At 60.8% G+C, this 56,317-nt stretch carries 57 protein-coding genes (2 of these 57 cut by a window edge); 35 read left to right on the top strand and 22 right to left on the bottom strand.

The genetic code is table 11. The features are described from left to right. Positions 1-989: the 3' portion of a D-tagatose-bisphosphate aldolase, class II, non-catalytic subunit gene (locus J7U39_RS29485; RefSeq protein WP_210633510.1), read on the top strand. 280 nt of this gene lie to the left of the window's left edge; the window shows 989 of its 1,269 coding nt (coding positions 281-1,269); its start codon lies beyond the left edge, outside the window; it ends in the stop codon at positions 987-989. Positions 990-1,056: 67 nt separating this feature from the next. Here J7U39_RS29485 and J7U39_RS29490 read toward each other — a convergent pair whose 3' ends face one another. The 7 genes from J7U39_RS29490 to otsB form a co-directional block, all read right to left on the bottom strand. Further along, on the bottom strand, positions 1,057-1,821 hold the full coding sequence (locus J7U39_RS29490; protein ID WP_210633511.1) for an SDR family NAD(P)-dependent oxidoreductase: 765 nt from the start codon (positions 1,819-1,821) through the stop codon (positions 1,057-1,059). 41 nt (positions 1,822-1,862) lie between these two features. Further along, positions 1,863-2,591 carry an SDR family oxidoreductase gene (locus J7U39_RS29495; protein WP_210633512.1) on the bottom strand — a complete coding sequence of 243 codons (729 nt, stop codon included), beginning with the start codon at positions 2,589-2,591 and terminating at the stop codon, positions 1,863-1,865. A gap of 25 nt (positions 2,592-2,616) precedes the next feature. Continuing rightward, positions 2,617-3,876, bottom strand: coding sequence for a sugar ABC transporter permease (locus J7U39_RS29500; protein WP_210633513.1), 1,260 nt, complete (start codon positions 3,874-3,876; stop codon positions 2,617-2,619). After that, positions 3,873-4,691, bottom strand: coding sequence for an ATP-binding cassette domain-containing protein (locus J7U39_RS29505; protein WP_210633514.1), 819 nt, complete (start codon positions 4,689-4,691; stop codon positions 3,873-3,875). Before J7U39_RS29505 ends, J7U39_RS29500 begins: the two co-directional genes overlap by 4 nt. Before the next feature lie 65 nt (positions 4,692-4,756). Then, on the bottom strand, positions 4,757-5,830 hold the full coding sequence (locus J7U39_RS29510) for a sugar ABC transporter substrate-binding protein (RefSeq protein WP_210633515.1): 1,074 nt from the start codon (positions 5,828-5,830) through the stop codon (positions 4,757-4,759). Positions 5,831-6,034: 204 nt separating this feature from the next. Further along, positions 6,035-6,919 (bottom strand): AraC family transcriptional regulator, encoded by an 885-nt coding sequence (locus tag J7U39_RS29515; protein WP_210633516.1) that lies wholly within the window; start codon positions 6,917-6,919, stop codon positions 6,035-6,037. 199 nt (positions 6,920-7,118) lie between these two features. Then, positions 7,119-7,898 (bottom strand): trehalose-phosphatase, encoded by a 780-nt coding sequence (otsB, locus tag J7U39_RS29520; protein ID WP_210633517.1) that lies wholly within the window; start codon positions 7,896-7,898, stop codon positions 7,119-7,121. Positions 7,899-8,021: 123 nt separating this feature from the next. Between otsB and J7U39_RS29525 the strand changes: the two genes are divergently transcribed. From J7U39_RS29525 to repC, 4 genes are all read left to right on the top strand, one after another. After that, on the top strand, positions 8,022-9,095 hold the full coding sequence (locus J7U39_RS29525; RefSeq protein ID WP_210633518.1) for an ROK family protein: 1,074 nt from the start codon (positions 8,022-8,024) through the stop codon (positions 9,093-9,095). Between the two features lie 1,020 nt (positions 9,096-10,115). Further along, on the top strand, positions 10,116-11,333 hold the full coding sequence (repA, locus tag J7U39_RS29530) for a plasmid partitioning protein RepA (RefSeq protein ID WP_210633519.1): 1,218 nt from the start codon (positions 10,116-10,118) through the stop codon (positions 11,331-11,333). Next, a complete protein-coding gene (gene repB, locus J7U39_RS29535; protein WP_210633520.1) occupies positions 11,330-12,319 on the top strand; it encodes a plasmid partitioning protein RepB in 990 nt (329 codons plus the stop codon). Before repA ends, repB begins: the two co-directional genes overlap by 4 nt. Before the next feature lie 199 nt (positions 12,320-12,518). Further along, complete coding sequence (gene repC, locus J7U39_RS29540; protein WP_210633521.1) at positions 12,519-13,823, top strand: plasmid replication protein RepC; 1,305 nt, start codon at positions 12,519-12,521, stop codon at positions 13,821-13,823. Positions 13,824-13,898: 75 nt separating this feature from the next. Here repC and J7U39_RS29545 read toward each other — a convergent pair whose 3' ends face one another. Both J7U39_RS29545 and J7U39_RS29550 read right to left on the bottom strand, forming a co-directional pair. After that, positions 13,899-14,222 carry a type II toxin-antitoxin system RelE/ParE family toxin gene (locus J7U39_RS29545; protein ID WP_210633522.1) on the bottom strand — a complete coding sequence of 108 codons (324 nt, stop codon included), beginning with the start codon at positions 14,220-14,222 and terminating at the stop codon, positions 13,899-13,901. Continuing rightward, on the bottom strand, positions 14,222-14,503 hold the full coding sequence (locus J7U39_RS29550; protein ID WP_210633523.1) for a type II toxin-antitoxin system Phd/YefM family antitoxin: 282 nt from the start codon (positions 14,501-14,503) through the stop codon (positions 14,222-14,224). Before J7U39_RS29550 ends, J7U39_RS29545 begins: the two co-directional genes overlap by 1 nt. Positions 14,504-14,711: 208 nt before the next feature. Here J7U39_RS29550 and J7U39_RS29555 point away from each other — a divergent pair, with 208 nt between their 5' ends. The 14 genes from J7U39_RS29555 (at position 14,712) to J7U39_RS29620 (ending at position 26,663) form a co-directional block, all read left to right on the top strand. Continuing rightward, the gene (locus J7U39_RS29555) at positions 14,712-15,704 is read left to right on the top strand and encodes an LLM class flavin-dependent oxidoreductase (RefSeq protein ID WP_210633524.1); all 993 of its coding nucleotides are present in this window, start codon (positions 14,712-14,714) and stop codon (positions 15,702-15,704) included. Positions 15,705-15,729: 25 nt separating this feature from the next. Next, a complete protein-coding gene (locus tag J7U39_RS29560; protein ID WP_210633525.1) occupies positions 15,730-17,079 on the top strand; it encodes an LLM class flavin-dependent oxidoreductase in 1,350 nt (449 codons plus the stop codon). A 17-nt stretch (positions 17,080-17,096) separates the two neighbouring features. Next, entirely contained in the window at positions 17,097-18,296 is a 1,200-nt protein-coding gene (locus J7U39_RS29565) for a M20 aminoacylase family protein (RefSeq protein WP_210633526.1), read from the top strand. Then, positions 18,293-18,847: a GNAT family N-acetyltransferase gene (locus tag J7U39_RS29570; RefSeq protein WP_210633527.1), complete on the top strand. Its 555-nt coding sequence runs from the start codon at positions 18,293-18,295 to the stop codon at positions 18,845-18,847. The genes J7U39_RS29565 and J7U39_RS29570 overlap by 4 nt, the downstream gene beginning before the upstream one ends. Positions 18,848-18,882: 35 nt before the next feature. Continuing rightward, entirely contained in the window at positions 18,883-20,658 is a 1,776-nt protein-coding gene (locus tag J7U39_RS32220; RefSeq protein ID WP_210633528.1) for an amino acid ABC transporter permease/ATP-binding protein, read from the top strand. Between the two features lie 91 nt (positions 20,659-20,749). After that, on the top strand, positions 20,750-21,694 hold the full coding sequence (locus J7U39_RS29580; protein ID WP_210633529.1) for an ABC transporter substrate-binding protein: 945 nt from the start codon (positions 20,750-20,752) through the stop codon (positions 21,692-21,694). A 72-nt stretch (positions 21,695-21,766) separates the two neighbouring features. Continuing rightward, on the top strand, positions 21,767-22,705 hold the full coding sequence (locus J7U39_RS29585; RefSeq protein ID WP_210633530.1) for an ABC transporter substrate-binding protein: 939 nt from the start codon (positions 21,767-21,769) through the stop codon (positions 22,703-22,705). A gap of 15 nt (positions 22,706-22,720) precedes the next feature. Continuing rightward, positions 22,721-23,755 (top strand): LLM class flavin-dependent oxidoreductase, encoded by a 1,035-nt coding sequence (locus J7U39_RS29590; RefSeq protein WP_210633531.1) that lies wholly within the window; start codon positions 22,721-22,723, stop codon positions 23,753-23,755. Between the two features lie 67 nt (positions 23,756-23,822). Further along, the gene (locus J7U39_RS29595) at positions 23,823-24,419 is read left to right on the top strand and encodes a DsbA family protein (protein ID WP_210633532.1); all 597 of its coding nucleotides are present in this window, start codon (positions 23,823-23,825) and stop codon (positions 24,417-24,419) included. A gap of 120 nt (positions 24,420-24,539) precedes the next feature. Then, a complete protein-coding gene (msuE, locus tag J7U39_RS29600; protein WP_210633533.1) occupies positions 24,540-25,100 on the top strand; it encodes an FMN reductase in 561 nt (186 codons plus the stop codon). 10 nt (positions 25,101-25,110) lie between these two features. Continuing rightward, the gene (locus J7U39_RS29605; RefSeq protein ID WP_210633534.1) at positions 25,111-25,308 is read left to right on the top strand and encodes a hypothetical protein; all 198 of its coding nucleotides are present in this window, start codon (positions 25,111-25,113) and stop codon (positions 25,306-25,308) included. A gap of 121 nt (positions 25,309-25,429) precedes the next feature. Next, positions 25,430-25,600: a hypothetical protein gene (locus J7U39_RS29610; RefSeq protein WP_210633535.1), complete on the top strand. Its 171-nt coding sequence runs from the start codon at positions 25,430-25,432 to the stop codon at positions 25,598-25,600. Between the two features lie 161 nt (positions 25,601-25,761). Further along, on the top strand, positions 25,762-26,343 hold the full coding sequence (locus J7U39_RS29615) for an alpha/beta fold hydrolase (RefSeq protein WP_210633536.1): 582 nt from the start codon (positions 25,762-25,764) through the stop codon (positions 26,341-26,343). Between the two features lie 11 nt (positions 26,344-26,354). Next, a complete protein-coding gene (locus J7U39_RS29620) occupies positions 26,355-26,663 on the top strand; it encodes a hypothetical protein (RefSeq protein WP_210633537.1) in 309 nt (102 codons plus the stop codon). Between the two features lie 97 nt (positions 26,664-26,760). On the opposite strand, the gene J7U39_RS29625 is transcribed toward J7U39_RS29620, so the two are convergent. The 3 genes from J7U39_RS29625 to tauA are packed head-to-tail and all read right to left on the bottom strand — an operon-like array spanning position 26,761 to position 29,470. After that, positions 26,761-27,615: an ABC transporter permease subunit gene (locus J7U39_RS29625; RefSeq protein WP_210633538.1), complete on the bottom strand. Its 855-nt coding sequence runs from the start codon at positions 27,613-27,615 to the stop codon at positions 26,761-26,763. Next, entirely contained in the window at positions 27,612-28,400 is a 789-nt protein-coding gene (locus tag J7U39_RS29630) for an ABC transporter ATP-binding protein (RefSeq protein WP_210633539.1), read from the bottom strand. Before J7U39_RS29630 ends, J7U39_RS29625 begins: the two co-directional genes overlap by 4 nt. Before the next feature lie 56 nt (positions 28,401-28,456). Continuing rightward, a complete protein-coding gene (tauA, locus tag J7U39_RS29635) occupies positions 28,457-29,470 on the bottom strand; it encodes a taurine ABC transporter substrate-binding protein (RefSeq protein ID WP_210633540.1) in 1,014 nt (337 codons plus the stop codon). 201 nt (positions 29,471-29,671) lie between these two features. On the opposite strand from tauA, the gene J7U39_RS29640 reads away from it, so the two are divergent. The 14 genes from J7U39_RS29640 to J7U39_RS29705 all read left to right on the top strand — a co-directional run bounded on the left by J7U39_RS29640 (position 29,672) and on the right by J7U39_RS29705 (position 43,803). After that, the gene (locus J7U39_RS29640) at positions 29,672-31,042 is read left to right on the top strand and encodes an FAD/NAD(P)-binding protein (protein WP_210633541.1); all 1,371 of its coding nucleotides are present in this window, start codon (positions 29,672-29,674) and stop codon (positions 31,040-31,042) included. 134 nt (positions 31,043-31,176) lie between these two features. Next, complete coding sequence (locus J7U39_RS29645) at positions 31,177-31,872, top strand: GntR family transcriptional regulator (RefSeq protein WP_210633542.1); 696 nt, start codon at positions 31,177-31,179, stop codon at positions 31,870-31,872. A gap of 475 nt (positions 31,873-32,347) precedes the next feature. Beyond that, positions 32,348-32,950: an amino acid synthesis family protein gene (locus J7U39_RS29650; protein ID WP_210633224.1), complete on the top strand. Its 603-nt coding sequence runs from the start codon at positions 32,348-32,350 to the stop codon at positions 32,948-32,950. Positions 32,951-32,965: 15 nt separating this feature from the next. Further along, the gene (locus tag J7U39_RS29655) at positions 32,966-33,811 is read left to right on the top strand and encodes an alpha/beta fold hydrolase (protein WP_210633225.1); all 846 of its coding nucleotides are present in this window, start codon (positions 32,966-32,968) and stop codon (positions 33,809-33,811) included. Continuing rightward, on the top strand, positions 33,808-34,743 hold the full coding sequence (locus J7U39_RS29660) for a flavin reductase family protein (protein ID WP_210633226.1): 936 nt from the start codon (positions 33,808-33,810) through the stop codon (positions 34,741-34,743). Before J7U39_RS29655 ends, J7U39_RS29660 begins: the two co-directional genes overlap by 4 nt. Next, positions 34,740-35,780, top strand: a complete 1,041-nt coding sequence (locus J7U39_RS29665; protein WP_210633227.1) for an LLM class flavin-dependent oxidoreductase — start codon at positions 34,740-34,742, stop codon at positions 35,778-35,780. Before J7U39_RS29660 ends, J7U39_RS29665 begins: the two co-directional genes overlap by 4 nt. Positions 35,781-35,784: 4 nt before the next feature. Next, entirely contained in the window at positions 35,785-37,248 is a 1,464-nt protein-coding gene (locus J7U39_RS29670; RefSeq protein ID WP_210633228.1) for an aldehyde dehydrogenase, read from the top strand. Between the two features lie 5 nt (positions 37,249-37,253). Continuing rightward, entirely contained in the window at positions 37,254-37,577 is a 324-nt protein-coding gene (locus tag J7U39_RS29675; protein WP_210633229.1) for an NIPSNAP family protein, read from the top strand. Between the two features lie 48 nt (positions 37,578-37,625). Then, on the top strand, positions 37,626-38,636 hold the full coding sequence (locus J7U39_RS29680) for an ABC transporter substrate-binding protein (protein WP_210633230.1): 1,011 nt from the start codon (positions 37,626-37,628) through the stop codon (positions 38,634-38,636). A gap of 112 nt (positions 38,637-38,748) precedes the next feature. Then, positions 38,749-39,621, top strand: a complete 873-nt coding sequence (locus tag J7U39_RS29685) for an ABC transporter permease (protein WP_210633231.1) — start codon at positions 38,749-38,751, stop codon at positions 39,619-39,621. A gap of 1 nt (position 39,622) precedes the next feature. Next, positions 39,623-40,423 (top strand): ABC transporter permease, encoded by an 801-nt coding sequence (locus J7U39_RS29690; RefSeq protein WP_210633232.1) that lies wholly within the window; start codon positions 39,623-39,625, stop codon positions 40,421-40,423. Next, complete coding sequence (locus J7U39_RS29695) at positions 40,420-41,499, top strand: ABC transporter ATP-binding protein (RefSeq protein WP_210633233.1); 1,080 nt, start codon at positions 40,420-40,422, stop codon at positions 41,497-41,499. The genes J7U39_RS29690 and J7U39_RS29695 overlap by 4 nt, the downstream gene beginning before the upstream one ends. A gap of 10 nt (positions 41,500-41,509) precedes the next feature. Continuing rightward, entirely contained in the window at positions 41,510-42,964 is a 1,455-nt protein-coding gene (locus J7U39_RS29700; protein WP_210633234.1) for an NAD-dependent succinate-semialdehyde dehydrogenase, read from the top strand. A gap of 8 nt (positions 42,965-42,972) precedes the next feature. Beyond that, positions 42,973-43,803 (top strand): PhnD/SsuA/transferrin family substrate-binding protein, encoded by an 831-nt coding sequence (locus tag J7U39_RS29705; protein ID WP_210633235.1) that lies wholly within the window; start codon positions 42,973-42,975, stop codon positions 43,801-43,803. Positions 43,804-43,817: 14 nt separating this feature from the next. Here the strand turns inward: J7U39_RS29705 and J7U39_RS29710 are convergent, their stop codons facing one another. From J7U39_RS29710 to J7U39_RS29750, 9 genes are read right to left on the bottom strand one after another with little or no spacing between them, the layout of a single operon-like run. After that, complete coding sequence (locus J7U39_RS29710; protein ID WP_210633236.1) at positions 43,818-45,347, bottom strand: FAD-dependent oxidoreductase; 1,530 nt, start codon at positions 45,345-45,347, stop codon at positions 43,818-43,820. Then, on the bottom strand, positions 45,344-46,561 hold the full coding sequence (locus J7U39_RS29715) for an NAD(P)-dependent oxidoreductase (protein ID WP_210633237.1): 1,218 nt from the start codon (positions 46,559-46,561) through the stop codon (positions 45,344-45,346). Before J7U39_RS29715 ends, J7U39_RS29710 begins: the two co-directional genes overlap by 4 nt. Before the next feature lie 9 nt (positions 46,562-46,570). Further along, a complete protein-coding gene (locus J7U39_RS29720) occupies positions 46,571-47,551 on the bottom strand; it encodes a GHMP kinase (RefSeq protein ID WP_210633238.1) in 981 nt (326 codons plus the stop codon). Further along, on the bottom strand, positions 47,548-49,497 hold the full coding sequence (locus J7U39_RS29725) for an HAD-IIIA family hydrolase (protein WP_210633239.1): 1,950 nt from the start codon (positions 49,495-49,497) through the stop codon (positions 47,548-47,550). The genes J7U39_RS29720 and J7U39_RS29725 overlap by 4 nt, the downstream gene beginning before the upstream one ends. Further along, entirely contained in the window at positions 49,487-50,428 is a 942-nt protein-coding gene (locus J7U39_RS29730; RefSeq protein ID WP_210633240.1) for an NAD-dependent epimerase/dehydratase family protein, read from the bottom strand. The genes J7U39_RS29725 and J7U39_RS29730 overlap by 11 nt, the downstream gene beginning before the upstream one ends. A 32-nt stretch (positions 50,429-50,460) precedes the next feature. Then, a complete protein-coding gene (locus tag J7U39_RS29735; protein ID WP_210633241.1) occupies positions 50,461-51,420 on the bottom strand; it encodes a lysylphosphatidylglycerol synthase transmembrane domain-containing protein in 960 nt (319 codons plus the stop codon). Continuing rightward, the gene (locus J7U39_RS29740; protein WP_210633243.1) at positions 51,417-53,387 is read right to left on the bottom strand and encodes a hypothetical protein; all 1,971 of its coding nucleotides are present in this window, start codon (positions 53,385-53,387) and stop codon (positions 51,417-51,419) included. The genes J7U39_RS29735 and J7U39_RS29740 overlap by 4 nt, the downstream gene beginning before the upstream one ends. A gap of 19 nt (positions 53,388-53,406) precedes the next feature. Then, the gene (locus J7U39_RS29745; RefSeq protein ID WP_210633244.1) at positions 53,407-54,645 is read right to left on the bottom strand and encodes a glycosyltransferase family 2 protein; all 1,239 of its coding nucleotides are present in this window, start codon (positions 54,643-54,645) and stop codon (positions 53,407-53,409) included. Positions 54,646-54,661: 16 nt separating this feature from the next. Next, positions 54,662-55,288: an SIS domain-containing protein gene (locus J7U39_RS29750; RefSeq protein ID WP_210633246.1), complete on the bottom strand. Its 627-nt coding sequence runs from the start codon at positions 55,286-55,288 to the stop codon at positions 54,662-54,664. 275 nt (positions 55,289-55,563) lie between these two features. On the opposite strand from J7U39_RS29750, the gene J7U39_RS29755 reads away from it, so the two are divergent. Next, positions 55,564-55,815: a transcriptional regulator gene (locus tag J7U39_RS29755; RefSeq protein ID WP_210633251.1), complete on the top strand. Its 252-nt coding sequence runs from the start codon at positions 55,564-55,566 to the stop codon at positions 55,813-55,815. A gap of 5 nt (positions 55,816-55,820) precedes the next feature. Then, complete coding sequence (locus J7U39_RS29760; RefSeq protein ID WP_210633253.1) at positions 55,821-56,171, top strand: type II toxin-antitoxin system RelE/ParE family toxin; 351 nt, start codon at positions 55,821-55,823, stop codon at positions 56,169-56,171. 56 nt (positions 56,172-56,227) lie between these two features. On the opposite strand, the gene ugpC is transcribed toward J7U39_RS29760, so the two are convergent. Continuing rightward, positions 56,228-56,317: the final stretch of a sn-glycerol-3-phosphate ABC transporter ATP-binding protein UgpC gene (ugpC, locus tag J7U39_RS29765; protein WP_210633254.1), read on the bottom strand. 888 nt of this gene lie beyond the right edge of the window; 90 of the gene's 978 nt are visible here — the last part of the coding sequence; its start codon lies off the right edge, out of view — the gene reads right to left on this strand; the stop codon is at positions 56,228-56,230.

The following is a 56,317-nucleotide window of genomic DNA, read 5'->3' on the forward strand; positions in this document are numbered from 1 at the left end:
GTCCCAATCCATGGCGCAAGGAGAGGCCGGAAGCAGCGCTCGCGAAGGCCGAGGCCATGATCGAAGCCTACGTCCGAGCGGGATTCAGCAAGATCCATCTCGATGCCTCGATGGGCTGCGCCGGCGAGCCGGCCGCACTCGACGACCGGACGATCGCCGAGCGCGCCGCACGATTGGCGCAGGTGAGCGAAAGGACGGCGAAGGCGGTCGGCGCGCCGCTGCCGCTTTATATTCTCGGCACCGAAGTTCCGGTGCCGGGCGGCGCCGACCATGCGCTGGAAGAACTTCGGCCGACCGCGCCGGAGGCCGCCCGCGCAACGATCGCCATTCATCGCGAGATCTTTTCGCGCGCGGGATTGGAAGACGCCTTTTCCCGCGTCATCGCCTTCGTCGTCCAGCCGGGCGTCGAATTCGGCAGCGAGAACGTGATCGGCTACAGACCCGAGCTCGCGACTGAATTGACCGCCCTTCTCGACGAGGAACCGCAATTTGTCTTTGAAGCGCATTCCACGGATTATCAGACGCGCGATGCGCTGACGCGGCTGGTAAAGGACGGCTTTCCGATCCTGAAGGTCGGCCCGGGCCTGACCTTTGCGTTGCGTGAGGCCGCCTATGCGCTCGATATGATCGCCTCAGAGATGGTTGCCGGTTATGGCGATAGACCGCTTATGGCCGCGATGGACGCGCTGATGCTGTCGGCACCGGGCGACTGGCAGGCCCATTATCACGGCGACGAGACGGCTTTGCGTCTGCAGCGGCACTACAGCTACAGCGATCGTATCCGCTATTACTGGAACAAGCCGGAGGCCGACCGGGCGTTCGAGAATCTGCTCAGCGTGCTGCGCGGAAAGACGATCCCGGAGACGCTACTGCATCAGTATCTGCCGCAGATTTCGGCGGCCGAAGCCGGCGATCCCGAGACCATGTTGATTACCGCAGTCGACAGTGTGCTGGCCGATTACCAGAGCGCTTGCGGCACGATGCCCTGAACTTTTCCGAGCAAAAAGGAGGACGCCTGGCTGCCGGGCCGCGAATCCGCCCTTCCCTCTCCGACGCTTACCGCGTCGTATAGCCACCATCGATGACCAGCACTTCGCCGGTGACATAGCTTGCGGCGGCCGAGCAGAGGAACAAGGCTGCACCCGCCACCTCCTCCGGCTGCCCGACACGGCCCATTGGCGTCATGCTGCGCCAGGTCGGGAACCAATCCGGATTGGCGATGCCGCCGCGCGACATATCGGTCTCGATATAGCCGGGAGCAATGGCATTGACGCGGATGTTCTCGGCGGCGACTTCGCTTGCCAGGCTCTTCGTCATCATATGGACTGCCGCTTTGGAGGCGTTATAAGCGACCTGATTCTGCGGAATGTTGGACACGATGCCGGAGATCGAGCCGATATTGAGGATGACGCCGCCGCCCTGGCGCCGCATCGGTGCAAGTGCTGCGCGGCAGGCGCGAAAAACGGCGTCGACATTGACAGTCATGATCTCGCGCCAGATGGCATCGGAGAATTCCCCACTGTCGCCATGAATGGCGATGCCGGCATTGTTGACGAGGATATCGAGCCGACCCGCCCGTGAGAGTATCTCGGCAATGAGCCTATCGGCAGCATGGTCTGTCATCATGTCGGCGACGACGAAATCGCGATCGACGCCGGCCTTGGCCAGCCGGTCTTCCGCCGCCGCGCTGCGGGTTCTCCCGCTGATGAAGACTTTGGCGCCCGCCTCGCCGAGTGCCTCGGCGATCGCCAGGCCGATGCCGCGCGTGCCGCCGGTCACAAGCGCCACCTGTCCGTTCAGGCGAAATCTGTCGAAGATCATGGCCGTTTCCTTTCTGTGGCTATGGGGGCTGGCGCATCTGCTCAGATGTCGGTGCTCTGCGGCAGAATGACGAGGTCGCGGATCGTGACGTTGCGTGGGCGCGTCAGCATGAAGAGCACCGCTTCGGCCACTTCTTTCGGCTCCATCAGACCACCGGCGGCGAGCGCCTCGTCGAGCTTCTCCTGCGGCCAATCGCTCAGAAGAGCGGTCACGACAGGCCCTGGCGCGACGGCGCCGACCCGCAAACCATGCTTGGCAACCTGGCGCCGGAGGGTGTGGACGAAGGCCTGGACCGCGTGTTTGGAAGCCGTATAGATCGGCTCCCAGACCACCGGGATCATCCCGGCGACCGAACTCGTCAGGATGATATCGCCGGTCTTGCGTCCGACCATATGCGGCAGGACGGCATGCACCGAGCGAAATGCGGCGTTGATGTTCAGGTTGAGCATGCGATCCCAGGCGTCGGGATCGCCGTCAAGCACTTCACCGCCGATATAGGAGCCGGCATTGGCATGGAAAATGTCCAACTGGCCCGCTTCCTCCAGAATAGCGGGCATCATCTGCGCCACGCTTTTTGGATCCAAGAGATCGACGACCAGGGGAATTGCCTTTTCGCCGAGTTTCGAGCAGACATCCCTCAACGCCTCTTCGTTGCGGTCGATCAGCACGACGCGGGCGCCTGATGCAAGCACGGTCCTGGCGCACTCCAGGCCGATACCCGACGCCGCCCCAGTGACGGCCGCGACTTTTCCAGACAGATCCTGTCCCATTTTCTTCCTCTGCTTTCCTGTTGATCTAGGCCCGGCCGTGTGAAATGCGCGAGCGGCGTGCCAGTGAGTCGACGATGACGGCGACGGCAAGAACGGCCCCCGTGATCATGTAACGAAGCGATGACGACAGATCGAGGAGCGTCAGACCGCTGGCGATCGACTGGATGACGATGATGCCGAGAAGGGCCGAATAGGCACTGCCGCGTCCGCCGAACAGGCTGGTGCCGCCGATGACCGCCGCAGCGATGGCGTTGAGATTGACGTCGCCGGTGCCCGCCTGCTGGCTGGCCGTCGCCAGTCGCGCTGCCGACAGCACGCCGCCGGTCGCGGCCAGCAGAGCGCACATGACGAAGGCGCTCGCATAGATGCGTGATACGTTGATGCCCGATCGGCGGGCCGCCTCCCTGTTGCCGCCGACGGCATGCATGGAGCGGCCCCACTTCGTGCGGGTCAGCGCATAGTTCATCGCTGCGACCAGGCCGACGAACAGGCCAAACATCCATGGAATGCCGCGGGACTGGTTGAGATAGAAGGCGACCGCTTCCAGAGCGACGGTGATGATGACGGCACGCAGAAGCAGTCCGCCAACCGATTTCGAGGACAAGCCGGCCGCCCGTCGGCGCGCCGCCGTGCGGTAGCTCGCGAAGAAGAAGCCAAAGCCCGCAACCGCCACCAGCAGATAGGCGACCGGGTCGGGCATGACCATGATCTGGCCGAAGTTCACCAGCCACGACCCATAGGGAAGATTGATCGAACCGGTTGCTCCGAGCATATACAGCTGCAGGCCGAGAACCGCGAGCAGTCCGGACAGCGTGGAGACGAAGCTCGGCATCCCGAAGCGGTTGAACAGGAACGCGTAGAGCGAGCCGATCAGAGCGCCGACGATCATCGCGGCGAGCACCGCCGCGACCACCGGCCAGCCCTGATTGACCCAGAAGACGCCGGTGAGCGCCGAGGCGAAGCCGCTGACCGAACCGACGGAGAGATCGATCTCGCCGACCATCAGGATGCAGACGATACCGAGCGAGATGACGCCGACCGTCGAGCAGTCGAATAGCATGTTCACGAGGTTGGCGCTGGAGAGAAACACCGGATTGAGCGCCTGGAAGACCGTCCAGATGATCGCCAGGCCGACGATGACAGGCAGCGAGCCGAGGTCGCCCGAGCGGATGCGGTCCCAGAAGGCGCGGACCGACCCGGCAAGGCTGTCGTCATGGCGCACTCTTTCGTCGCGCCGGTCGAGAAGCGCGGGTGATGCCGGTTCGTTCTGAATGGTCTTCATCATGGCCTTCCCTCCTCATTCTCTTGGCTCTGTGCCTTGCGGCGCATGGCGCGGCGGGAGACGGAATTGTTGGATGCGCCGGTAATCGCGCTGACGAGCTCTTCGTTGGATGCGTCGGGCATGAAGGTGCCGTTGTTGCGGCCGAGCCGAAGGACGACGATACGGTCGGCGACGGCCCGCACATCCTCCATGTTATGGCTGATCATGATGACGCCGAGGCCGCGTTCACGCACGCGTTCGATCAGATCCAGTACCTCGGCGGTCTGGGCAACGCCGAGTGCGGCGGTGGGTTCGTCGAGCATGATCAGTTTCGGTTCGAGCAACAGCGACCGGGCGATCGCTACTGTTTGACGCTGGCCCCCGGAAAGCGAAGCGACGGGCTCACGCACGCTCGGGATCCGCGCGGAAAGTTCGTTCAGAAGCTTCCAGGCGCGGATCTCCATCGCGACCTCGTCGAGCTGGAAGGGATTGAGCTCCTTTCCGAGAAAGATGTTGGCGACGACGTCGAGATTTTCGCACAGCGCCAAATCCTGGAACACGGTCGCAATGCCCAGATTGAGCGCAGCGCTGGGGCTCGATAAATCTGCCTGTTGACCCTCGAACAGGATGGTGCCCGAGGTTGGCTGGTGCACGCCGGCCAGGATCTTGACCAGCGTCGATTTGCCGGCGCCATTGTCGCCCACCAGCGCCACGACTTCACCGGCATGCACATCGAGTTCGATATCGGTCAGCGCCGACACCGCTCCGAAATTCTTCGAAATTCCACGCAGGCTGAGGACGGGCTGGCGGGACTCAAATTGATAAGAGGTTTCAGACATCGCCTGGTCTTTCGGAAAAAGCGAAATCGGAAGCGCGACCGATGGCGGTCGCGCTTCCCTTTGGATTATTTGGTGATGCCGAGCTTCTTGCAGCCGTCTGCGTAACGGCCGGTGCAGAGTTCTTCGGCGGTGTTGATCTTCTTGTCGATGATCTCGGCCTTCAGGTTTTCGGCAGTGACGACGGCCGGCACGAAAAGCTGGGCGGGCGTGTCGTAGAGCGTCATCTCGGCCTTGATTGTCTCACCTGCCAACAGCTTCACGGCGACATCGGCAGCGGCAGCGGCGACGATTTCGCTCGGCTTGGAGATCGTGTTGTACTGATCCCCGGATATGATGAGCTGCAGCGCGGCGATCGTCGCGTCATTGCCGGTCACCGGCGGCACCGGATCGACACCGGCTGCCTTGAAGGCTGCGATGGCACCACCGCCGGTGCCGTCATTGGCGGCGACGACGCCGACGATCTGCTTTCCGAAACGCGTGATCTGTCCGGCGGCCCATTGCTGGGCGTTCGCCGGCTGCCAGTTCGGCGTATCGAATTCGGCAAGCGTCTTGTATCCGCCGCTCGCCAGACCCTCATGAATGCCGTCCTTGATCAGCCCGGCAGCGGCATCGGTCGGCGAGCCGTTGATCTGCAGAATGCCGCCGCCGTCAGTCGGCACGTTCTTGGCCTTCAGATGCTGGACCAGCGACTCCGCGATCGCCTTGCCGATCGCCTTATTGTCGAAGGAGACGTAGAAATCGGCCTTGCCCTTCGGGATCGGGCGGTCATAGGCGATGACCTTGACGCCCTGACTCTGGGCGAGTTGAACGAGAGAGGCTGCCGCCGCCGAATCCACCGGATCCAGCACGATGACCTTGGCGCCCTGGGTGATCGCCGAATTGAACTGTTGCTGCTGTTTGGCGATATCGGCATCGGCATTCTGATAGATGACCTTGCAGGACGCACAAAGCTTCTTCATTTCGGCGACGAAGCCCGGATGGTCGTGCTCTTCATAACGGGTCGAGCCCTGGTCGGGCATAAGGAACGCGACGGTTGCATCCGCCACCGCGCTTTGTGCAAAGGCGGAACTCCCGCCGAGCAAGGACAGCATAAGTGCCGCGGCGCCTACCGCTCTTGTCGAAAATTTCGTCATTTCCATCTCCTCCCATTGGAAAAAATCGTGTAGTGCATGATTGCAGTGTTCTGCTGTGCCGTTCGGCTGAATGAGCGGCTGTGCCTGTCCCGGCTGTTTCTGAGGACAAGCGTCTCCTTTCGCGAGCGGCTCCTCGCGCGCTCACGTTCAAGCCTGCGTCAGTTTTCGCTCCTCCTCCTTGTCCTCCCCTATTGCCGTCTTCGGCGGACCTTATGCCGCCTTCGCCACGTTGATATTGTCACCCAACAATCGCCGGAAGCGGGATGGCGTCATGCCTTTTTCCGCGAGAAACTGGCGGTTGAAGTTGGACAGATTGTTGAAGCCGACCTCGAAGCAGATGTCGGTGATCGACGCATGCTCGTCGCTCATCAGGATCTGGCAGGCGAGATTGATGCGCAGGCGTTTCACATATTGCACGAGCGACATGCCGGTATGGCGGCGGAAAGCGCGTGAGAAGGCGCCTGTGGACTGTCCGGCAATTTCAGCGAGATCGGTTTCGTCGAAGGATTTCGTCAGATTTTCTCTGATATAGGCGAGCGCCTTATTGATGCCGGCCGACATATAGCCCGAGGGGTCGGGCAGATAGCTGGGGCTTGCGAGAAGCTGGGCATCCTGCGCCCGGCTGAGCAGCCCGACGATCATCATGAAGAGCTCGATACGGCGTACGCCCTGGGCCTGCTGCACCTCGTTCATCAGAGGCGCCGCCTGCCGGCTGGTCTCAGTGCCGAAGAGCACGCCCCGGCGGGACGCTTCGAGGACCGGCTCGAAGGGATTGAGCTCGGGCAGCACCTTCATCGTGTCGCTGATGAAATTCTCACTGAACTGGATTAGCTGGCATCGAAGCGGAATGCTCGATCCCTTCGGGACGTCGCTGATCCAGTTGTGAGGAAGATTGGGGCCGGCCAGCACCAGATTGCCCGGTTCGAACTCGCCGATGAAATCGCCGACGAAATAGCGTCCTGTGGTCGCCACGACGAGATGCAGTTCATATTCCGGATGAAAATGCCAGCGAACGGTGTGATAGGGATAGCCATGCGCCTTCGTTGCGAAGGATTCGCCCGGTCTGATCTGAACGACTTCCAAGTCAGGTTCCATCGTTTCCTCCTCCGAGGGGCGGTTCTACGTCCGCCTGCCAAATTCCCTTTTGGCTTTATTATTATGACGAGTGTAGTGGGCTCGCTTCATGCCCGCCACCACGATTCCCGGCCAAAACCGATACTTTTTTGATGATTGACGCAACGCAGGCGGCGCAAAGACGACGGGAATCTGCCCTTGAGACCGTCTGAAATTCATCTCAGGCGGCCAGGGCGGCAATGACATTCCTGACCAGCGCAGCCGAAGACAGCCGGCTCGTGGCGCAGCTTGGGGCGCCGATGGCCCCGACACGCACGGAGACGCCGCCGCGCGCATTGGCGATCGCAAACATCGACTCGTCGGTCAAATCATCGCCGATAGTAATGGGGCAGCGGTTCTTGAAAGGATCTGACTGAAAAAAGCGCTCCAGCGCATCGCCCTTGCTCGACCGTGCCGGTCGCAACTCGAACACCCTTTTACCGAGCTGCAACGCCCAGTTCGGTCCGGCCAGCTCCGCATAGTGATGCATGCGCTCCTCGAGCACTTTCTCATATTCGGGCGCCAGCCGGTAGTGCGCGGCAACGGCGGCACCCTTATCCTCTATCAGAACTCCCGGATAATGTTCGGCTTCGGCGGTCAATGCATGTTTCAGTGCCTGGAACTCGGGGGTCGCCTCGACCGTATGCATTCCGGCGGCGCTCCTGATCTCGGCGCCATGCAGGCCTGCGGTTGGAAATGCAAAGGGCTTGAACAGCTCGTCTGCATAAGCAAGCGAGCGCCCGGTGACCAGCGCCAAGGCGCCGCCGAGCTTGTTGGAAAGGCGATGAAGGTGTCCGGGCAGGTCCTCTGGGACCTCAATCGCATCCGGTGTCGGTGCAAGATTGAGCAGTGTTCCGTCGATGTCGAGGAACATCGCCCAATGATCAGGTTCCTCCAGCACCATTGAAAGCATTTCCTGGGTAGCGGTGTCGTTCTGCACGGCATTCTCCAAACTTTGCAATCAGTGAAGCTAGGTCGCCCGCCGGCAAGGACAAGATGACGTCGGCGGCACGGGAACATCCAAAGGCGGGTCAGCGTTTAATCTCGCCGCCCGTTCAAGCACTCGCGCCGCAAAGGTAAATCGATGGCCAAAAGCAATTCCAAGAATAGCGAGGAGGTCATCGCGCCGTTGGCGCATGGCGCGACTGTTTTGCCGCTGGTGACGATCGACGACTACAACAATGAACTGCGTGACAAGAACGGCTTTGTTGGCGACAACGCCAACAAGAAGACTTTCCAGCAGAAGCTCGACAATTGGAGAAAACATGTCCGCAAGTTCGGAGATGACCCGATCGGGAAGGTTTCGACAGCCAAGCTTTCCAAGAAAAAAATCGAGTCTCTGCTGAAAGGGGACGACATGGAGGCCGCCGCACTGGTCATGGGGGCGGTGGAGGACTTCGCGCAGGACTTTGCCGAGGTCATCAAAAAATTCCTCAAGGACGAGCGCTGGTCCAAGACCGAGCGCATCGTCGTCGGCGGCGGCTTCAGACAGAGCCGCTTCGGGGAACTGACGATCGCCAGGACCATGGTTCTGCTCAAGGCGGCCGGCATCAATATCGAGGTCGTCCCGATCGTCCACCATCCCGACGAGGCTGGGCTGATCGGCTCCGTCCACCTCATGCCTTCCTGGATGTTCAAAGGCTATGAGGCGATGCTGGCCGTCGATATCGGCGGCACAAACGTCCGTGCCGGAGTCGTCGAGTTCGGAAAGGAAAAAAAACCGCACTTCGCCGATGCGAGTGTCTGGGAATCAACGATCTGGCGTCACGCCGACGACGAGCCGAGCCGCAGTGCGACGGTAGAAAGGCTGGCGGCGATGTTGCAGGAACTGATCGATAAGGCAGAAAAGGCCAATCTGAAGCCGGCCCCGATCATCGGGATCGGCTGTCCCGGTATCATCAAGGCAGACGGCTCGATCGAACGCGGCGGACAGAACCTGCCGGGCGGCAATTGGGAAAGCGACAGCTTCAACCTTCCCGCCGCACTGATGAAGGCCATCCCCGCAATCGGCGATCACAGCACATTCGTGATGATGCACAATGACGCCGTCGTGCAGGGCCTGTCGCAGATCCCTTTCATCGATGACGTATCGACATGGGCGGTACTGACCATCGGCACAGGGTTGGGCAATGCCCATTTCACCAATCGCGAGGGATGAAAGCGCGATAGCCCGACCAAGAACGGGAAAGCGGCCGGCAGAGCAGGTCGTCCTCCTCCGCGCGGACCGCAATATAGAGTCGGCCGGCGCTGCGTCACCTTATGGTAAATAACAGGTAAACAACGAGGAATTCCGTAGACGGAAGCAAATTCGCCCATAGGTTCCGCTAGGCAAGTGCAGGTTTCCGGAGGGGTAGGTCGATACGGGACCGTTAACGATTTCGATCATACCTCTCCAGACATGATTCGCATAGCGCGAGCGTTTGCAATCCTCACGGTCGATGGTCGCAGCTGACTGTTCCAGTCTGCGCCCAACCGCAACTCGCGACTCCTCTAGTACGCATTGTCTGAACGGAACGCGGCCGTCGTATCCGCGGGCATGCCGTCGCATTGTCGCCGTCGCAAGCGCCATCTCGGGAGCGATGCTTGATTGAGCCCCTCTCCTTTTTCGCCGCACATGGAAAAGATGGTGATAAAGTCGGCGGGCGGTTCTCCGCCGGTTCAAATTGCGCTTATCTCTCCTTCACGCAAGCCCATATGCAGACGAAAGATGGAAGATGAACTTCAAGGGAATAAGCGCTCCGCTCAATGCCGGCCGTCTCGAACAAATGCTCGGGCTTGCCCCGTCACGCCGCGATCCCGAATCCCAAGATGGGAATGTCAAGTCTTCCGGCGTCGAGCCCGTCCGCGGCTTGGAGGCCGAAAGCCTCTGCCCTTCGTCTGCTTATAAATAGGAAGCGGCATTTACCTGGTCGGCCTGTGCCAAGCCCAGTTATCTCCGAGATGAGTCGGCGGTGCCTTCAGGTCCGTCGAGAACCTGCCGCGATATGTCGGGGCGGCTTTGGCGATGCGGGTTCGCCGCCGTTGTCAGCTGACAATTGCGCTAAGATTCCGGAATTCCACGTAATTTTTTCGACGAATTCAGTTTGCTATATATTGGCTAACCAAGAATTCGCTTGACGGAATCGGGAGACTCACGATCATTTGCGCAAAATTGCCCGATTTATCAGGATTTGCGTGAATGCCGACCAAGGCCGCGATTGTTGAGAAAGCCAGAAGAGCGAGTCAAGTCTCGATCGACGAGACGATTGCGCAGGACTCGACGATGCTCAGCAGCCAGCTCCAGGTGCTGTTCGAGCGGTTGTTTTCGCCCGATGCCCGTAAGTCGCTGCGGCGGTTCAGCAGCACCGAGGCCGCCAAGCTGCTCGGCGTCACCGACAGCTATGTTCGTCATCTCACTGCCCAGGTGGAAAGCATCAATCCTGAAAAGACGTCCGCCGGTCGCCGTGTCTTCTCGCTCGAAGAAATCCATGCGATGCGCCAGCATCTGGGGCGCACCAAACCATCCTATCTGCCGATGCGCCGGCCGGGCGATCATCTCCAGGTGATCGCCGTCACCAATTTCAAGGGCGGATCCGGCAAGACGACAACGTCAATCCATCTGGCGCAGTTCCTGGCGCTGCGTGGCTATCGCGTGCTCGCCGTCGACCTTGACCCGCAGGCGTCGATGTCGGCGATGCTCGGATATCAGCCGGAGTTCGATGTCGGTGAAAACGAGACGCTTTACGGCGCCATCAAGTATGACGAGACGCGCCGTGACGTGGCCGACATCGTCCGCCAGACCTATTTCCCCGGTCTCGATCTCATCCCGGGCAATCTCGAACTGCACGAGTTCGAGCACGATACGCCGAAGGCGCTGGCCGACAGCAATCGCGACGACAAGGACATGTTCTTCATGCGGGTCGGCAATGCGCTGCATTCGCTGGAGCAGAGCTACGACGTCGTCATCATCGATTGCCCCCCTACCCTCGGCTTTCTGACGCTGTCTGCTCTCTGCGCTGCGACTGCCGTGCTGATCACCGTTCATCCACAGATGCTCGACGTGGCGTCGATGAACCAGTTCCTGACGATGACCTCCGACCTTTTGGCCGTCGTCAAACAGGCCGGCGGCAATCTCGAATATGACTGGATGCGTTATCTGATCACCCGCTATGAGTCCAATGACGGTCCGCAGGCGCAGATCGTCGCCTTCCTGCGCAGCCTGTTCGGCGAGCGCGTGCTGACCTCGATGATGGTAAAGTCAACGGCGGTTTCGGACGCTGGCCTGTCCAAGCAGACGATCTACGAGGCGGGCCGCGAGACGATGCATCGCCAGACCTATGACCGCGGCGTCGAATCCGTCGACAACGTCAATGCCGAGGTCGAGCAACTCATCCGCAGTGCATGGAGCAGGACATGAGCCCAAAAGGTCGCGATATCCTGAAGAGCATGGTTGGCGCCGTCGAACCGGCACGGCCGGAGACGCCAAGCGCGCCACCGCCGCATCGGCCGTCGGGTGCGGTCAAGGCGATGAACCTGTCGCTGGGACGGTTAGGAGAGGAAGCAGCGGCCGCCAAGGCCCTGCGTGAGTCCCTCGCCTCTGGCGACAAAGTGCTGGAGATCGATCCGGCTGTCGTCGAAATGTCCTTTATTCGTGACCGCATCCCGGTCGACAAGGATCCCGAGTTCGAGCGATTGAAGCAGTCGATCCAGGAAAGCGGACAGCAGGTTCCGATCCTTGTGCGCCCGGACCCGGTAAAGGCCGGGCATTACCAGGCCGCCTATGGCCACCGGCGCTTGCGTGCGGCCGCGGAGACCGGTGTTGCCGTCAAGGCCGTTGTGCGCAAACTCACGGATGAAGAGTTGATCCTTGCGCAGGGTCAGGAGAACGGCCCGCGTGTCGACTTGAGTTTCATCGAACGGGCGCTGTTTGCGCGACGCATGGATGAGCATGGCTTCAGTCGCGACATGATTGCCCAGGCGCTGGCGACGGATAAACCGGAAACGTCACGGCTGCTGCAGGTGGCGCAGACGATCGATCCCGAGATTATCCTTGCCATTGGACCTGCGCCCAAGGTGGGGCGCCCCCGCTGGCTGGCCTTTGCCGAAAAATTCAGGGAGACAGGTGGGCGGAAGAAGGTGCAGGCCGCAATCGCCGGCGCCGCTTTCCAAACGCTGGAGAGCAATAGCCGCTTCGATGTCACCTGGAAGGCACTGGAGGAGAAGGGCGCGCCGCAGCGGGTCGAGCAGACGCTTCGGACGCAAAGCGGCGGGACGCTTGCTTCGGTGAGCCGCTCGGGCAAGAGCTTTCGCATCACCGTTAAATCGGCGGCATTTTCTGATTTCCTGGCTCGGCGGTTGGCAGGTCTCGCCGCCGAATTTGAAGAGGAAAATAACGGAAAATGAGGCAGTTTAACTGATTGTCAGCTGACAATTTGAACAGGAGATAACGCGCAAAAGAAAAAAGCCCCCGAACGTCACCGTCACGGAAGCTTTCCTCGTAGTCTTGAACACCTCCGAGAATCGCACTTCCGAGAATCGCTGTCAAGAGTTTTTGGCGCCGTTCAGGCGAGCAGATTTCTGTTGCCTCGTCGAGGTGGAAGATATGGAAACCGGAAGTATAACGACGCCCTTTGGGCGGCGGTCGATGACGCTTGGAATGCTCGCAAACCAGGTCATGGCAAGCGAGATCAAGCCTGATCAGTCGGTCGACAAATGGAAACTGTTTCGCGCGCTGTGCGAAGCAAAGCCGTTGCTCGGCATCACCGATCGCGCGCTTGCGGTGCTCAACGCGTTGTTGAGCTTTTATCCGAAGAACGAACTGGCCCAGGAAAACGGCTTGATCGTCTTCCCGTCGAATATCCAGCTGTCGCTCCGAACGCATGGCATGGCCGAACAGACGGTGCGGCGCCATCTTGCGGCACTTGTCGAGGCGGGGCTCCTGTTGCGCAAGGACAGTCCCAACGGCAAGCGCTATGTCCGCAGGGACAGCGCAGGGGAGGTCAACGAGGCCTTCGGCTTCTCGCTGGCGCCACTGCTTGCCCGGGCCGAGGAGATCGAGCAGCTCGCAGCCGAGGTGATGGCGGAGCGACAGCACGTCCAGCGCTTGCGCGAACGCGTCACCCTTTGCCGCCGTGATATCGCCAAGCTGATCGAAGCGGGCGTCGAGGAGGACGTGCCAGGGGATTGGCAGGGGCTGTATCAGGAATTTCGGGACTTGGTCGAAGGCCTGCCGAGGTCGCCGACGACAGCCCAGATCGAACAGCTGCTGGATGAATTGACGGCACTTCGGGCGGAGATCCTTAACCGGCTGCAAACTCAGATTAAATCAACAAAACAGCGCGGCAATGCCCATTATATCGAGCGTCACATACAGAATTCAAATCCCGAATCCACTTCTGAACTTGAACCAAGCTTCGAAACGAAGCAGGGCGCAGCGGCGGAGCAAGACAATGGGCGAGGGGTCGTGACGATGGAAGGGAAGAAGCACGAGGATGCCGAGATGACCAAGCTGGAGGAACGGCAAGGCGGGGGACCGGGCGGTCGCCATAATGCTGGCGGCCTGAAATCCTTCCCGCTTGGCCTGGTCCTGCAGGCCTGCCCGGAAATCCTGGCCTATGGGCCGAATGGCGTGATCGGCAACTGGCGCGAGCTGATGAGCGCTGCCGTCACGGTTCGATCGATGCTGGGCGTCAGCCCGTCAGCCTATGAGGAGGCGGCAAATGTGATGGGCGCTGAGAACGCTGCGACCGTGATGGCATGCATCCTGGAACGCGGGGGCCACATCAATTCAGCCGGCGGTTATCTTCGCGACCTGACGCGGCGAAGTGAAAAGGGAGAATTCGCGATCGGCCCGATGCTGATGGCGCTCCTGCGGGCAAATGCGCCGGCCGGCCGAAAGGCTGGATAGGTCTCGGCGGCTGCCGGTGGTCGGGTGGATGCCGGCGAAGCATGTCAAAACGGAGGAGGGACGATGTGGAGAATTTCAGCGGATAAGCCTTCGCTCGAGGAAAGCCTGCATGTCGCGGCGTCCGTCCACCACGCAATAGACGACGACGTCGGTGCCGATGATGCGGTAGATCATACGCCAGGGTTTATGGTGCAGTTCCCGGTATTCGGAGATGCCGATGCTGGCCAATTCCCTTGGGATATTTCTGCGGGCGGGGAATTCTTCGAGATCGGCACAGGCGCTCTCGATTTCCGTCAGGATGCGTTCCGCCGTTTCGGTGCCGTCGCGACCGGCGATGAAACGATAGAAATCCTCGACGTCGCGCTCCGCGCCTTCGGCGAAAAGAACACGATAAGGCATCAGGACTGGCTGTCGGCCAGACGCTTGCGAATGTGCGCGAAGGATTCCGCAGCGGGGCGCGTCTTGCCTTCCTCGACTTGCCGATTGGTAAGCGCCAGCACCTTCAGGAGCGCCAAGGTCTCCTGTGTCTCTTCATACTGGCCGACATCCTGAAGGATCGCCTTTGCCTCGCCGTGAAGGGTTATGACGACAGGCTGCGGGTTGTCCTTCAGCGTCCGGATGATTTCGGGCGCGTGCGCCTTGAGATAGCTGATCGGCTTGACCCGTTCTGACAGCTTCATGCGATTACTCCCTTTCGACCAAAATATAGATCATCAAATGGTCGATTGGAAGAGCTCAACCGGCGATCCCAGCACGCCATCGGAGCGTTCAGGCGCGCCTGCTTTTTTCCCCTCAGTGGCTGCGAAAGAGAATGTCATTTCTTATAACAAAGTTTGTCTACTGATTTTATAGAGTAAGTTTTGCAACCATTGAGCGGATCGCGGCGTCATGACTTACCTCCTCAGCCTTCTCGACAAAAGCCCGATCGAACAGGGCCTTTCCGCCGTGGACGCGTTGAGGGCGACGGTGAAGATCGCCACCCGGGCCGAGGAACTCGGTTATCACCGATTCTGGGTCGCCGAACACCATAACATGTCCAACCTGGCGAGCTCCGCACCGGAAGCGTTGATCGCCTACCTTCTCGCCAGGACCTCCAAGATCCGCGTCGGCTCCGGCGGCGTCATGCTGCAGCATTATAGCGCCTACAAGGTTGCCGAGACCTTCAATCTACTGGCTTCGCTCGCGCCCGGCCGCGTCGATCTTGGAGTCGGCAAAGCGCCGGGCGGTTTCCCGCTATCGACGCGGGCTCTGCAGCTTGCCGTCGATCCGTCTAGGAAGCCGGATTTTGCACGCCAACTTTCGGACCTCAATACCTATCTCGCCGCCGACCCCAACTACGACGGCGCGCAGGCAACGCCCTTTCCGCCGATGGCTCCTGAACGTTTCCTGCTCGGCGCCAGTGTCGAAAGCGCCGAACTCGCTGCCGAGAAGGGCTGGCAGCTCGTCTTCGCCGGCCACCTGAACGGCGATCCTGACAATCTCAGCAAGACTTTCGCGGCCTATGAGCGGGCATCCGGCGGCAAGCGCCCGATCCTGGCGCTCGCCGCCTTTGCCGCCGAAAGCGAGGAATATGCCCGCGAGCGCGTCGGTAGTCTGCGCATCGTCAAGGTGTTCCTGCCGAGCGGCCAGACCGTCAATGTCGGCAGTGAGGAGCAGGCAGCCGAATTTGCCCGTCAGGCGGGCGTCACCGACTACCGCATCGAGGAAAAGGTGCCGAGCGTGCTCCACGGCACGGCCAAGCAGATCCGCGGGGAACTGGACCAGCTTCACCGCCGGTACGGCGTCAAGGAGTTCGTCCTCGACACGCCGGCGCTTTCAACCGCCGACCGCCTTGCCTCGATCGAGCTGCTCGCCGCCGAGCGGCTGTCCCTCGTCGCCTGACCCTTTTCAAGGAGGATCGAATCCCATGACTCAGAAACACGTCACGTTCGGCATCATGCTGCAGGGGCCTGGCGGCCATATGAATGCCTGGAAGCATCCGAGCGGGCCAGCCGATGCCAGCGTCAATTTCGACTTCGTCGTCGAAACGGCACGCAAGGCGGAGGCTGCCGGCATCGCCTTTGCCTTCGTCGCCGACGGACTTTATATCAACGAACACTCGATCCCGCATTTCCTCAACCGGTTCGAGCCGATCGCCATTCTCTCGGCGCTGGCAGCCTCCACCTCGAAGATCGGGCTTGTCGGCACGGTCTCGACCTCCTACAGCGATCCCTTCACCATCGCCCGCCAGTTCGCCTCGATCGATCTCATCAGCGGCGGCAGGGCAGGGTGGAATGCGGTGACCTCGCCGCTCGAAGGCTCGGGGCGCAATTACAGCCGCGAACATCCCGAGCACGAGCTGCGCTACGAGATCGCCGAGGATTATATCGAAGCGATCAAAGGCCTCTGGGATTCCTGGGACGACGATGCTTTCGTGCGCAATCGCGAGACTGGCGTCTTTGTCGATAAGACGAAGATGCATCGGCTCAACCATAAGGGCCGTTTTTTCCGCATCGAGGGGCCGCTCAACATCGGCCGTTCGAAGCAGGGCCAGCCCGTCGTCTTTCAGGCCGGTGCTTCGGATTCCGGTATCCGGCTTGCCGGCAAACATGCCGATGCCGTCTTCACCAATGGCGGGCCGTTCGATGAGGCGCAGACCTTCTACCGGCAGCTCAAGGACAGCGTGATTGCGCATGGCCGCAGTGCCGCGGAAGTCGGTATCTATCCAGGCATCGGGCCGATCGTCGGAGCGACGCCCGAGGAGGCGGAAGCCAAGTACCAGGCGATCCGCAATCTCGTCACGATCGAAGAGGCGCTCCTCTACCTCGGCCGCTTCTTCGATCATCATGATTTCAGCGTCTACCCGCTCGACGATCAGTTCCCTGAACTGGGCGATATCGGCAGGAACAATTTCCGCGCCACCACCGATCGCATCAAAAGGACAGCACGGGAAAAAGGGCTGACGCTGCGCCAGGTCGCGCTCGATTCAGCAACGCCGCGCACTGCCTTCATCGGCACTGCCGAGCATATCGCCGACGAGATCATCCGCTGGGTGGATCATGGCGCCGCCGACGGCTTCATCCTCGGCTTTCCCGTCATTGCCGAGGGCTTCGACGATTTCGCCCGATATGTCCTGCCGATCCTCACCGAGCGCGGCTATTTCGATCCCGTCCTGAAGGGCGAGACGCTGCGCGACCATCTGGGCCTGCCCTTCCGCGAAAGCCGCTATGCGACCGCTACGGATGAGCTCGAACGCGGAAAGGCTGTCGGCGCCTGAGGCGCCGGCGAACCGCCATGGACGTCATCGCTCAGAACCCGTGCAGCAACGATCCGGTCGAGAAGGGCATCGCCTGCTATCTCGATGAAATCATCGCGCTGCGCCATGATCTGCACCAATATCCCGAGCTGGCGTTCCAGGAGCTGAGGACCAGCAAGCTCGTGGCATCCCGCCTTTCCTCCTGGGGCTATGAGGTGGCGACGGGCATTGCCGGCACCGGCATCGTCGCCACCCTCAGGCGCGGCGAAGGCAAGAGGCGCCTTGGCATCCGGGCCGATATGGACGCGCTGCCGATCGAGGAGGCGACCGACCTTGGCTATGCCAGCAGCAACCCCGGCGTCATGCATGCCTGCGGCCATGACGGGCACACGTCCATCCTGCTGGCGGCTGCCCGCTATCTCGCAGAGAGCGGCACTTTCAACGGCACGCTCCGGCTGATCTTCCAGCCGGCGGAAGAGATCGGCGCGGGCGCCCGAAAGATGATTTCGGAAGGGTTGTTCGAACGTTTTCCCGTCGATGCGGTGTTCGGGTTGCACAACTGGCCCGGTGTCGCGGCAGGTCAGTTCGGCTTTGTCACCGGCCCCGCCATGGCGTCGGTCGACCAGGCGGTCGTCAGGATCATCGGCAAGGGCGGCCATGGCGCCGAGCCGCACCGCGCCGTCGACCCGGTGCTGGCGTCGGCCTCCTTCATCACCGCGCTCCAGAGCGTCGTCTCGCGGAATGTCGATCCGCAGGACATGGCGGTCGCCACCGTCGGCTCGATCCATGCCGGATCCGCCTCGAACGTTATCCCGGAAAGCGTGGAGATGAAGCTCACCATGCGGGCCTTCAGCGAGACGGTCCGCCAGCTGCTGCAGGAGCGCATTCCGGCCCTTGCCCGCGCCCAGGCCGAAAGCTTCGGCGCCGAGGCTGACGTGAACTACCGGCTCGGTTTTCCGGCGCTCATTAATCACGCAAAAGAAACGGCCTTTGCCCGCGACGTCGCCTATGACGCGCTCGGTCTTGCCGCGATCGAGAAGGATTTCCGGCCGAGAACCGCAAGCGAGGATTTCGCCTTCATGCTGCAGGCCAATCCCGGCAGCTATCTCTTCGTCGGCAATGGCGACAGCGCTCCTCTCCACAGCGCCCATTACGATTTCAACGACGCGATCATCGCGCCGGCCGCCCGCTATTGGGTGCGCCTCGCGGAAACCTTCCTCACTGAAGACAACGGGTGATGAACGATATGAGCGATTCGTTTCTCTATACGACCCCTCTCGATCCCCGCGCCAAGCCGCTGATCGATGAGCTGATCTACGAATATGACAGCCGCTACGGCAATTATTTCAACGCCGAGGGTGCAGCGGCCGAGCTCAACCGCTATCCCCCCGAGGCCTTCGCGCCGCCTCATGGCAATTTTCTGCTGTTGATCCGGAATGGTGAAACCATCGGCGGCGGCGCCTTCAAGCACTATGACGATCGCACGGCCGAGTTCAAACGCATCTGGACGCGCTCCGATCTGCGCCGCCAGGGCCTCGCGCGCAAGGTTTTGGTGGAGCTGGAAGCCCAGGCCGCGCGCCAAGGTTATGGCAGGATCTATCTGACGACCGGTTTCCGCCAACCGGAGGCCGTCGGCCTTTATCTGAATTATGGCTACACCGCGCTCTTCGACACGGCTGCCGACCCCGAGATCTACAAGAGCCTGCCCTTCGAAAAGGACATCACCCATCTCGCTGCGCCGGCTTTCGAAAGCGAACCGCGCCTGAAGGTGGCCGGCGCAAGTCTCTGAAACGGCAGACCGACAATCATAAAAGGGAAACAACAATGGCACTGACGACGGATTTTGCAGGCCTCGAGCCCGCCAGCGGGACGGCAGAACCGAGGCAGGACACTTCCCGTTACCGCATCGTGCCGGCCCGCCATCCCGAGCGGCTGGCGGGTACGATATTCGCCGCTGTCGTCATCGTCGCGGTGCTCTATTCCACCTTCACCAATCCGCGTTGGGGTTGGGGCGTCTTTGCCGAATGGTTCTTTGCCGAACCAGTGCTCGTCGGCCTTGGCAGGACATTGATCCTGACCGCGCTCGCCGCCGTTTCCGGCTCCATCCTCGGAACGGCTCTGGCGCTCGCCCGTGTTTCCAAGTCGCCGCTGCTATCAGGCCTTTCCTGGGGCTATATCTGGCTGCTGCGCTCGATCCCCATGATCGTGCTGCTCTTGATCTTGAACAATCTCGGCTACCTCTACGAAACGATCAGGATTGGGGTTCCCTTCACCGACACTGTCTTGTTCAGCTATCCCACCGTGCAACTGCTGACGCCTTTTGCCGCTGCGTACCTTGGCCTCACGCTCAACCAGTCGGCGTTTTTCGCCGAGATCGTCCGCGGCGGCATTCTGTCGGTGGATCATGGGCAGCTGGAGGCCGCAGCCGCGCTCGGTCTGCCGCGCCGCCGCCAGGCTTTCCGCATCGTGCTACCACAGGCCATGCGCTCCATCCTGCCGACCGGTTTCAACGAGCTCATCGGATTGGCAAAAAGCACATCCATGGTTTACGTGCTGGCGCTGCCGGAGCTCTTTTACACGGTCCAGGTCATCTACCGCCGCAATCTCGAAGTCATTCCGCTGCTGATGGTCGCGACGGTCTGGTATCTGATCATCATGACCGTGCTCTCGGTCGCCCAGCACTATATCGAGCGCTATTTCTCCAGGGGCGCCGTGCGCAATCCGACGCCGCTGCCCTTCCAGGCATTCCTGGAGCGCTTCCGCCGTCCGCTGCCGGCCCTCGATAATACGACCGACAGAGCACGCAATCTCGGGTTCCATGACTCGACGGCACTGCGGACAGGCGGTGCGGTGCGCATCCACGCTATCTCCAAAAGTTTCGGATCGTTGAAGGTGCTCGATGGTGTCGAGCTCAACCTGGCGGCGGGCAGCGTGACGGCCCTCCTGGGCCCTTCCGGTTCGGGAAAATCGACTCTGCTGCGCTCTATCAACCATCTGGAACGTGTCGACGAGGGCTTCATCTCCGTCGACGGCGACTTCGTCGGCTACAGCAGGAAAGGAGATACGCTCTATGAGCTCAAGGAAAAGGATATCCTCAAGCGCCGCGCCGATATCGGCATGGTTTTCCAGAGCTTCAACCTCTTCCCGCATCTGACCGTTCTCGAAAACCTCATCGAGGCACCGATCCAGGTTCGCGGCATCGGCCGCGAGGAAGCCGTGCAATTGGCGCGGGAACTCCTCGCCCGTATCGGCCTCAGCGACAAGATCAACGCCTATCCGCGCCAGCTCTCCGGTGGCCAGCAGCAGCGCGTGGCGATCGCCCGGGCGCTGGCGCTCCGCCCCAAGGTTCTGCTCTTCGATGAGCCGACTTCCGCGCTCGATCCGGAACTCGTCGGCGAAGTGCTCGATGTCATCAAGGAACTGGCCCGCACCGGCACGACGCTCGTCATCGTCACCCATGAAATCGGTTTCGCCCGCGAGGTCGCCGACACCGTCGTCTTCATGGAAAGCGGCCGTATCCTGGAGGCTGGCCCTCCGGCCCGGATCTTTACGCAAGCGGAACATCCTCGAACACGCGAATTCCTCGCCAAGGTTCTCTAGCGCCGACAACGCTGGTGAAATGCCGGGCCGCGACGGGCTGCTCCGGTCGAATGACAACAATCACAACCTTAAGATGAAGTGGAGAAGGGGCATGACATTTACAAATAGAGCAAGGCTTCTGATAGCGGGAGCCGTCACTATTGCGGCGGTCGTTTTCGGTTCCGCTCAGGCGCAGCAGAAGTTCGATCTCAGTCCCGAACAGCCGAACCGGCTGCGGGTGGAAAAGAACGAGAAGCGCATCGCCGAAATCAAGGACTTCAAGTTCGTCGAAAAGGGCGTCTTCACTGTCGGCATCAGTTCGAGCGGCAATCTGCCGCTGCACGACTACGCCTCCGATTCCAAGACCGTCATCGGCTATGACGTCGATCTCGCGCAGGCGATTGCCGACAGCCTTGGCCTGAAGCTTAACCTCGTGTCTGTCGCATGGGCCGATTGGCCGCTCGGGCTCACCTCCGGCAAGTTCGACGCGGTAATCTCGAACGTGACGGTCACGGAAGAGCGCAAGGAGAAATTCGATTTCTCGACCTACCGCAAGGATGAGCTCGGTTTCTACGTCAGGGCCGATAATCCGATCAGCTCGATCAAGCAGCCTAAGGATATTGCCGGTCTGAAGGTCATCACCGATGCCGGCACCAACCAGGAGAAGATCCTGCTGGAATGGGATCGGCAGAATGTCGCGGCCGGCCTGAAGCCGATCGAGGTGCAATATTACGACGATGACGCGGTCAAGGATCTTGCCGTCCAGTCTGGCAGGGCCGACGCCGTCTTCAGCGTCAACGCGACGCAGGCCTATTCAGCGGGGATCAACGGCAAGACCAAGCTCGTCGGCACGGTCAGCGGCGGTTGGCCGATCACCGCCGAGATTGCCGTCACCACACGCAAGGGCAGCGGACTTGCCGCACCCGTGACCAATGTCGTCAATGATCTAATCGCCAGCGGCGCCTATAAGAAAATCCTCGATGCCTGGAATCTCGGCCCCGAGGCGATCGACAAGGCGCAGACCAACCCGCCCGGCCTGCCGAAGAGCGGTTCATAACGTTCACTTGACGGACCGGCATGTGGGCCGGTCCGTCTCCTGCTTTTCGATGCAAACGGAGACATATCGACCGTGACGACCTTTCCCGCGATCCGCACCTTCTTCTACGCAGCGCTGACGGCTGCCTTAACCGGCTCCGGTGCAGCCCAAGCGGCAGGGGAATTCGACCTCAGCCCGCAGCAGCCGGGCCGGCTTCATGCCGCCAGGAACGATGCGGCGATCGCTGCGATCCCGAAGGATTTCAAGTTCGTTACACCTGGCAAGTTCACCATCGCCGTCAGCCCCAGCGGGCCTCCGCTTGCCACCTATGCCACCGACGCCAAGACAGTGGTCGGGGCCGATCCCGATTATGCCTATGCCGTCGCCGACAGTCTTGGCCTGACGCTGGAGATCGTTCCGGTCGCCTGGATCGACTGGCCGCTCGGTCTGACTTCGGGCAAATACGATGCCGTCATCTCCAATGTCGGCGTCACCGAGCAGCGCAAGGAGAAGTTCGATTTCTCCACCTATCGCCAGGGCCTGCACGGCTTCTTCGTGAGATCTGACAGCTCCATCTCCTCGATCAAGGAGCCGAAGGACGCGGCGGGCCTCAGGATCATCGTCGGCGCCGGCACCAACCAGGAGCGCATCCTGGTGAAGTGGAGCGAAGAGGACGTCGCCGCCGGCCTGAAGCCGATCGAACTGCAATATTACGATGACGAGGCGGCAAGCCTTCTCGCGCTTCGTTCCGGCCGGGCCGACGTCATCGTCCAGCCGCATGCCCAGCTCGTCTTCATCGCCGCGCGTGACAAGAACATCAAGCGGGTCGGCACGTTGAGCGCCGGCTGGCCGGATCGTTCCGATGTCGCGATCGCCACCCGCAAGGGAAGCGGCCTGGCGGACGCGCTGACAATCGCCACCAATGGCCTGATCGAGGATGGTACTTACAAGCGGATACTCGAACACTGGCATCTTTCCGAGGAAGCCCTACCGGCATCAGAGACCAATCCGCCCGGCCTGCCGAAATATTGATCCGGAAAGTATGACATGAGCGGCCGCAATATATCGATCAGCCATATCGGCTTCCTCACGCCCGGAAACTATCCCGATGACGACCCGCTGTCGGGATTGGAGCAGACGCTCCAGCAACTGCAGTATGGCGAGGAACTGGGCTTCGACAGCGCCTGGGTCCGCCAGCGGCATCTGGAGCCGGGGATTTCTTCGGCCAGCGCCTTCCTGGCGGCGGCGACGCAGCGCACCAGCCGGATCGAGCTCGGAACCGCGGTCATTCCGATCGGTTATGAAAGCCCCTACCGGCTGGCCGAAGACCTTGCCACAGTCGATGTTCTCTCGCGCGGGCGGCTGAACATCGGCGTCAGCGCCGGCCGGCCGCTGCATGCCGAGCTGATTGGCCCGCTGGCCTTCGACGGAGACTGGACGAGCTATGATTTGTCGCACGCGCGGGTGCTGCGCTTTGCCGACAATCTGCGCGGCAGCTATCTCGGCGACGAGCAGACCTTCATCAAGACGCCCTTTGGTCCGCAGCGGCCGCGTCTGCAGCCCTTTGCCAGGGGCCTGGTCGACCGCATCTGGTATGGCGGCGGGTCGCAGCATTCGGCCGAATGGGCCGGCCACAACGGTTTCAACCTCTTGACGGGGAATGTGATAACCGGGGAGGGGACGGATGACTTCTTCGTCGCCCAGTCCCGGCTGATCGATACTTATCGTGCCTGCGGAACCGCGCGCCGGATCGCACTCGGCCGCGTTATCGTGCCTCTCGACAGCGCCGATGCGGCAACGCGCCGCCGCTACCGCGATTATACCGATGGCCGGCACGAGCGGACGCTTTCGCCGCAGGGCGAGCGGCGTACCTTGTTCGCCCGCGATATCGTTGGCACGTCGGAGGAGATATTGGAGCGGCTTTTTTCCGATCCGATCCTGCCCGAAGTCGGCGAGCTGAGGCTGGAACTTCCTTACGAATTCGAGCACGAGCAATATCGCCAAATCCTCCACGACTTCGTGGCAACAATCGCACCCGAGCTCGGATGGAAAGCGCAATCCGGAACTCGGGCCGCTTCCTAAATCTCGCCAGACCGACGATCTGCGCCATTCGATGGCTGAACATTCACTTTACGAGGAACATTCATCAGTGACCAAAACGGTAGAATATTTCTTTTCGATCGGCTCGCCCTGGTCATACATTGGATTCAACGCCTTTACCGAGCTGGCGGCGCAGAACGACGTCCTCATCACGCCCTATTTGACGACAGTGGTCGAAGAAAACGGCGGCATTTTTTCGCGCAACCGCCCGGAAATCCGCCGCGCCTACTGGATTCGGGATCTCAAACGCTGGGCCCGTGTGCGCGGCAAGCAACTGTGGCTCGAGCACCGCCCCGAGCTCAGCGACCCAACACCGGCGTCCCTCTTCGTGATCGCCGCCTATCTCGACGGGCAGGATTGGGTCGGCGTGGCCCGTGCTCTGCAGCATGCCTTCTGGAGCGAGGCGAAGGATATAGGCAAGGCGGATGTGCGGGAGGCGATCGTGAACGCCGCCGGTTTCGACGGCGCCGCACTGCTCAGGCGCCAAGCCGACGACGATGTTCAGAACAAATGGTCGGCCGACCGCGTGCATGCGCGCGACAGCGGCGTCTTCGGCTTTCCGACCTACGTCCATGATGGCGAGATCTACTGGGGACAGGACAATCTGCCTTTTCTCGAACGTCATCTCCGCGGCGACAGGCCTTAGGCGCAATCAACCGGGCGAAGACGAATATTTTTTCACCCCGGCGAGCAAGGAGAGACGCCCATTCCTTTAATCTATCAATTTTGTAGACAATAGTTGAAGCAATCACAGAGAGGAAAACTGATGTCAGGTTTCAAACTCGTCGGCATTGCTGGCAGCTTCAATCGTCCATCGAAGACACTGGCCCTCGTCCGGTATGTCGCCGAACGCGCAAGTGATCGATACGGCTTTACGAGCAAGACCTATGATCTCAATGATGTCGGTCCCTCACTGGGAAGCTCCTTATGGCGCAAAGACCTCGATGAGCAGGCGAGGCGCGTCCTCGACGAGATCGTGCATGCCGATGCCCTGATTATCGGCTCGCCGACCTACAAAGGCTCCTATCCCGGCCACTTCAAGCACCTCATCGATCTGATCGACCCGCACGAATTGCGGGCGAAGCCGATCATCATCACGGCGACCGGCGGCGGCGACCGGCATGCGCTGATGGTCGAGCATCAGCTTCGACCGCTGTTCGGGTTTTTCATGGCCCATACGCTGCCGACGGCCGTCTACGCCTCCGATCGCGATTTTATCGACTACGGGGTGTCGTCGGATGCGCTTTCGAACCGCATCGGCGAAGTGGTCGGGGAATTGGCGGCTTTCTTCCCCGAGGTAAAGCCGGCACTGGCGGCGGCCGAATAGGGTGGCCGCCATGCTCCGATCTCAGAAGGCGGCGCCGGACGATGCGGAAAGGCCCGAAGCGGGCGAGCAGATGTGGAGTGTCTTCGAATTCGCTCGGCGCTATCGCCTCGCCAAGCGGGAAGAGAACCGTCTGCTGATGCTCTATGGACCGAGCGCACCGCTTGGCGATCTTCTCGCCAACGCGCGACGTCATTCGCTGATTTCCTGATGCAGTTCGCCCAAAAGTGCGCAGCGGTTTTGGCATTACGACATCAAAGGCGCTCCGCATAAATCCGATTTGATGCGATGCGCTTTCGCCCGAGAACATCAGTTCCAGACAGGAGATTCGCATGAAGTTTGATTTCCACTTCTGGCTGAAGCTCGCGATCGGCCGCTTCCTTGATCCGAAGCCAGCGCGAAAGTTTCAAAACGAATTGCTCATCCGCGACGAAGAGCGCGACCGGTCTGCACGCGAATACGAACTTCATTATTGGGGCGCTACACCCGGCCATTGGTATTGAGGAGGTGGTATGATGGCAATCGTCATCGAGACCGGCCTCCGCCGGCACGCTGCTGTAAGAGCAACGGGAAGCCTTATGTCGCGATTCCGGCATGCGGTCGGGGTCTGCACGATAGCGGGCTCATTCACATTTCTGTTCGCGCTGGTGATCGGGTTGATTCGATGAGTGATGTGCTCATTCTTCCCGGCCTGTTCGGTTCGGCTGAAGGACATTGGCAACAGCACTGGCTGCAGGACCAGCCGGGCAGTCGTTGCGTTACCCAGGACGATTGGGACCATCCGAACCTTGACCGCTGGCTGCTTCGACTGGAAAGTGCGCTCGAAGAGGCTGGCGAGGCCTATCTCGTTGCCCATAGTCTCGGATGCCTGCTGGCCGCCCGGCTCGCCGGACGGAGCGCGGCGCGCCGCGTGAAAGGGGCCTTGCTTGTTGCGCCATGCGACTTGGCGGTCACGGAAATTCTGCATCCGGGGCATATCTCGTTCGGCGAGATGCCGACAGCGCCTTTGCCTTTTCCTTCCGTCGTCATCGGCAGCATGAATGATGCTTACATGGCCGTCGACCGGTTGACCCTGTTCGGCCGCCTGTGGAACGCCGAGACCAGGAATATCGGCCTTGCCGGACATATCAACATCGCGAGCGGCTTCGGCCGTTGGCGCAACGGTTACCGGCTGCTGGAAGGCTTGAAGACGCAGGCGCGGGGTCGACATAATATCGCTTCCGCGTCGCCGGCCTTTGCGATGTGAATGGAGCCGGAATGTCCGATATCGTCGCCGATCTCCTGCGCCTGAGCGAAGATCCCAATGCCGACCCGAGAAGCAGGCGCCGGCAGACGATGGAGCGGCTGGTGCATGCGCTCCTTCGCATGACCGATAGCCAGGTTGGACCGGAAGATGCGCCCAGCCGCCAGTCACTCCTCCATCTGACGACGATCATCCGCGACATGACCACAAGGATCGCCGAGGCCGACGATGCGACATCCTCGGCGATTGTGAGGGAGGCGGCGATGCTGATACGCAGCCTGGAGCGTCGTCGAACCGATGCGGCCAGATTTACGGTGCATTGAGACTGAGCGCGCCGTGCGTCTTTTCGGACGCACAAAGAATGCTGCTAACTCCCTGACTCTCCGCGTCGTAAATTGAAGGAGCCGCTGAATTGCCCGCTCAAAGCTTGCCTTTCCACGGAACGAGGAAGGCCTCGAGGAAGCGGATGGCGGCCGAAAATGTGAAGGCGCAGATCGCGATGATGGCGATGCCGACAAACACGACGTCAGTTGCCAGGAACTGCGAAGCCGACATGATCATGAAGCCGATGCCGCGGGTGGAGGCGATCAGTTCGGCCGCAACCAGCGTGCTCCAGCCGACACCGAGCGCGATGCGGATGCCGGTGAGGATCTCGGGCAGGGCCGAGGGCAGGACAATGTCCAGGAAGAGCTGCAGCCGGCTTGCTCCGAGCGAACGGGCGGCGTTGACGCGCTCGATCGGCAACGACCGAACGCCGGCCTGAGCCGAGAGGCAGATCGGTGCGAACATCGCAAGCACCAGGAGCGTGATCTTCGACGTCTCTCCGATGCCGAGCCAGATGATCATCAGCGGCAGGTAGGAAAGGGGTGGAAGCGGCCAGTAGAATTCGATCGGCGCGTCGAGCACGCCTTTTGCCCAGCGGTTAAGCCCCATGAGCAAGCCGAGCGGAATGCCGGCGGATATCGCGATGAGGGCGGCGAGGATGATGCGGAACAGGCTCGCAAAGACATGGTCGAAGAGCGATGCCCCGGCATAACCGTCATGATAGATGACGCCGATCTGCGTCAGCACCTCGTCCGGACGCGGCAGAAACAGGTGGGGAACGACGCCGAGCGCGGCGACGGACCACCACAGCAGCAGTATGGCCAGGGCGGTGGCGACGCTGATGGCCACCGTCGATTTCTCGCCTGCGCCGAAGTCGGCCATTTTTACCAGCTTGACCTGGCGATCCTCGGTGTGAGCCGCAATCGGCGGAGCCTGTGTTATATCGCTCATGCGACGCTCCTCAAATCTTCGTTGCTGTGGAGAATGGCGCGTATCTGCTGGCGCAACTCGGCAAATTCTGGCGAGGCCTTGATCGAGCGGGCATCTCCTGTTTCGGCAAAGCGTGTGACGAAGTCGAGGTCGAAGCGGGCGACGACGCGCCCCGGCCGAGGCGACATGACGAGCACCTGCGTGCCGAGGAACAGAGCCTCTTCGATCGAATGGGTGATGAAGAAAACTTTCTTTGCCGTCTTGTTCCAGACGGAAACCAGCAATTCCTGCATCTGCTCGCGCGTCAAGCTGTCGAGCGCGCCGAACGGTTCGTCCATCAGCAGGATGTCGGGATTGGTGGCCAGAGCCCGCGCGATGCCGACGCGCTGACGCATGCCGCCCGACAATTCGTAGGGAAAGGCGCTGGCGAACTCGTGGAGACCGACGAGCCGCAGCAGCTCCAGCGCCTGCGCTTGCCGCTCCTTCCGGCCTACGCCGGCGAATTTTAGCCCGAGCGCGACATTGTCGACGACTGACTTCCAAGGCAGCAGCGAGTCCTTCTGGAAGACGACGCCGCGGTCGGCGCCCGGACGTTCGACGCTGCGGCCATCGAGCGTGATCCGGCCATCCGAAAGCGGAAGAAAGCCGGCAATCGCGTTAAGAAGGGTCGACTTACCGCAGCCCGAGGCTCCGAGTGCGACGACAAAACCGCGTTCGGGAATATCGAAAGACACGCGATCGAGCGCGTGAACGGTCCGCCCGTCGCGGGCGGAGAAGAAAACGCTGGCGTGATCGACTTTGAGCATAGGGGAACTCGCGCGTTAGGCGCCGGCGCGGCAAGCCGCGCCGGCGCCGGGGAGGATCAGTTTGTGGCGCCGGCGAGCGCGTCGACGGTGACGAAGCTGCCGTAATTGTCCAGCACGCCGGACACCTTGCCCTGCTCCTTCAGGAAGGATGCCGTGTCCTTGAGGATCTTGCCGGCCCCCGCCTTTTCTCCGCCGCCGAGCCAGGCGTCCGATGCCTGGACTTCGGGCGTAAGAAGCGTCAGGTTCTTCAGGGCCGAGGCCTGCTGCTCGGGCGTTCCGCCGAGAAGCTTGGCGAGTGACTTGGCATTGTCGCTGTCGGGACCCCAGGCGGCTTTGTCCGCCGCGAAGGATGCGTAGTATTTGGTGACGACCGAAGCGAAGCTCTTGAGGAAATCCGGATTGTCGGCGGCGAACTTCGAGGTCGCAACCCAGGCGGAAAAGGTCGGTGCACCCTTGTCCGCCACGTCCTTGGAGGTCACAAGGACCTTGCCGTTCTTTTTCAACTCTGTCAGCGCCGGATCCCAGACGAAGCCGCCGTCGATATCGCCGCGATTATAGCTGGCAACGATTTCCGGCTGGGGGATGGCGAAGACCTGGACGTCTTTTTCGGTCAGGCCCAGCGATTTGATCAGCGCCAGCAGCTGATAGTGATCCGTCGACACGGGCGCGGCGGCAAGCTTCTTGCCCTTCAGATCGTTCAGGCTTTCGATGCCGGAGCCGTTACGGACGACAAGAGCCTCGTCGATCCCCGAGATGGACGCCAAGTAGAAGGCTTTGACCTCGAGCCCGCGTGATACCGCGGCCGCGAACGGGCTGGAGCCGACATAGCCGACCTGGACATCGCCCGAGGCAACGGCGGCAAAGATCTCAGCGCCCGAATTGAACCTGCGGAAGTCGATATCGTATCCCGTCGTCTTGGCAAATTCACCATTGGCGATCGCGACCGATGACGGTAGCGCATCAGTTTGATAGCCGACGACGACCTTCTTGTCGGCCGCTTCAGCGACGACAGCCGTTGCAAGAGTTCCGACGCCGACGGCGATCGCGGCAATGAAATTTCTGAAATTCATCTTGAGCCCCTTTGTTCAGGGCCACATCCGGCCCTTGATCTCACCCTCGAAAGGGTAATCGTTGAGAACGGGCTAGCGGGAGGAATAACAAACTATATTTATAGACTATGGAGACATTTGTTTTCGTGATTCTGCTGCTTGCGCGGTCCCCGGAACGGGTGAGCGGCAGGAGCCAAGGTGCAGACCCTCAGGGAGAATGCGTTGATATACGATGTTATCGTGGTCGGTTCTGGGTTTTCGGCGATAGCCGTAACCTGTAATCTCATCGAGCAGCTTCCAGCTTCGGCGACGGTTGCCGTCGTTGGCGACGATCCCGGCTTCGGCCGCGGGACGGCGTACCGGACGGAACTCTATCTTCATCGTCTCAACGTGCCCGCGGGCCGGATGAGCCTGATGCCGCATCAGCCCGACGACTTTGTCGACTGGTTGAAAAATCGCGGACGGAGGCTGCAGGCCGGCGATTTCGCTTCGCGCAGCGATTACGGCCTGTATGTCAGGGATACGCTCGCGCAGCTGCTTCGGAAGCGGGACGGCCGCTGTCGGGTTGATTTCATCCGGGCCAAGGCAGCGGGATGCGTGGAACGTTACAACAGCACTCTGGCCTTCCATCTCGGCAATGGCGACGAGATTGCCGGCAGGAACGTGGTGCTCTGCCTTGGCGTCGGCAACGCCAACCTGCCCATCGATCCGGCTGGCGTGCCACTGTCGGCGCGATCGCGGATAATCGAGAACCCGTGGCGGCTCTCCTGGCTGAGACGTGTCGCATCGTCCGATATGGTCTGCATCCTCGGTTCCGGGCTGACGATGATCGATCAGGTTCTGGCTCTGCGTGCTCACGGCCATAGAGGCAGGATCGACGTGCTTTCGCGCCGCGGGCTTGCGCCGCTCGGGCATGCGAGAAAACCGCCCGCACCTCTGAAGATCGATGTCGAGGCGCTTCCCGGTACGATCAGCGGCATATTGAAGTGCTTGCGGGAAAAGGGCAGGTCGGTCGACGACTGGCGGAGCGTGATGGATGGCCTGAGGCCTCAAACGCAGGCTCTCTGGCAACGGCTTTCCAGCAAGGAGCGGGCCCGTTTCCTCAGACATGCGCTTCCCTGGTGGAACATCCACCGTCACCGCGTCGCGCCTGACGTGTTCGACAGGTTCGACCAACTTGTCTCGGAGGGAACCGTTCGATTCCACGCCGGTTTCCTGAAATCGCTCGAGGCCGAGAAGGGCAGGCTCGTTGCCGGATACAGGGTCAGAGCGACACGCGATCTCGCCGCAATCAAGGCGGATTGGGTGATCAACTGCACGGGAATGGAGCGCGCCGGGATCAGCCATTCACCGCTTTTGAAGGAAATGAGCCGGTCTCAGCTGATCGCCGCCGATCCTCTCGGCCTCGGCATTCAGGTGGATGCCGCTTCCGAGGTCATAGGGCCATCCCGGATCTCGCCTGTCCGGCTGTTTGCGGTGGGAGCCTTGACGGCGGGACAATTCTGGGAAATTACGGCCGTCCCCGACATTCGGGTGCAGGCCAAGGCCGTGGTCGAAGAGATCGTCGCGCAGCGGCCGGCGGCCGAGTCATAGACCGGCTATCCCCAGTGGTCGGTTCGGTGCTTGTTGAATTGACAGCCGCCGACAGCTACAGTGCGTGGTACGCCATAATACGATTTCAATTCGGCTGCCGCAGCGTGTGAAGCCGGTCAACACTGAGGTGCAGAATGAGCGGCGCTCTGAAGGACGCAACAATCAGGGTCGAGCGTCCTGCAAAGACATTGCGGGAATTGGCGCTCGACAAGGTCCGGGAAGCCATCGTGAACGGCTATTTTCGTCCAGGAGATCGGCTTGTCGAACGTGACCTCTGCGCCCAACTCGGCGTCAGCCGGACTGTCGTGCGCGAGGTTCTGAGACACCTGGAATCGGAAGGGCTCGTCGCCAATCTGCCGAACAAGGGACCGATAGTCGCCCAACTCGGCATCGAGGAAGCCAAGCAGATCTATGAGATCCGCGGTGCTCTCGAGGGCATGGCGGCGCGGCTCTGCGCGGAGCACAGCAGCCCCCAGATCGTCGCGGCGCTGGAAGAATCTCTGAACGAAATACGCAACAGCTATCGCGACAACGATATGGCGGGAGTGCTGACCAACACCTCTTCCTTCTATCAGACGCTGTTCACGATGGTTGACAGGCACGTTGCCTGGGGTGTCGTCAATCTCCTCACCGTGCGCATAAACCACTTGCGCTCGATGACGATTAAAACGGAGAGGCGCGGCATTGAAGGGCCGGCGCAGATGGCGAAGATCGTCGACGCCATCCGTCGCGGCGACGGCGAGGGGGCTTACCGGGCGGCGATGGATCATGTCGCTGCCGCGAGCGCGATTGCTGAAGCGGTGCTGTCGGCCAAAAAGTCAGCCGAGTAAACCCTGCAACCGCCGCAGCTTCCATTGGAAGCGGGCGAAGCATTCGCATCATCGATTTCTATCAGCATACGTGGTCAAGATGCCGGAGGGCCCACACTCCCGCTTGACACCCAGTTTGTCTGATGTGATGGTATGCCATAATAAATAATATGGCGTTGGCATGAGCTTGGATCCTTCCGGCTTTCAGCCTCCTTCAAAGCCCGTGGGCCGCCATGCGCAGGGGCTGTGTCAGCTGACAACAATTGACAGGAACGAAGAGATCATTGGGACTAAGCGACGTTAGTGCGGCCCGAAGTTGTCAGCCAAGTAAATGCCTTGGTGGCCTATGGGGATAAGGCTGGCGAAGCGGTAATCTATTGTTTTTTGCGAATATCCTGAAAGGCGGTTGTCTCTGTCGAGGCCGCGCGCACAGCGAACTTGACAGTCCGATACTATGGTATACCATAATACAAACTAAACGAGATTGAGGTATTCGATGGCCATTCAAATTCGCAAGACGGGACTGCAGATCGAAACGACGCTGATCGAAGGCGGCAAGGCCGCGGCCGTGCCGCTGAAGCTGTTTTCGGCCTACGCTGTCGTGAAGAACCCCTGGGCAGGGCAGGGCTTCGTCGAAGATCTCAAACCCGAAATTCATGCGGGCGCTCCGGTGCTTGGCGAATTGCTGACCAAGATGATCATCGATGCCGTCGGATCGGGTGAGGCTGTCGAAGCCTATGGAAAGTCGGCCCTCGTCGGCTTGGATGGCGAAATCGAACATGCGTCCGCGCTCATCCACACGCTGCGTTTCGGCAATTTCTATCGCCAGGCCGTCGGCGCCAAGTCCTATCTCGCCTTCTGCAATACCCGCGGCCCTGCCAACGCGCCGATCATGATCCCGCTGATGGACAAGAATGACGAAGGCCGCCGCTCGCATTATTTGACCATCCAGACGTCGATCCCCGACGCGCCTGCCGCCGACGAGATTGTCGTGGCTCTCGGCGCTTCGGTGGGCGGACGTCCGCATCACCGCATTGGCGACCGCTACCAGGATCTGAAAGACCTGGGGCAGGACGTCGCCAATCCTGCGGGCGTTTGAGGGAGCGCGTCTCAGATGCTGACAGCCGGATCGACCAAAGGCACCGCTGCAGCAACGAGCGCCGCTGGTGCCTTGCCTCGAAAGAGGACGGCAAGCGGAACAGCCTATCACGAGGCCGGCAGCGGGGAACCACTAGTTCTGATCCATGGCGTCGGCATGCGGCTCGAGGCTTGGGCGCCGCAGATCGCCTTTCTGTCGGCTGGCCATCGCGTCATCGCTGTCGACATGCCGGGACACGGCGAGAGCGCGAAGCTGCCGGCGGGCAGCCGCCTCGAGGAATTCGTCGCCTGGCTCGGGCGTTTTCTCGACGAGATGGCGATCGACACGGCGAGTGTCGCCGGACATTCTATGGGGGCGTTGATCTCCGGCGGGGCGGCGGCGACCTTGGGCGAGCGAATCGGCCGTGTCGCTTACCTCAACGGCGTCTACAGGCGCGATCCGGAAGCGAAGGCGGCCGTCCTTGCGCGGGCTGCCGCCATTCCGGTGACGGGCGTCGACAAGGAAGGCCCGCTGGCGCGCTGGTTCGGCGACGAGCCGGACAGCCTCATTGCGCGCGAATTGACGCGGGAGTGGCTGAACCTCGTCGATCCGGAAGGCTATGCCGTCGCTTACGCCGCCTTCGCCGGAGGCGACGAGACCTATGCCGATCGCTGGAAAGACGTCCGCGGTCCGGCCTTGTTTCTGACGGGATCGGATGATCCCAACTCGACGCCTCTGATGGCATCGCAGATGGCGGCGCTTGCACCCAAGGGCTGGGCTCGCATCGTCGAAGGTCATCGTCACATGGTGAACCTGACCGCGCCTGATATCGTCAATTCGCTGCTCGCCGAGTGGCTATCGTTCGGGGAGGATGAACGATGACAATCCAGACTGTCGATCCACGAGCATTGCGAGATGCATTCGGGGCTTTTCCGACCGGCGTGACCGTCGTCACCGCCTGCGACGGGGAGGGGAATCCGATCGGCTTCACGGCGAATTCATTCACCTCAGTCTCCCTCAACCCGCCCTTGCTTCTCGTCTGCCTCGCCAAGACCTCGCGCAATTTTGCCACCATGACCGGCGCGCAGCATTTCGCGATCAATGTGCTGTCGGAAACGCAGAAGGACGTGTCGAACACTTTTGCGCGTCCTGTTGAAGACAGGTTTGCGGCGGTCGAATGGGACAAGGGATCGGCGGGTTGCCCGATCTTCTCGAACGTCGCCGCTTGGTTCGAATGCACGATGGAAGAGGTCATCGAGGCTGGCGACCACGTCATTCTGATGGGACGCATCGAATCCTTCGACAATAGCGGCCGCAACGGTCTCGGTTATGCCCGTGGCGGCTACTTCACGCCGACGCTCGCAAGCAAGGCGGTTTCCGCCGCGGCCGAAGGCAATATCGAACTTGCAGCCGTCGTCGAACGCCGCGGCGAGGTTTTGCTCCTCGGCGACGACGTGCTCGCTCTCCCGAGCATCGATGCCCATGACGGCAACCCGACCGAGGCGCTGGAAAAATATCTGGAGGCTCTCACCGGGCTGAAGGTCAGCATCGGCTTTCTCTATTCGGTTTACGAAGGCAAGAGCGATGGCAAGCAGCATATCGTCTACCACGCTGTCGCAGGCGATGGGGAGCCGGCGAGCGGCAGGTTCGTAAAGCCTGACGCACTGGCTGCCGTAAAGTTCAAGACCAGCTCGACCGCCGATATCGTCAACCGTTTTGCCATGGAAAGCTCGATCGGCAATTTCGGCGTCTATTTCGGCGACGAGACCGGCGGCAAAGTTCATCCCATTCCAGCCAAGGGCGCAAAAGCATGAAGTTCTCCCTCTTCGTCCATATGGAACGGCTCGACGCCAGCCAGAGCCATAAGAGCCTCTACGACGAATTCGTCGCGCTCTGTGAGATCGCCGACAAGGGCGGCATGCATGCGATCTGGACGGGTGAGCACCATGGCATGGATTTCACCATCGCGCCCAACCCCTTCGTGACCATTGCCGATCTTGCACGCCGCACGTCGCGAGCAAGGCTCGGGACGGGGACGGTAATCGCCCCCTTCTGGCATCCGATCAAGCTTGCCGGCGAGGCAGCCATGACCGACATCATCTGCGACGGCAGGCTCGATATCGGCATTGCGCGCGGCGCCTATTCCTTCGAATACGAGCGGTTGCTGCCGGGTCTCGACGCCTGGGGTGCCGGCCAGCGCATGCGCGAGCTCATCCCGGCGGTCAAGGGCATATGGGCCGGTGACTACGCCCATGACGGGGAGTTCTTCAAGTTCCCCGCGACCACGTCGGCGCCGAAGCCGCTGCAGCAGCCGAACCCGCCGATCTGGGTGGCGGCGCGCGATCCGAATTCGCACGAATTTGCCGTCGCCAACGGCTGCAACGTTCAGGTCACGCCGCTCTGGCAGGGTGACGACGAGGTTCAGTCGCTGATGGAGCGCTTCAACGATGCCTGCGCCAAGAATCCCCATGTCGAGCGGCCGAAGATCATGCTGCTGCGCCACACCTATGTCGGCTCTTCGGAAGAAGACGTCGCCCAGGCGGCCCATGAACTGAGCGTCTACTACAACTACTTCTTCGCCTGGTTCAAGAATGAGAAGCCGGTGACCCAAGGCCTGATCGAACGGATCCCGGACGAGCAGATCCGAGCGAACGCCATGCTGTCGGATCAGGTCATGCGCATCAACAATGTCGTTGGCGACGCCGAGACCGTCATCAGCAGACTCAAGGCCTATGAAGCCCTCGGCTACGACGAATATTCCTTCTGGATCGACACCGGCATGAGTTTCGAGCGCAAGAAGGCGTCGCTCGAACGCTTCATCGCCGAGGTCATGCCGGCATTTCAGGAGTAGGGCCATGCGGCGTTTCCAGCATTACATCGACGGCGAATTCTCGGATGGCGAAGCGAGCTATCCGAGCATCGATCCGGCCACCGGTGCGGTCTGGGCTGAAATGCCCGAAGCGCGCGAGGGCGATGTCGATCGGGCGGTGAACGCTGCCGAGAGGGCGCTCTACGAAGGCCCCTGGGCGAAGATGACGGCCACGCAGCGCGGCAAGCTGCTCTATAAGCTCGCCGACCTCGTTGCCGCCAATGCGCAGGTCCTCGCGGAACTGGAAACACGCGACACCGGCAAGATCATCCGCGAAACATCCGCGCAGATCGCCTATGTCGCCGAATATTATCGCTACTACGCCGGCGTATCAGACAAGATCGAGGGTTCCTACCTGCCGATCGACAAGCCCGACATGGATGTCTGGCTTCGCCGCGAGCCGATCGGCGTCGTTGCCATGGTCGTGCCGTGGAACAGCCAGCTCTTCCTGTCGGCTGTCAAGATCGGACCGGCGCTCGCTGCCGGCTGCACGATGGTTGTGAAGGCCTCGGAAGACGGGCCGGCGCCGCTTCTCGAATTTGCCCGCCTCGTGCACGAAGCAGGCTTTCCCGCCGGCGTCGTCAACATCATCACCGGTTTCGGCGCCTCCTGCGGTGCGGCACTCGGCCGTCACCCGAAGGTCGCCCACGTCGCCTTTACCGGTGGTCCCGAGACCGCCCGGCACGTCGTTCGCAACTCGGCCGAAAACCTCGCCTCCACCTCGCTTGAACTCGGCGGCAAATCGCCCTTCATCGTCTTCGCCGACGCCGATCTCGAAAGTGCCGCCAATGCCCAGGTCGCAGGCATCTTCGCGGCGACAGGCCAGAGCTGCGTTGCCGGATCGCGCCTCATCGTCGAACGCAACATCAAGGACAGATTCGTCGCGCTGCTGCGGGAGAAGGCTGAGGCGATCCGAATCGGGCCGCCGCTCGACATGACGACGGAGGTCGGCCCGCTTGCCACCCGGCGCCAGCAGGACAATATCGGTGCACTCGTTACCAAGTCGGTCGAAAGCGGCGCCCGTCTTGTCACCGGCGGACGCAAGATCGATGGTGAAGGCTTTTACTTCGCCCCGACGATTCTCGATTGCGATAATGTCGCTTCGCCCTCGCTGATCGAGGAATTTTTCGGCCCGGTCCTCTCCGTCGTCTCGTTCGAGACCGAGGCAGAGGCGCTGCGGCTTGCCAACGACACCCGCTACGGCCTGGCCTCCGGCCTCTTCACCCAGAACCTCACCCGGGCGCACCGGCTGATGAAGGACATCCGCGCCGGCATCGTCTGGGTCAATACCTACCGCGCCGTATCGCCGATTGCGCCCTTCGGGGGCTTCGGCCTGTCGGGCCACGGCCGGGAAGGCGGCATGGCCGCAGCCCTCGATTATACCCGCACCAAGACGATCTGGTTGAGGACGTCCGACGATCCGATCCCCGATCCTTTCGTGATGAGGTGACGCCGATGTTTTACGAGATCCGCACCTATCGGCTGAAGAACGGCGCGATCCCGCAATATCTCAAGGTCGTCGAGGAAGAGGGGATCGAAATCCAGAAGAGCCATCTCGGCCGGCTCGTCGGCTATTTCTTTTCGGAGATCGGGACGATCAACGAAATCGTTCACATCTGGGCGTTTACAAGCCTGGACGACCGGGAGGCGAGACGCCAACGGCTTCTGGCCGATCCCCGCTGGCAGGCCTTCCTGCCCAAGATCCGCGATCTCATCGAGGTGGCGGAAAACAAGATTATGAAGCCAGCAAGCTTTTCTCCGAGGGGCGAGGCGCACTGACGGCATAAGGCATACCCGTAGGACAAACCAGAACAGGGATAAGGGAACATGAAAACAACATTTGCTTTTGCGGCGGTTGCCGCATTCGTGGCGGTCTCCGCCCCGGCCAAGGCCGACAGCCTGGTTTTCTCGAGCTGGGGGGGAACGACCCAGGACGCACAGAAGGCCGCTTGGGCAAGCCCCTTCACCGAAAAAACCGGCATCACCGTCGTGCAGGACGGGCCGACGGATTACGGTAAACTCAAGGCGATGGTCGAGGCCGGCGAAGTTAACTGGGATGTCGTCGATGTCGAAGGCGATTATGCCGCCCAGGCCGGCAAGAACGGCCAGCTCGAGAAGCTCGACTTCTCCGTTATCGACAAATCCAAGCTCGATCCGCGTTTCGTCACCGATTATTCGGTCGGCAGCTTCTATTATTCCTTCGTCATAGGCTGCAATGCCGATGCGGTCAAAGCCTGCCCGAAGACATGGGCCGACCTGTTCGACACGGCGAAATTCCCGGGCAAGCGCACCTTCTACAAGTGGTCGGCGCCGGGTGTGATCGAAGCCGCGCTGCTTGCCGACGGCGTGCCTGCGGACAAGCTTTATCCGCTCGATCTCGACCGTGCCTTCAAGAAGCTCGATACGATCAAGTCCGATATCGTCTGGTGGTCGGGCGGCGCCCAGTCGCAGCAACTCCTGGCCTCCGCAGAGGCGCCCTTCGGCAGTGTCTGGAACGGCCGCATGACGGCGCTTGCGGCGACCGGCATCAAGGTGGAGACCTCCTGGGAGCAGAACATCACCGCTGCGGATGCGCTCGTCGTGCCGAAGGGCGCGCCGAATGCCGAGGCTGCGATGAAATTCATCGCGCTGGCGACCTCCGCCGAACCGCAGGCCGCCTTGGCAAAGGCCACGGGATATGCGCCGATCAATGTCGAGTCGGCCAAGCTGATGGATCCTGAAACCGCCAAGACCCTGCCGGACCAACAGACCGCAAGCCAGGTCAATGCCGATATGAATTACTGGGCCGATAATCGCGATGCCATCGGCGAGAAGTGGTACGCCTGGCAGGCGAAATAAGCTGGAATGGCATAGCAACGGGCACGGCGATTGTTCGCCGTGCCTCCCGCAGCGTCGGCGCCGGTCATCGGACCTCGCCGCCAGCGGAAACTGACGGGTGGGAAGGACTGTCATGTCGACATATAGCGATGCCTCTGGCGCGATTATGCCTCTGCCGAAGGCGCGCAGGGCAACAGGTTTTGGCGGGGTCGTTCCGGCTCTGGCCTTCGTGGGAATCTTTTTCGTGGTTCCGGTGGTGGTCCTGCTGCTGCGAAGCGTATTGGAACCCGTCCCGGGTCTGGGCAATTATGCGCAACTGATCGGGTCGGCGACCTATCTCAAGATTTTCGCAAATACGTTCATCGTCTCCGGTTTCGTCACGGTCATTTCGCTTTTGATCGGTTTTCCCGTCGCCTGGGCGCTGGCGATCATGCCCGGTCGCCTGACGTCGGTGATCTTTGCGATCCTGCTCTTGTCGATGTGGACCAATCTGCTGGCTCGCACCTATGCCTGGATGGTGCTGTTGCAGCGGACCGGCCTGATCAACAAGATGCTGATGGGAATGGGCCTGGTCGACCAGCCGCTCGCACTCGTCAACAATCTCACAGGCGTGACGATCGGCATGACCTATATCATGCTGCCTTTCATCATCCTTCCGCTCTACGGTGTGATCAAGAAAATCGACCCGTCGACCCTGCAGGCGGCAGCCCTTTGCGGCGCCAACCGCTGGCAGTGCCTGACCCGCGTTCTGCTGCCCTTGGCGATGCCCGGCATGGCGGCCGGCGCCCTCATGGTCTTCGTGATGTCGCTCGGCTATTTCGTTACGCCTTCGCTCCTCGGCGGTACCGCCAACATGATGCTCGCGGAGCTGATCGCGCAGTTCGTGCAGTCGCTGGTCAACTGGGGAATGGGCGGTGCGGCGGCGCTGGTGCTGCTCGTGGTGACACTGTCGCTCTATGCCGCGCAGCTGCGGTTCTTCGGCAGCCAGAACCCGGGAGGGCGTTGATATGTTGCTCAATTTCGACCGTCTTGGCTGGTGGAAATATCTCCTCCTGGCGATCACGCTTCTGACCGCGGCTTTCCTGCTGCTGCCGATCGTCTTTATCGCGGCGCTGTCCTTCGGCTCGTCGCAATGGTTGATCTTTCCGCCGCCGGGCTGGACATTTCAGTGGTATAGCGAGCTCTTCGCCGACCCGCGGTGGCTGGAATCGGCTTTGACGAGCTTCAAGATCGCGGTCATTGTGACGGTTTTGTCGGTGCTGCTCGGGCTTGTAACGTCCTTCGGACTGGTGCGCGGTTCGTTCCTGTTCCGCGATGCGCTGAAGGCGCTGTTCCTTACGCCGATGATCCTTCCGGTCGTGGTTCTCGCGGTTGCTCTCTACGCCTTCTTCTTGAGGATCGGCCTTGGCGGCACCTTGACGGGCTTCGTCATTTCGCACCTCGTGCTCGCGCTGCCCTTCTCGATCCTGTCCATATCGAGTGCGCTGGAGGGTTTTGACAAATCGATCGAGGATGCGGCGGTGCTCTGCGGTGCCGCGCCGCTCGAAGCAAAGATCAGGGTCACGCTTCCCGCGATCAGCCATGGGCTGTTTTCGGCCGCCGTCTTCTCGTTCCTGACATCCTGGGATGAGGTGGTGGTGGCGATCTTCATGTCCAGTCCGACTCTGCAGACACTGCCCGTGAAGGTCTGGGCGACGCTGCGACAGGATCTGACACCCGTCGTCGCAGCAGCCTCGACCCTTCTCATCCTGTTGACGATCATCTTGATGGCGCTGGTTGCCGTCGTGCGTAAGGTACTGAAACAATGAACGAACCATTCCTTCAGATCCGCGGCATACGCAAGGAATACGGCCCTGTCGTCGCCGTCCACGACGTCAATCTCGACGTCCGGCGCGGGGAGTTCCTGACCTTTCTCGGACCGTCCGGCTCCGGCAAGAGCACGACACTCTACATCCTGGCAGGCTTCGAAAACCCGACCAAGGGCGACATTACGCTCGAGGGCAAGACCTTGCTCGCCACACCGTCGCACAAGCGCAATATCGGCATGGTGTTCCAGCGCTACACGCTGTTTCCACATTTGACAGTGGGCGAGAACATCGCCTTTCCGCTGAAAGTCCGGCGCAACTCGAAGGCCGAGATCGACTTGAAGGTGAAGGAAATGCTGCGCCTCGTCCGACTCGAAGGCTTCGAGGATCGCAAGCCCGCGCAGATGTCCGGCGGCCAGCAGCAGCGTGTCGCCCTTGCCAGGGCGCTTGCCTATGATCCGCCGGTGCTGCTGATGGACGAGCCGCTGTCGGCGCTCGACAAGAAGCTGCGCGAGGAGATCCAGCACGAGATCCGCCGCATCCACCAGCAGACGGAAGTGACGATCCTTTATGTCACGCACGACCAGGAGGAAGCGCTGCGGCTCTCCGATCGCATCGCTGTCTTTTCGAAGGGCGTCATCGACCAGATCGGGACTGGCCCCGAACTTTACGCCAATCCCAAGACCCGCTTCGTCGCCGAATTCATCGGCGATAGCGACTTCATTTCATGCGACCTGGTGTCCTCATCCGATGGACAGGCCACCATTGCGCTCGGAGGCGGAACCATCTTCAATCAAATCCCGGTGCATGGCAAAGGCACCTCCGGCGCAAGGGCGGCGCTGATGCTGAGACCGGAGCGCATTCGGCTGTCGCGCGCAAGAGCCGCCGGCGCAGGCCTTGCCGCAACTGTCAGCGACATTACCTTTCTTGGCAACAATATCCACGTCTCCACAGAGACGACGACAGGCGAGGCGCTTTCGGTTCGCTTGCCGTTCGGTCATGAGGCTATTGCCGGGCTCAATCGTGGAGATATAGTCCATCTGGATTTCGATCCCGGCGCCGCTCACGTATTCTGCTGAAAGTTGTCCCATGAAGCTCAATGATCCCTCGCTGTTCCGTCAGGCCTGCCCCATCGCCGATCGCTGGATCGAAGCGGAGGGGCGCCGGGCGGCCATGGTCCGCAATCCGGCGACAGGTGAGGTGCTGGGCGCGGTCCCTGACTTCGGTGCGGCGGAAACGGAAGACGCTATCCGGGCAGCCGTCGTCGCCCAGAAGCTTTGGGCCAAGAAGACCGCCGGCGAACGCGCCGCCGTTCTCAAAACATGGCACCGCCTGATGATCGAAAACCGCGATGATCTGGCGATGATCCTGACGCTGGAGCAGGGAAAGCCGCTCGCTGAGGCCAAGGGGGAGATCACCTATGGCGCGAGTTTCATCGAATGGTTTGCCGAAGAGGCAAGACGCATCAACGGTGAGACCATACCGGGACACCAGCCCGACAAACGCCTCCTCGTCCTGCGTCAGCCGGCCGGCGTGGTCGCGGCGATCACGCCCTGGAATTTCCCGAACGCGATGATCACCCGCAAGATCGGCCCCGCCCTTGCCGCCGGCTGCGCCGTCGTTCTCAAGCCGGCGCTGCAGACGCCGTTCTCCGCAATCGCGATTGCCGTTCTCGCAGAGCGCGCCGGCTTGCCGGCGGGGCTTCTCAATATCGTCACGGGTGACGCCGCCGCAATCGGCGGGGCGATGACCGCAAGCCGCGACGTCCGGGTCCTGACATTCACCGGTTCCACCCGGACGGGCGAACTGCTTTACCGGCAATGCGCGCCGACGATCAAGAAACTCGGTCTCGAGCTCGGCGGCAATGCGCCCTTCATCGTCTTCGACGACGCCGATCTCGACGCTGCGGTCGAAGGCGCAATCATCGCCAAGTTCCGCAACAACGGCCAGACCTGCGTCTGCGCCAACCGGCTTTACGTCCAGGACGGCGTCTACGAGGCATTTGCCGTAAAGCTCGCCGTGGCCGTTTCGGCATTGAAGGTCGGCAACGGTCTGGAACGTGACGTCGTGCTTGGCCCGCTCATCGACGACAACGCCATCGCCAAGGTCGAAAGCCATATTCAGGACGCCGTTGCAAAGGGCGCCGGCATCGTTTCGGGCGGCAAGCGCCACGCGCTTGGTGGTCACTTCTTCGAACCGACGATCCTGCGTGACGTCGATGCCGGCATGCAGGTCGCACGCGAGGAAACCTTCGGGCCGCTTGCCCCGCTTTTCCGTTTCCGCGACGAAGAGGATGTCATCGAACAGGCAAACGATACCGAGTTCGGCCTTGCTTCCTATTTTTACGCCCGCGACCTGTCGCGAGTATTTCGCGTCGCCGAAGCGTTGGAATATGGGATGGTCGGCGTCAATACCGGTCTCGTCTCGACGGCGGAAGCGCCATTCGGCGGCGTCAAGATGTCGGGTCTCGGCCGCGAGGGGTCAAGCCACGGTTTGGACGAATATACCGAACTCAAATATGTGTGCCTGGGCGGCATCGCCTGAGCGGGCCGATGCTTGCGCTTCCCGCGGAAAGCACCGGAACGGGGCTCGTCAGCATCGCCATGTATGTCACATCAGAGCCGCTCGCGCATGCGACGGCCGAGCTGTGGTCGTTCCTCCGAGACTACCTCTCGAACGCCGGCCTTCAGGATGTGCCGGAAAAGCTTGACCGGACGGTTGGCTATGACGAGGCCTGGCTACGGCCGGATCTGCTCCTGTCCCAGACATGCGGTTATCCTTTTGCCAGGCGCCTGCGTGGCAGGGTCCGCCTGGTGGCGACACCTGTCTACGGATATCCCGGCTGCGACGGCGCGCTGATGCGCAGCTTCATCATCGTCCGAAAGGATTCTCCGCTTCGGTCGCTGGAGGATTTGCGCGGCACCACCGCCGCGATCAACAGTCTCGACAGCAATTCCGGCAGCAATCTGTTTCGCGCCGCAATCGCTCCGCTTGCCCGAGGCGGCCGCTTCTTTGGTCGGATCATCGAAACCGGCAGCCACGGCGGCAGCATTGCCGCCGTGGCTGAAGGCCGGGCAGACAGCGCGGCCATCGATTGCATCACCTATGCCAATATAGGCCGGTTCGATCCCGACGATCTGAGGCAGGTTCGCATCATCGCCGAAACACCCAAGGGCCCCGGCCTGCCGTTCATCACCTCGGGCGATGCACCGGAGGAGAGGGTCGAGCTCCTGCGTAATGCACTGCGTGCCGCCATCAAGGATCCGTCGCTGGCCGCCATGCGTGCGGCTCTGGGTCTCATTGATATCTCGGTGCTTTCCGAAGTCGATTACGAGCCGCTTCTGTCAATGGCCGGAGATGCGTTGCCGCAGCTGAGAGCTTGATGAGCCGAATGGATTCAGAGTGCCGGCTTTGCTTCTGTTTCGGCAAGACGATGGGCGATGCGATCGGCATTGGCCATGATCGTCATCGTGATATATTTCGATGACAGATCCGGAATAATCGAGCCGTCGACGATGTGAAGACCGGGATGGAGGTTCAACTCGCCGTCGGCAGAGGTGCCGGACGGACCGGAGGCACCCATCGGTAAGGTGCCGGCGAAATGCGCGTCGACACCCGGCTCTGCCAGCGATGCGCCCGGCAGCTGAATCAATCCCAATCGTTTCCATTCGCGACGAAGCGCCTTTTTCAAAGCTTCGGCACGAATCTCAAAGCCGTCCGCGAAGCCGCCCCGGATGATCAAACTCCTTCCCGTCGTTGCATCTCGGTGGATATAGCTGCGGCTTTGATCGCCAGGATAATAAATCGTGGCGACGAGCAGGCTTCCGGCGATCGTCTCGAACGCTGCACGTCCGGCCTTCCGGCCGAGCGGCATCCTGTTGATGAAGCTTTGTGCCGGCAGGGAGCCCACCTCATAGATCGCTCCCGTCACATAATCGGATGTGCCCCCGCCGTAGCGCAGCGATAATCCGAGCTGCGCCAGGCTGTGCGTCGGCGTTGACGAGCGCAGCAATCTCGCGGGGGAGAGCAGGGGAATGGCCAGCGTGGGACTGTTCAAGAGGCGCAGTCCCTGTTCCTCAAGCGGAAGATGGTCGGCCAGCAGGGCGGCCGTTCCAAGCACCCCTGCGGCAAGAATGATCCTCGGAGCGGAAAACGACAAGCCGTCGGCCGTTCCGACCGTCCAGCCCGCGTTGCGGGCCAACGAGACGGCCCGCATGTTGTCGAGCAAACGAAAATGCGGGGATTTCCGCAACAGAAGGAGATCTTGCCTGCTGTTATATATCGCCCCGCTCGGGCAACCATAGAGACAGTCGCCGCGCAGGTCGCATGCCGCCCGCCCGGGTCTCGCCTGCGAAAGCATGGCATTGACGGCAGGAAAAAGCCGAAACGATCCGTCCACCGGCTTCGCGACCTTGTGTCTCTGAAGAATATGGGCGGCCGTCGCCCCGAGCGGCAGGACGGGCTGCTCGTTGGCGCTTTCCGTAAAATCGGCATTCCTGCTGATCCCGATGCGTTGGGATATGCGCTCGTAGGATCTTTGAAGGGAAGCAATGTCTATCGGCCAATCGGCAATGTCCTCGGCGTCGAGATAGCTGATCTGCGCGCCCCAGATATTGGAGAGGCCGCCGCGGGCGAGGCTGCCGATGGGCATGAAGCCGGCGCCCGCTATGCCGGAATCGCGTCGAAACCGTTCGACAATTCCACGCGACACCGGCGTCTGCAGTTTTGGCGAGCTGCCATCGTCCACGCGCAGGGATTCGAGATCGCTTCCGAGGATGCGCACACTGCGGCTTTCCTCCTGCGATCCGAGATCATTGCCCGCATCCAGCATCAGAACACGGCGGCCGGCCGCTATAAGCGGAAACGCGGCGGAAACACCAGCAGGGCCGCTGCCGATGATGATGAAGTCGGCATCGGCCCCTTTCATCGATATCTCCCGGCGAAAAGAGCGCGGAGCGGAAGCAGCAGGACATCGCTTGATATGGTCAGGATTGCCTTGAAGAAGCCGGCCTTTTTGCGCCGCTGCCGTTCCGGCTCGCTCGCGAGATCGGCGAGGTAAAGCGCTCTTGCGAGGCGATGCTGCGTCTGATTGGCGGGTGGTTCAAAGAGCGACAGCAGACGCGGATGCCTGATCAGCGTCGGGGAGAGACCGAGCGGCGCCAGTCCCTCGCGCCGAAGCCCTTCAGAGAGGCGCTGCACCTGCGCTTCGGTGGGTGCGGCGCCGAGATAGTGCAGCAGCGCCTCGGCCTCGTTTCGCGACGGTTCTCCACTCTTCTGGCCGAACTCCGCGGAAAGCACCACCAATGGATCAGCCAAGTTCAACTTCAGCAGCCTGAGGCTCTCGCCGCTTTCCATAGGAGCGGCCCCCGCGAGCCCCAGGACGCGCTCCGGATCGACCGTCGGGATCAGCGGCAGAAGCTTCGTCATGCGACAGGCAAACAGGGCCGCAGTGAGGGGGATCGGGATGAAATGCAGATTCCCTTTGCCTTGGCTGCGGCGAAGAATGCGCAGCCAGGCGGCAAAGCTTATCGGCTTCTCCTGAGCGAGCACGAATGTTTGCGGCAGCTGGCTTTCGTCTGTCGCCAGCGTCAACAAGCCCGCTGCGACTTCGTCGAGATGAATGGGCTGAACCTTCCGGCTAAGCCCAATCATCGGCAGAAGCGGACTTAAGGCCGATAATTTCGCCATGAGACCGTACATCGCCGCGCGCGGGCCGCCGTAAACAAGCCCTATTCGCGCGATCCGAACGATCGGTGCCGCGAAGCTGGCCGCCAAATGCTGTTCAATTCTGTACTTGGTGCGGCCGTAGACGTTCAGCGCTTCCTGCCTGGACGAGGTGGAGGAGGCAAAGACGAAGCGTAGCACTCCGGCTGCCTTTGCCGCTTCCGCCAATTTTACGGTGCCCGAGATATTGATGTTGTTTTCCTCGGCCGTCTCCGGCCCGGTGGCCCAGGAATGCGCGAGATGAACGACGGCAGCCCCCCCCTTCAGATCGGACGCGGCGGGCTCATCGCCGATGCGCCACTTTGCTTCGGAGCGCCGGCCGAGCTCGACCACCTCGAAGCCGCGCTCACGCGCCAGCGCGGCAAGTCTTGCACCGATATAGCCGGTTGATCCGGTGATGATGAGACGCGGTGCCATTCACGTCCTCTATTGAGCGAAGGCGATACGCGCGCCGCTCCAGTCAAAACGAAACTCGATTTCCTTGAGCTGCGACAGCGCTTGCCGGACTTTTGCCTGGCGATCTCTGGGGCAATAGAGAACGAGGAAGCCGCCTCCGCCGGCGCCTGCGAGCTTGCCGCCGATCGCGCCGGCAGCGCGTGCCGCCTCGTAAAACTCGTCAATGGCGCTATTGGTGATCTGTGACGTCAGCGATCGCTTCATCATCCATCCGCGATGCAGCGCTTCGCCAAAGGCGCCGAGGTCGCCAGCCATCAGGATGTCGCGCATTTCGTAAGCCAGCTGCACCATGCTCTCGACCGTCCGGAACTTTTCTTCGTTCGTCTCCATGGCCTGCACCTGCGTCGACAGCACAGAGCGCGTGTCGCGCTGGCTTCCGGTGAAAAACAGGAGGATATTGCTCTCGAGCTCCGCCATCTTGTTGGCGCTGAGCACGACGGGCTGCACGTTGACGCTGCCGTTGGAATTGAATTCGATGAAATTCAAGCCGCCATGGGCGGCTGCGTACTGGTCCTGTTTGCCGATCGGCTCCTTCAGGATGTCGATTTCGAGTCTGCAGGCTTCTTCCGCCAACTGATCCTTGGAAGCAAAACGCGACCTGTGGGCATAAAGCGCGTTGATCAGCGCCACGGAAAAGGAGCTGGATGACCCCAGCCCAGTCCCGGAGGGAATGTCGGCGACGGAAGCGACTTCGATGCCCGGCTCGACCTGATGCATACGCAGGGCTTCGCGCAGCAGCGGATGCGCGACCTCTTCAAGGGTGTCAGCCAGTTCGGTGCGCGTGTATTTCAAATGGTATTTGTTTTCGTTGAAATAGTTATGCACGATGACGAAGCTGTACTTGGCTATCGCGCAGGACAAGACCGCTCCGGCTTGCCGACGGTAATAGGACGCGATGTCCGAGCCGCCGCCGGCGAAGCTGACCCGAAAAGGTGCGGATGAAACGATCAAAGGGTTGTCTCCTCGAGATTGATGACGATATCGGCCGATGTGCGCTGCAGATCGATCCTCGGCCACTCTTCTTGAATTCGCGACTGCCAGAGCCCTTCGGCGGCAAGCGGAGTGAGGCCTTTCCAGGCATAGAATGTGTGAAAGCGGTTCAGCAGAGTCTGCTGCGACGCTTCGACGAAGACGGCTATATCGACCTCTTCGCGGATCGACGCATGGCCGGCAAAGATGCCGTCCAGCAGGATGACCTCGGCATCTCGCGCATCATAGATGGCAGGACCCCTCAGCTGGGCACGGCTGGCCGCGTCGTAGCCGGGTGCTTCGACCCGTCCCGCTCGGCGCAGCACGCTGACGATTTCGGGATAGAGCTCTACCCTGCTGCGCTCTTCCGCGCTCATATCCGGGCTGCGATGTTCGAGCGGCAGTATCCAGCGGTCGAGTTCCAGCCTCAGCACCCTGCGCCCTGCTTCCGAGAGGATGCGTTGAACGGCATGCGCAAACGTACTTTTCCCGGAGCGGGAACGACCGCATATGCTGACGAGCAGAGGCCCTGCCATACCTGAAAGCCGTTCCTCAATCGCTCTGGCTGGGGCTTTCCCGATATGCTGGTAGCCGCACTGAAAGCGAACGGCGTCATGGACCGTATCGAAGACAAGGTCGGCTCGCGGGATTTCGGTTTCGGCGGCAGGATAGCTCTTCACATCCCGCAGTCCATAACCGGTCCGCACACCATAGGCCCAGATGCCCGCCTTGCGGCCCGCACCTATGTCGCGCAGGCTGTCGCCGATAATGACGGATTTCGATTTTTCGATCGGCAGTTCCGACATGGCCCGGCGGATCATCAGATCGCCCGGTTTGCGGCAAGCGCATTCGATCTTGAGTTCGGGGACCTCGTCAGGGAATCCCTTGTCCGGATGGTGCGGACAAAAATAGATTCGGTCCAGGACGCCGCCGTCTTCGGCAAGCTCGGCCTCCAGGCGACCAAGAACATGATCCAGGCCGGTCTCGTCCAGCAAGCCTTTGGCGACCTGCGGCCGGTTGGTCACGGCAACCGCAAGGAAGCCGGCCTCGCGCGCGAGCCGCACCGCTTCGCCGGCTCCGCTCACCAGCTTCACCTGGTCTGGACGTATGACTCCGTGGCCGCCGACATCTTCGTTGAGCACGCCGTCGCAATCGAAAAACACAGCGGGTCTTCGAACCGAGAGATGGACGGCATGAACCCGATCATGGCGAATATCCTCAGCCGCGGCGGCATGTCGGCTCGGAGAGCCGGTATCCTTTATATATTCGGGCGTATCATAAATTGCGACCGGTATGGATCGCTCGAGGAGGCCGGGGATCACATCATGGATCATATCGGCCGGCTGCCCCGACTGGAGAGTGTCGAAGAACTGGCCGCAAGCCACGTACAAACCGGCCGGCACCAGATTGCGCCAATCGGCGTCACGTGGCGCCTTGCGGGGCAACAGGCGCTGGAGATAGCCGTTCTTCTGAACGACGATATCGGATGTGCGAGGATGATCGTTGGGATGGGCGACTATCGTCAGCGCGGCGGGAAATTGCCGCCGATGACGCGCAAGGGCCGACAGATCGATATCGAAAAGCATGTCACCGTAGACGATAAGGACGTCATCGGCGATCGTGTCCAAGGTCGTCAAGCAACCGGCCGTACCGAGCGGAGACTTCTCAACGAAGACATCGATCGCAATGCCAAGCTTTTCGGCTTCCGGTCCAAGGGCAGGCTCGAGCTGGCTGCCCAGGTGGCCGCCAAGCACACGCACATGCTGAACGCCTTCGCGGGCGAGCACACGAATCTGCCTGACAATGATCGGCACGCCGGCAAGCGGCAGAAGAGCCTTCGGAATGACATCGCCCGTCATGCTGCGCGCGCGCGTTCCGAGGCCTCCGGCGATAATGATAGCCTCGCAGATAGCGTTCTCAGAACCCATTCGCCAGGATCCGCTCGACGGCGAGTTCAACAGCCTCGGTGGACTTCCGCTTCGGCGTCCAGCCGAGCGCGACAAGTCGGCTTATGTCGTAGCTGAAGCGCGGCACGTCGCCCAGCCAACCACGGTCTTCGCTGCCGTATTCGATAGCGGCTCCGGATGCGACCTTGGAGACTACGATCTCGGCGATATCCCGGACAGACGTTTCACCGATGCCGCTGGCATGAAATACCTCATAGGCACCGGGCGCCTTTTCCCAGGCAAGCAGAATGGCATCCACCAGGTCGCCGACATAGAGATAGGGCTTTGTCTGCATGCCGTTGCCGAGCACCTGGAGCCGCGCAGGATCAGCCTTCAGTCTGTTGATGAAGTCATAGATGGCTCCGTGGGTGGAGCGTTCCCCGACGACATTGGGAAAGCGCAGCACGAGCGTCTTGATGCCGAATGACAGCGCGTAGACGGACAAATAGGCTTCGGCGGCAAGCTTGCTGGCGCCATAGAGCGAAATCGGCCGCAGCGGGCCATGATTTTCGTGAATGTTGCCTTCGGCTTCACCGAATACGGCGGAGGTGCTGGCGAAAAAAAGCTTGCCGATCTCATGCTTGCGCATGATGGCGAGCAGCGTCGTCGTCGTCAGTTGGTTCAGCTGGAGGTCGAGTTCGACATTGGCATTGCCGGCGGCAATATCGGAGTTGGCGGCGAGATGGAAAACGGCGTCGGGACGATCCGCGCCAATGAGCCGATCCATGCCTTCCCGATCGAGCATATCCAGCTCATGGAAGCGGAAATCCGATCGCTGCAGCAGATGATCGATGTTGCGCATGCGGCCAAGATGAAGATTGTCGATTGCGGTTACCCGATAACCCGAATCCAACAGACGATCGCAGAGATGGCTGCCGATAAAACCGGCCCCTCCTGTTACCAAGGCATGCATGTCGGCAGCTCCATATGATCTGTTAAGGCTCTTCAGAGCGCTTTGATCTTTCCCGAATGAGGACGCGATAGGACGAATACACCACCGGCCAAGCCGACCACAAGCTGCAACAGGCCGAAAACCACCGACAGCGTCGCGGCATCTGTCGTGCCGATGCCGAACACTGCAAGGGAAACGATCATGCCGCCTTCGCGCAGCCCCCATCCTCCGACGGAAATCGGAACCATGGCGATCAACAGGACTGGCGGGAAAGCGGCTGCGGCCTGACCCCAATCGAGCGGAAGACCGAGACCGAGAACGAGGATTTCAAGCGAGACGACACTCAATCCGTGAATGACGAGGGTCAACAGGAATACCCCGAGCATTCTTCGGTGGGCGAGAAACGCTGCTAGCGCCTCGGTCAGCGCGTGCAGCTTTGCCGGAAGAAACCGCACGAAGAAATGCCGGCGCCAGCTGAAGACCAGGGCCGATGCGATCGTTCCCGCCACGCCAAGGGCCGTGAGTTCGACCAAATAGGGGATTGGGAAGTCGTGCCCGTAAAAGCCGCGCATGATGATCAGTCCGATCAGCGCAACCACCGCCAGCCCGAAAAGCGTGAGGATACGGTCGATTACCACACCCAGTGTCGCTTCCGTTATCGTCAGGCCATATTTGATGGCGCCGAATATGCGGGCGGCATCGCCTGGAATGGGACTTGGAAGAGCTTGATTATAAAAGAGGCTCTGCATGAAGAGCTTCGTGGCGCCGGTCAGTTTCAGTCTTTGCCCTATCATTTCCGACAGGAGGCACCATCGCCATGCCGAAAGCACGGCCTGCAAGAGAAGCAGGAAGACGCTGGCCCAGATGATCGTTACCGACAGGGTCCGGATCGCAGCCCACCCTTCTGCGAAATCGACCTTACGCGCGATCCATATGACGAGGCCAAGCGCGACGGCCACTTTCAGAACCGGGATGGCGATGCGAAGCAATGCGCGGAGGGATGGTATAGTCACGATGCCCGATCCGCTTCAAAGCGATAGAGCTTCCAGCCGAACCGATCCGTCAATATCAGCGAGGAGCGAGGCATCATATGGGCTATGATGCTGTTGGCCATCACGATCTTGTTTTCTCCGATGCGTTCGGCGAGAAACGCGCTATCGGCATCGGGTGGAACGATGAAGTAAGCTATCTTATTGTCTTTGATGAAAGCATCGATATCCGAACCCGGCGCTGGCAGCACGTAGCGCGGCAATTGCCAGCCGCCGTCACGACCGTCGTTATAAGCCGTGGACAATAACATATTGGCCGTATCGAAAGGTTGAAAGACGGTTCGCAGGTCGTGATCTGCGATATAGCGGTACATGAAATAAGCTTCGCGATGGCTCTCCAAGTATTTATCGACGCTTATCATCCCGAGCACCACATCGAAGTCTTTCGCCTTGACGGGGTCGATGTCGCTACCGCCCATTCGGTGCCAGTGGGCAATCCAGAGCCCGCCGGCCAGCAAGACTATTATCATCGGGCTGGCGACCATGCCTGCTGGCGAAGAGGCCATTTTTGTCAGTGGAGCCATCTGCGGCATGACCCGTCGGTCGAGCCATGCATCCAATCTTTCCCGAACCAGGGAGGCGCCGATAAACCCGGTCGAAAAGAAAAGCAGATAGGCTGGCGTCGCCCACCGTATGTGATTGAACATAACGGTGTACCATATCACGAACATGGCAAGGACCATCGCTGCGAGAAAGGCGATGCGCCGGAAAGCCACTGCCAGACCGGCCAGAATCAAAGCGAGAGCGACGAAAGCATTTGGCTTATTTTCGAGAAACCAGTCGTAAAGGATATAGAGGAAGTCGTGCCAACCCTGCAAAGTAGCGAGGTTCGTAACAAAGTGCCGGTTGGCGGGATCGAAGGCCCTGCCCAATTCGAGCATGTAATCCGCCATCCAGGCATCGCTGAGGCCCTGATGGCCGAACATGAAGGGATAGATCGGATTGCCGAGGGCGATCAGGTTTTTCGCATACCAGTAGCCGGCGACCGCGAGGAATGCGCAAAGGCATGACAGAAGGAGCGGCAGGGATATCCTTCCCTTGAGAAGCATCGGTATCAATACCAGCCCTACGAGGCCGACCATTTGCAGTTCCGTATATTTTCCTCCGACTGCGCCTCCCAATACGAGCGCACAATGAAAGAGCTCCGCCGGCCGCCGGGTCTCCAGATAACGCCACAGGAAAAGCACGGCTGCGACGGAGAAACACGACCGGGCCAAGTCCGTCATCGGTTCGCCGATACTCCCCCTGAAGAAGGGGATGCTGAGGATCAGCGCTGCCACCAGGAAAAAACCGCATGCTCGCCAACGATTGGCGCAACTTGAAAGCAGGAACAGAAATCCGAAGAAAATTGCGATGTTCATGGCGGCCGCGCCGGTCCAGTGACCGCTGACCATCATGACGAGCGCAAACAGCAGATTGAAGAAGAGGGGAATATTGCCGTAGAAGGGATGATCGATCTGCGGCGACACAAAGCCGGCATGATCGATGATACTGTTGGCGAGCGGGATATGGAAAACCCACACGTCGGCAACGGCTGACGGGAAGAGGGACAGCACGCTCCACACATAGCAGAGTATGATGCATGTGAAGGCCGCAAGCGCCGGAATTGGATTTCCGTTTTTCGATTCAGTTGCGATTCTACGAAACAGCAAAGCCAGATCGCAAAGAACAGCGACGAGATCGCGCCGCCGCCAGATCATCGAGACTGCCACTATGGGAAGAACGATTTCCCATCTCAATCCATGAAACGCGCCAAGAATGGTGGCCGCGCCGCCGGCGATCGCCAGAGCCGGCAGAATACCGCTGAACAGAAAATCGATGCCGTCTCGAAAGGGCTGATCGCAACGTCGGTTGAGCCGGGCAACAATGCCTCTGTCGATCACGAGGCCCCATAATATTATGGATAGAACCGTGCACCAGCCTAGGATCATGATCGCCCTTTCGTGGCTCTTATCCCGCGAGAGGCGGCGCAGGCTTCTTGACGGGCAGCATGACCCCGAGCGCTCGTATCATGAGCCCTGATATAAAGATCTGGAACGCCGTGATGATAAGCCACAGCCCGAAGACGGCCCAGTTGGTCTCGATGCCGATCTCGGGCAGCACGTAGCCGTTCCCGACATAGGAATCGAAGAGCGGAACCGCCAGCAAGACGCCTGCCAGAACGGCGATAACCGATCCCCATACCGTTGCATTGTAGGGAAGGCGCCGCTCGAGGCGAGGCTGCACATGTCCCGAATAGTCAAAGATCACCCGACCGATCGCTGCCGAAATCAGCATTGATTGACCAAGGACGGCCAGAGCCATCGCAAACAGCATGGCATTCGAGGAGAACCGCACGCCTGCTATCGACATAGGTCCCGCGAGCAGCGGCAACATGGTGATCAAGCCGAGGGCCAGCAGCAGGAAGCCCGGCCAGATCAAAAAGAAATCGAACCCGTAGACAAACATCGCTTGCAGATTGCGCCAGCCGGCGCGCCAGGGCTCCATCCAGCCTCGGCGCTTCATGTGACTCAGCCGTCCTTCCGGATCCTTCAGGAAGTGAATCGGCACCTCGGTCGTCGCAAGCTCCATATGGACTGATTTCAGCACCATTTCCGAGGCGTATTCCCACCCTTGCGAGCGGAGATCCATACGAAGCAGCGCATCGACACTGATGCCCCGCATGCCGCAATGGATGTCGGAAAAGCGGCTGCCGAACATCCGATTGAGAATCCACGTCGTCAGCGGCGTTCCGAAATAGCGATGCAGCAGCGGCATCGCATTGTCCTCGATCGAGCCTTTGAACCGCGAGCCCATGACAAATTCGGATCCCTTCCGGAATGCCTCGATGAAGGGCGCTATCTGGCGAAAATCATAGGTGCAGTCCGCATCGCCCATGATGATGAACTTGCCGCGGACGAAGGGAATGGCATCGATGTAAGCTCTGCCCAAGCCGCGCTTCGGCGTCCGCAACACGCGCGCGCCCCGCTCACGTGCGATTTCCGGCGTGCGATCGGTCGAACTGTCGACGATCAGGATTTCGACCGCCGCACCACTTGCCGCGATGCCTTGACGGCACCAGTCGACGAAGGTTCCGATCGTCAATTCCTCGTTGAGCGAGGGGACGAGAATGGTGACTTCCGGGTCGGTGACGTCGTCGTCCGGCGTAAGGAGCGACAGTTCCGGATCGTGGATGTGGGGGAAATTCATGGGCGTGATAAGGCTCTTAGGAAAGGCTGGGCGGGACGAGGCCGCAGGAAAAATCCAATATGGCGTGGCAGATCGCCAGATGGGCAATCTCCACATAGCCATATTGATCGGAGGCGACGTAGAAGTTCAAATCGCCGAGCGCACGCAACGGGTTGCCTGGAGCGAAGCCGCTCAGGGTGATAACGGCGCCGCCTTTTTCGCGGGCGGTGCGGACGGCCTTGGTGATGCTTTCCGATCTGCCTGAACTGCTGATCGCGACCAGCAGATCCCCTTCATTCGCATGCATTTCGATCTGCTTTGCGAATACGTTCTCATAGCCGAGGTCGTTCGAGAGGCATGTCAGCGTCGCGCCATCGTTCATTGCCATGGCGCGGAGTCCGCCATTTTTGGAATAGTCCGTCGCCATATGGCTGGCAATCGCGGCGCTGCCGCCGTTACCGATGAAGATGATCTTCCGGCCGGCATCATGGGTAGCACGGGCCAGCCGCATGGCCTCACTCATCGCAGTTGCATAATCGAGGCTTTCGTCACCCCGCCGCGACGCGGCTGCATTCACGAGAACATGGCGGAGAAATGTAAAATAGCGATCGAGATCGCCGGCCGTCACGGCGAGGTCCGAGGGTATGGTCTGGTTGTGTGACATGCTGGTTCAGCCTCTACGCCTTCGAAATTGGGGCGTCCTTAAAGACTAAATGATACAAAGGCAAGTTGCCCGGCATCCCTCCGGATGGTTGTTAACGAGTGTCACGGGCTTGCAACTAACGGTCTTCCGTCAAGCATCCGGCCCCGACGTGAGGGTTACTGCTCGACCTTAGCGCTGCTGAACCCGACCAGTTATTAAAGCTACGAAGGCGTGCGTGATGAATATTGACAATATGTGCCACGCTACCCATCATAGACAAAACGAAGGGTATGCCGATGGCATCGGGTAGCATTCATGTGAAGGTCAGTGGGCAGTTGCAGGATCATATCCAGCAGCAGATCGGCGATGACGGCCTTTATGAAAACGCCAGCGAGTATATTCGTGCGCTCATTCGCCGCGACTTGCAGTCCCGTAATGAGGCCTGGGACATGCTGCAAAGAGAGCTTGCGCCGGCGATGCGGGCTGAAGACAGCGAATTCATCGCGGTTTCGGCCGAAGACGTCATCCGCCGCAACAAGCGTCAATAAGCCTGATGGCAGCCTATCGATTTTATCCGCGCCCTGACGACGCGCAGGACAAGATTTGGCGCGACACGATTGAGGCGTGGGGAGAGAAGCAGGCGGATGCCTACATTTTCGGGCTGCACGCCTATTTGCAGCGTTTGTGCGAGGATCGGTCGATCTGGCGACAGCTTCCGCAACGTCTGGCAGTTCCGACAGACATCAAGCGGTTGGCCTATTTCGGTCGTTATGAACAACATTACGTGTTCTTTCGCGAGCTTAAGAACGGCGATCTTGGTGTCATGAGCATTCTTCACGAACGGATGAATCTGCCGGTCCGGCTCAAAGAGGATCTGGCGGCTCTCTCAAACAAACTGCCGTGAGGGCGCGGAATCTTCGGTCGGTAGGATTGATCCTCGATGTGCGCTTTAACCCGGACTCAGAACCGGTGTTCCGCTCCCTCCAGCGGGTTTGCCCAGACCGTCATGCCAGGCCCGAAAGGCGTTTCGCCTTCGGCGCGCACGATCAT

Origin of the sequence: Rhizobium sp. NLR16a, assembly GCF_017948245.1 — a bacterium.
Lineage (GTDB): Bacteria > Pseudomonadota > Alphaproteobacteria > Rhizobiales > Rhizobiaceae > Rhizobium.

Bases quoted from the DNA above. Each gene is read 5' to 3' on its own strand.
- J7U39_RS29560 (WP_210633525.1), top strand. From the start codon at position 15,730: ATGACTCAGAAACACGTCACGTTCGGCATCATGCTGCAGGGGCCTGGC.
- J7U39_RS29690 (WP_210633232.1), top strand. From the start codon at position 39,623: ATGTTGCTCAATTTCGACCGTCTTGGCTGGTGGAAATATCTCCTCCTG.
- msuE (WP_210633533.1), top strand. From the start codon at position 24,540: ATGTCAGGTTTCAAACTCGTCGGCATTGCTGGCAGCTTCAATCGTCCA.
- J7U39_RS29645 (WP_210633542.1), top strand. From the start codon at position 31,177: ATGAGCGGCGCTCTGAAGGACGCAACAATCAGGGTCGAGCGTCCTGCA.
- J7U39_RS29615 (WP_210633536.1), top strand. From the start codon at position 25,762: ATGAGTGATGTGCTCATTCTTCCCGGCCTGTTCGGTTCGGCTGAAGGA.
- J7U39_RS29620 (WP_210633537.1), top strand. From the start codon at position 26,355: ATGTCCGATATCGTCGCCGATCTCCTGCGCCTGAGCGAAGATCCCAAT.
- J7U39_RS29495 (WP_210633512.1), bottom strand. From the start codon at position 2,591: ATGGGACAGGATCTGTCTGGAAAAGTCGCGGCCGTCACTGGGGCGGCG.
- J7U39_RS29700 (WP_210633234.1), top strand. From the start codon at position 41,510: ATGAAGCTCAATGATCCCTCGCTGTTCCGTCAGGCCTGCCCCATCGCC.
- repA (WP_210633519.1), top strand. From the start codon at position 10,116: ATGCCGACCAAGGCCGCGATTGTTGAGAAAGCCAGAAGAGCGAGTCAA.
- J7U39_RS29555 (WP_210633524.1), top strand. From the start codon at position 14,712: ATGACTTACCTCCTCAGCCTTCTCGACAAAAGCCCGATCGAACAGGGC.
- J7U39_RS29630 (WP_210633539.1), bottom strand. From the start codon at position 28,400: ATGCTCAAAGTCGATCACGCCAGCGTTTTCTTCTCCGCCCGCGACGGG.
- J7U39_RS29625 (WP_210633538.1), bottom strand. From the start codon at position 27,615: ATGAGCGATATAACACAGGCTCCGCCGATTGCGGCTCACACCGAGGAT.
- J7U39_RS29590 (WP_210633531.1), top strand. From the start codon at position 22,721: ATGAGCGGCCGCAATATATCGATCAGCCATATCGGCTTCCTCACGCCC.
- J7U39_RS29725 (WP_210633239.1), bottom strand. From the start codon at position 49,497: ATGGGTTCTGAGAACGCTATCTGCGAGGCTATCATTATCGCCGGAGGC.
- J7U39_RS29505 (WP_210633514.1), bottom strand. From the start codon at position 4,691: ATGTCTGAAACCTCTTATCAATTTGAGTCCCGCCAGCCCGTCCTCAGC.
- repB (WP_210633520.1), top strand. From the start codon at position 11,330: ATGAGCCCAAAAGGTCGCGATATCCTGAAGAGCATGGTTGGCGCCGTC.
- J7U39_RS29740 (WP_210633243.1), bottom strand. From the start codon at position 53,387: ATGATCCTAGGCTGGTGCACGGTTCTATCCATAATATTATGGGGCCTC.
- J7U39_RS29580 (WP_210633529.1), top strand. From the start codon at position 20,750: ATGACATTTACAAATAGAGCAAGGCTTCTGATAGCGGGAGCCGTCACT.
- J7U39_RS29730 (WP_210633240.1), bottom strand. From the start codon at position 50,428: ATGCATGCCTTGGTAACAGGAGGGGCCGGTTTTATCGGCAGCCATCTC.
- J7U39_RS29660 (WP_210633226.1), top strand. From the start codon at position 33,808: ATGACAATCCAGACTGTCGATCCACGAGCATTGCGAGATGCATTCGGG.
- J7U39_RS29750 (WP_210633246.1), bottom strand. From the start codon at position 55,288: ATGTCACACAACCAGACCATACCCTCGGACCTCGCCGTGACGGCCGGC.
- J7U39_RS29675 (WP_210633229.1), top strand. From the start codon at position 37,254: ATGTTTTACGAGATCCGCACCTATCGGCTGAAGAACGGCGCGATCCCG.
- J7U39_RS29695 (WP_210633233.1), top strand. From the start codon at position 40,420: ATGAACGAACCATTCCTTCAGATCCGCGGCATACGCAAGGAATACGGC.
- J7U39_RS29680 (WP_210633230.1), top strand. From the start codon at position 37,626: ATGAAAACAACATTTGCTTTTGCGGCGGTTGCCGCATTCGTGGCGGTC.
- J7U39_RS29665 (WP_210633227.1), top strand. From the start codon at position 34,740: ATGAAGTTCTCCCTCTTCGTCCATATGGAACGGCTCGACGCCAGCCAG.
- J7U39_RS29525 (WP_210633518.1), top strand. From the start codon at position 8,022: ATGGCCAAAAGCAATTCCAAGAATAGCGAGGAGGTCATCGCGCCGTTG.
- J7U39_RS29655 (WP_210633225.1), top strand. From the start codon at position 32,966: ATGCTGACAGCCGGATCGACCAAAGGCACCGCTGCAGCAACGAGCGCC.
- J7U39_RS29515 (WP_210633516.1), bottom strand. From the start codon at position 6,919: ATGGAACCTGACTTGGAAGTCGTTCAGATCAGACCGGGCGAATCCTTC.
- J7U39_RS29610 (WP_210633535.1), top strand. From the start codon at position 25,430: ATGAAGTTTGATTTCCACTTCTGGCTGAAGCTCGCGATCGGCCGCTTC.
- J7U39_RS29550 (WP_210633523.1), bottom strand. From the start codon at position 14,503: ATGAAGCTGTCAGAACGGGTCAAGCCGATCAGCTATCTCAAGGCGCAC.
- J7U39_RS29710 (WP_210633236.1), bottom strand. From the start codon at position 45,347: ATGAAAGGGGCCGATGCCGACTTCATCATCATCGGCAGCGGCCCTGCT.
- J7U39_RS32220 (WP_210633528.1), top strand. From the start codon at position 18,883: ATGGCACTGACGACGGATTTTGCAGGCCTCGAGCCCGCCAGCGGGACG.
- J7U39_RS29510 (WP_210633515.1), bottom strand. From the start codon at position 5,830: ATGGAAATGACGAAATTTTCGACAAGAGCGGTAGGCGCCGCGGCACTT.
- J7U39_RS29565 (WP_210633526.1), top strand. From the start codon at position 17,097: ATGGACGTCATCGCTCAGAACCCGTGCAGCAACGATCCGGTCGAGAAG.
- J7U39_RS29605 (WP_210633534.1), top strand. From the start codon at position 25,111: ATGCTCCGATCTCAGAAGGCGGCGCCGGACGATGCGGAAAGGCCCGAA.
- J7U39_RS29490 (WP_210633511.1), bottom strand. From the start codon at position 1,821: ATGATCTTCGACAGATTTCGCCTGAACGGACAGGTGGCGCTTGTGACC.
- J7U39_RS29500 (WP_210633513.1), bottom strand. From the start codon at position 3,876: ATGATGAAGACCATTCAGAACGAACCGGCATCACCCGCGCTTCTCGAC.
- J7U39_RS29745 (WP_210633244.1), bottom strand. From the start codon at position 54,645: ATGAATTTCCCCCACATCCACGATCCGGAACTGTCGCTCCTTACGCCG.
- J7U39_RS29545 (WP_210633522.1), bottom strand. From the start codon at position 14,222: ATGCCTTATCGTGTTCTTTTCGCCGAAGGCGCGGAGCGCGACGTCGAG.
- repC (WP_210633521.1), top strand. From the start codon at position 12,519: ATGGAAACCGGAAGTATAACGACGCCCTTTGGGCGGCGGTCGATGACG.
- J7U39_RS29760 (WP_210633253.1), top strand. From the start codon at position 55,821: ATGGCAGCCTATCGATTTTATCCGCGCCCTGACGACGCGCAGGACAAG.
- J7U39_RS29705 (WP_210633235.1), top strand. From the start codon at position 42,973: ATGCTTGCGCTTCCCGCGGAAAGCACCGGAACGGGGCTCGTCAGCATC.
- J7U39_RS29685 (WP_210633231.1), top strand. From the start codon at position 38,749: ATGTCGACATATAGCGATGCCTCTGGCGCGATTATGCCTCTGCCGAAG.
- tauA (WP_210633540.1), bottom strand. From the start codon at position 29,470: ATGAATTTCAGAAATTTCATTGCCGCGATCGCCGTCGGCGTCGGAACT.
- J7U39_RS29650 (WP_210633224.1), top strand. From the start codon at position 32,348: ATGGCCATTCAAATTCGCAAGACGGGACTGCAGATCGAAACGACGCTG.
- J7U39_RS29715 (WP_210633237.1), bottom strand. From the start codon at position 46,561: ATGGCACCGCGTCTCATCATCACCGGATCAACCGGCTATATCGGTGCA.
- J7U39_RS29755 (WP_210633251.1), top strand. From the start codon at position 55,564: ATGGCATCGGGTAGCATTCATGTGAAGGTCAGTGGGCAGTTGCAGGAT.
- J7U39_RS29670 (WP_210633228.1), top strand. From the start codon at position 35,785: ATGCGGCGTTTCCAGCATTACATCGACGGCGAATTCTCGGATGGCGAA.